59 protein-coding genes and 1 tRNA gene are annotated in these 53622 nt (G+C 66.5%); 37 read left to right on the top strand and 23 right to left on the bottom strand.

From position 1 onward, the window contains the following. Positions 1–20 precede the first annotated feature (20 nt). The 4 genes from AC1DCU_RS17835 to AC1DCU_RS17820 all read right to left on the bottom strand — a co-directional run bounded on the left by AC1DCU_RS17835 (position 21) and on the right by AC1DCU_RS17820 (position 3699). Complete coding sequence (locus AC1DCU_RS17835; protein WP_032976674.1) at positions 21–755, bottom strand: GYF domain-containing protein; 735 nt, start codon at positions 753–755, stop codon at positions 21–23. A gap of 39 nt (positions 756–794) precedes the next feature. After that, positions 795–1268, bottom strand: coding sequence for a DUF494 family protein (locus AC1DCU_RS17830; protein ID WP_025879062.1), 474 nt, complete (start codon positions 1266–1268; stop codon positions 795–797). A 43-nt stretch (positions 1269–1311) separates the two neighbouring features. Continuing rightward, a complete protein-coding gene (dprA, locus tag AC1DCU_RS17825) occupies positions 1312–2439 on the bottom strand; it encodes a DNA-processing protein DprA (RefSeq protein WP_032976675.1) in 1128 nt (375 codons plus the stop codon). 132 nt (positions 2440–2571) lie between these two features. After that, a complete protein-coding gene (locus tag AC1DCU_RS17820) occupies positions 2572–3699 on the bottom strand; it encodes a LysM peptidoglycan-binding domain-containing protein (RefSeq protein ID WP_032976676.1) in 1128 nt (375 codons plus the stop codon). 128 nt (positions 3700–3827) lie between these two features. Between AC1DCU_RS17820 and def the strand changes: the two genes are divergently transcribed. From def to AC1DCU_RS17795, 5 genes are all read left to right on the top strand, one after another. Next, positions 3828–4340, top strand: coding sequence for a peptide deformylase (gene def / locus AC1DCU_RS17815; RefSeq protein WP_025879059.1), 513 nt, complete (start codon positions 3828–3830; stop codon positions 4338–4340). Positions 4341–4461: 121 nt separating this feature from the next. Beyond that, positions 4462–5385, top strand: a complete 924-nt coding sequence (fmt, locus tag AC1DCU_RS17810; protein ID WP_032976677.1) for a methionyl-tRNA formyltransferase — start codon at positions 4462–4464, stop codon at positions 5383–5385. A gap of 3 nt (positions 5386–5388) precedes the next feature. Beyond that, positions 5389–6720, top strand: a complete 1332-nt coding sequence (gene rsmB, locus AC1DCU_RS17805; RefSeq protein WP_032976678.1) for a 16S rRNA (cytosine(967)-C(5))-methyltransferase RsmB — start codon at positions 5389–5391, stop codon at positions 6718–6720. A 22-nt stretch (positions 6721–6742) separates the two neighbouring features. Next, the gene (locus AC1DCU_RS17800) at positions 6743–8455 is read left to right on the top strand and encodes an ArnT family glycosyltransferase (RefSeq protein ID WP_032976679.1); all 1713 of its coding nucleotides are present in this window, start codon (positions 6743–6745) and stop codon (positions 8453–8455) included. Positions 8456–8688: 233 nt separating this feature from the next. Beyond that, positions 8689–9864, top strand: a complete 1176-nt coding sequence (locus AC1DCU_RS17795) for an O-antigen ligase family protein (protein ID WP_223497314.1) — start codon at positions 8689–8691, stop codon at positions 9862–9864. 25 nt (positions 9865–9889) lie between these two features. Here AC1DCU_RS17795 and AC1DCU_RS17790 read toward each other — a convergent pair whose 3' ends face one another. Next, positions 9890–10696 carry a glycosyltransferase family 2 protein gene (locus AC1DCU_RS17790; RefSeq protein WP_032976680.1) on the bottom strand — a complete coding sequence of 269 codons (807 nt, stop codon included), beginning with the start codon at positions 10694–10696 and terminating at the stop codon, positions 9890–9892. Here AC1DCU_RS17790 and AC1DCU_RS17785 point away from each other — a divergent pair. Next, positions 10695–11753: a CDP-glycerol glycerophosphotransferase family protein gene (locus AC1DCU_RS17785; protein ID WP_032976715.1), complete on the top strand. Its 1059-nt coding sequence runs from the start codon at positions 10695–10697 to the stop codon at positions 11751–11753. The two genes, AC1DCU_RS17790 and AC1DCU_RS17785, sit on opposite strands and share 2 nt — an antisense overlap. Positions 11754–12015: 262 nt before the next feature. Here the strand turns inward: AC1DCU_RS17785 and AC1DCU_RS17780 are convergent, their stop codons facing one another. The 4 genes from AC1DCU_RS17780 to AC1DCU_RS17765 all read right to left on the bottom strand — a co-directional run bounded on the left by AC1DCU_RS17780 (position 12016) and on the right by AC1DCU_RS17765 (position 16271). Further along, on the bottom strand, positions 12016–13557 hold the full coding sequence (locus AC1DCU_RS17780; protein ID WP_025879052.1) for a PH domain-containing protein: 1542 nt from the start codon (positions 13555–13557) through the stop codon (positions 12016–12018). Next, positions 13554–14030 (bottom strand): PH domain-containing protein, encoded by a 477-nt coding sequence (locus AC1DCU_RS17775; protein WP_088101515.1) that lies wholly within the window; start codon positions 14028–14030, stop codon positions 13554–13556. Before AC1DCU_RS17775 ends, AC1DCU_RS17780 begins: the two co-directional genes overlap by 4 nt. Before the next feature lie 112 nt (positions 14031–14142). Continuing rightward, on the bottom strand, positions 14143–15276 hold the full coding sequence (gene ribA / locus AC1DCU_RS17770) for a GTP cyclohydrolase II RibA (protein ID WP_032976682.1): 1134 nt from the start codon (positions 15274–15276) through the stop codon (positions 14143–14145). 74 nt (positions 15277–15350) lie between these two features. Further along, the gene (locus AC1DCU_RS17765; protein WP_025879049.1) at positions 15351–16271 is read right to left on the bottom strand and encodes a lauroyl acyltransferase; all 921 of its coding nucleotides are present in this window, start codon (positions 16269–16271) and stop codon (positions 15351–15353) included. 61 nt (positions 16272–16332) lie between these two features. On the opposite strand from AC1DCU_RS17765, the gene dtd reads away from it, so the two are divergent. From dtd to AC1DCU_RS17745, 4 genes are all read left to right on the top strand, one after another. Further along, positions 16333–16773, top strand: a complete 441-nt coding sequence (dtd, locus tag AC1DCU_RS17760) for a D-aminoacyl-tRNA deacylase (protein ID WP_032976683.1) — start codon at positions 16333–16335, stop codon at positions 16771–16773. 90 nt (positions 16774–16863) lie between these two features. Further along, positions 16864–18714 carry an RNA polymerase sigma factor RpoD gene (rpoD, locus tag AC1DCU_RS17755; protein ID WP_032976684.1) on the top strand — a complete coding sequence of 617 codons (1851 nt, stop codon included), beginning with the start codon at positions 16864–16866 and terminating at the stop codon, positions 18712–18714. A gap of 274 nt (positions 18715–18988) precedes the next feature. After that, positions 18989–19300 carry a hypothetical protein gene (locus AC1DCU_RS17750; RefSeq protein ID WP_394123264.1) on the top strand — a complete coding sequence of 104 codons (312 nt, stop codon included), beginning with the start codon at positions 18989–18991 and terminating at the stop codon, positions 19298–19300. Between the two features lie 44 nt (positions 19301–19344). Further along, positions 19345–19420 (top strand) — tRNA-Ile (locus AC1DCU_RS17745). Positions 19421–19434: 14 nt separating this feature from the next. On the opposite strand, the gene AC1DCU_RS17740 is transcribed toward AC1DCU_RS17745, so the two are convergent. Together AC1DCU_RS17740 and AC1DCU_RS17735 are read right to left on the bottom strand one after the other, a co-directional pair. Beyond that, positions 19435–19584 (bottom strand): hypothetical protein, encoded by a 150-nt coding sequence (locus AC1DCU_RS17740; RefSeq protein WP_154881118.1) that lies wholly within the window; start codon positions 19582–19584, stop codon positions 19435–19437. Then, the gene (locus AC1DCU_RS17735; RefSeq protein WP_032976686.1) at positions 19581–20984 is read right to left on the bottom strand and encodes a hypothetical protein; all 1404 of its coding nucleotides are present in this window, start codon (positions 20982–20984) and stop codon (positions 19581–19583) included. The genes AC1DCU_RS17740 and AC1DCU_RS17735 overlap by 4 nt, the downstream gene beginning before the upstream one ends. 585 nt (positions 20985–21569) lie before the next feature. Here AC1DCU_RS17735 and AC1DCU_RS17730 point away from each other — a divergent pair. Further along, a complete protein-coding gene (locus AC1DCU_RS17730) occupies positions 21570–22106 on the top strand; it encodes a hypothetical protein (protein WP_235189962.1) in 537 nt (178 codons plus the stop codon). A gap of 57 nt (positions 22107–22163) precedes the next feature. Here the strand turns inward: AC1DCU_RS17730 and AC1DCU_RS17725 are convergent, their stop codons facing one another. Then, positions 22164–22310 (bottom strand): hypothetical protein, encoded by a 147-nt coding sequence (locus AC1DCU_RS17725; protein WP_161763242.1) that lies wholly within the window; start codon positions 22308–22310, stop codon positions 22164–22166. 135 nt (positions 22311–22445) lie between these two features. Between AC1DCU_RS17725 and AC1DCU_RS17720 the strand changes: the two genes are divergently transcribed. Beyond that, positions 22446–23114 (top strand): hypothetical protein, encoded by a 669-nt coding sequence (locus AC1DCU_RS17720; protein ID WP_442251671.1) that lies wholly within the window; start codon positions 22446–22448, stop codon positions 23112–23114. An 18-nt stretch (positions 23115–23132) separates the two neighbouring features. On the opposite strand, the gene AC1DCU_RS17715 is transcribed toward AC1DCU_RS17720, so the two are convergent. Then, positions 23133–23453, bottom strand: coding sequence for a hypothetical protein (locus AC1DCU_RS17715; RefSeq protein WP_313445601.1), 321 nt, complete (start codon positions 23451–23453; stop codon positions 23133–23135). 128 nt (positions 23454–23581) lie between these two features. Continuing rightward, positions 23582–23926 (bottom strand): winged helix-turn-helix transcriptional regulator, encoded by a 345-nt coding sequence (locus AC1DCU_RS17710; protein WP_049469382.1) that lies wholly within the window; start codon positions 23924–23926, stop codon positions 23582–23584. Positions 23927–24013: 87 nt separating this feature from the next. On the opposite strand from AC1DCU_RS17710, the gene AC1DCU_RS17705 reads away from it, so the two are divergent. Then, positions 24014–24340: a nuclear transport factor 2 family protein gene (locus AC1DCU_RS17705; RefSeq protein ID WP_442251670.1), complete on the top strand. Its 327-nt coding sequence runs from the start codon at positions 24014–24016 to the stop codon at positions 24338–24340. 120 nt (positions 24341–24460) lie between these two features. On the opposite strand, the gene AC1DCU_RS17700 is transcribed toward AC1DCU_RS17705, so the two are convergent. Next, positions 24461–25102, bottom strand: coding sequence for a glutathione S-transferase family protein (locus AC1DCU_RS17700; RefSeq protein ID WP_442251669.1), 642 nt, complete (start codon positions 25100–25102; stop codon positions 24461–24463). A 195-nt stretch (positions 25103–25297) separates the two neighbouring features. Here AC1DCU_RS17700 and AC1DCU_RS17695 point away from each other — a divergent pair, with 195 nt between their 5' ends. Beyond that, positions 25298–25618, top strand: a complete 321-nt coding sequence (locus tag AC1DCU_RS17695; protein WP_442251668.1) for a hypothetical protein — start codon at positions 25298–25300, stop codon at positions 25616–25618. A gap of 20 nt (positions 25619–25638) precedes the next feature. Here AC1DCU_RS17695 and AC1DCU_RS17690 read toward each other — a convergent pair whose 3' ends face one another. Then, a complete protein-coding gene (locus AC1DCU_RS17690) occupies positions 25639–25941 on the bottom strand; it encodes a hypothetical protein (RefSeq protein ID WP_033832298.1) in 303 nt (100 codons plus the stop codon). A gap of 137 nt (positions 25942–26078) precedes the next feature. On the opposite strand from AC1DCU_RS17690, the gene AC1DCU_RS17685 reads away from it, so the two are divergent. From AC1DCU_RS17685 to AC1DCU_RS17655, 7 genes are all read left to right on the top strand, one after another. After that, positions 26079–26339 (top strand): hypothetical protein, encoded by a 261-nt coding sequence (locus tag AC1DCU_RS17685; RefSeq protein ID WP_478014240.1) that lies wholly within the window; start codon positions 26079–26081, stop codon positions 26337–26339. Positions 26340–26436: 97 nt separating this feature from the next. Continuing rightward, positions 26437–26694, top strand: a complete 258-nt coding sequence (locus AC1DCU_RS17680; RefSeq protein WP_223483464.1) for a hypothetical protein — start codon at positions 26437–26439, stop codon at positions 26692–26694. 43 nt (positions 26695–26737) lie between these two features. After that, on the top strand, positions 26738–26953 hold the full coding sequence (locus AC1DCU_RS17675) for a hypothetical protein (protein WP_025879033.1): 216 nt from the start codon (positions 26738–26740) through the stop codon (positions 26951–26953). After that, complete coding sequence (locus AC1DCU_RS17670; protein ID WP_025879032.1) at positions 26941–27240, top strand: hypothetical protein; 300 nt, start codon at positions 26941–26943, stop codon at positions 27238–27240. Before AC1DCU_RS17675 ends, AC1DCU_RS17670 begins: the two co-directional genes overlap by 13 nt. Before the next feature lie 77 nt (positions 27241–27317). Continuing rightward, a complete protein-coding gene (locus AC1DCU_RS17665) occupies positions 27318–28382 on the top strand; it encodes an alpha/beta hydrolase (RefSeq protein ID WP_032976692.1) in 1065 nt (354 codons plus the stop codon). Between the two features lie 312 nt (positions 28383–28694). Beyond that, a complete protein-coding gene (locus AC1DCU_RS17660; RefSeq protein ID WP_282279407.1) occupies positions 28695–29615 on the top strand; it encodes an MBL fold metallo-hydrolase in 921 nt (306 codons plus the stop codon). A 91-nt stretch (positions 29616–29706) separates the two neighbouring features. Next, positions 29707–30660 carry an alpha/beta fold hydrolase gene (locus tag AC1DCU_RS17655; RefSeq protein ID WP_282279406.1) on the top strand — a complete coding sequence of 318 codons (954 nt, stop codon included), beginning with the start codon at positions 29707–29709 and terminating at the stop codon, positions 30658–30660. Positions 30661–31154: 494 nt separating this feature from the next. On the opposite strand, the gene AC1DCU_RS17650 is transcribed toward AC1DCU_RS17655, so the two are convergent. The 3 genes from AC1DCU_RS17650 to AC1DCU_RS17640 form a co-directional block, all read right to left on the bottom strand. Then, positions 31155–32036: an RNA polymerase sigma-70 factor gene (locus tag AC1DCU_RS17650; RefSeq protein ID WP_032976696.1), complete on the bottom strand. Its 882-nt coding sequence runs from the start codon at positions 32034–32036 to the stop codon at positions 31155–31157. A gap of 83 nt (positions 32037–32119) precedes the next feature. After that, positions 32120–32527, bottom strand: coding sequence for a cupin domain-containing protein (locus AC1DCU_RS17645; protein WP_442251666.1), 408 nt, complete (start codon positions 32525–32527; stop codon positions 32120–32122). A gap of 35 nt (positions 32528–32562) precedes the next feature. After that, on the bottom strand, positions 32563–33060 hold the full coding sequence (locus tag AC1DCU_RS17640) for a carboxymuconolactone decarboxylase family protein (protein WP_442251665.1): 498 nt from the start codon (positions 33058–33060) through the stop codon (positions 32563–32565). A 144-nt stretch (positions 33061–33204) separates the two neighbouring features. Here AC1DCU_RS17640 and AC1DCU_RS17635 point away from each other — a divergent pair, with 144 nt between their 5' ends. The 5 genes from AC1DCU_RS17635 to AC1DCU_RS17615 all read left to right on the top strand — a co-directional run bounded on the left by AC1DCU_RS17635 (position 33205) and on the right by AC1DCU_RS17615 (position 36565). Beyond that, the gene (locus AC1DCU_RS17635; protein ID WP_227416521.1) at positions 33205–33462 is read left to right on the top strand and encodes a sigma factor-like helix-turn-helix DNA-binding protein; all 258 of its coding nucleotides are present in this window, start codon (positions 33205–33207) and stop codon (positions 33460–33462) included. After that, positions 33459–34490, top strand: coding sequence for a LysR family transcriptional regulator (locus tag AC1DCU_RS17630; protein WP_282279404.1), 1032 nt, complete (start codon positions 33459–33461; stop codon positions 34488–34490). The genes AC1DCU_RS17635 and AC1DCU_RS17630 overlap by 4 nt, the downstream gene beginning before the upstream one ends. Before the next feature lie 115 nt (positions 34491–34605). Continuing rightward, a complete protein-coding gene (locus AC1DCU_RS17625) occupies positions 34606–35373 on the top strand; it encodes an SDR family oxidoreductase (protein ID WP_282279403.1) in 768 nt (255 codons plus the stop codon). A 32-nt stretch (positions 35374–35405) separates the two neighbouring features. Then, entirely contained in the window at positions 35406–35903 is a 498-nt protein-coding gene (locus AC1DCU_RS17620) for an Ohr family peroxiredoxin (RefSeq protein ID WP_025879021.1), read from the top strand. Positions 35904–36112: 209 nt separating this feature from the next. Continuing rightward, the gene (locus tag AC1DCU_RS17615) at positions 36113–36565 is read left to right on the top strand and encodes a PA2169 family four-helix-bundle protein (protein WP_032952113.1); all 453 of its coding nucleotides are present in this window, start codon (positions 36113–36115) and stop codon (positions 36563–36565) included. 84 nt (positions 36566–36649) lie between these two features. Here the strand turns inward: AC1DCU_RS17615 and AC1DCU_RS17610 are convergent, their stop codons facing one another. Then, positions 36650–38116, bottom strand: coding sequence for an MFS transporter (locus tag AC1DCU_RS17610; protein WP_282279402.1), 1467 nt, complete (start codon positions 38114–38116; stop codon positions 36650–36652). A gap of 109 nt (positions 38117–38225) precedes the next feature. Here AC1DCU_RS17610 and AC1DCU_RS17605 point away from each other — a divergent pair, with 109 nt between their 5' ends. The 4 genes from AC1DCU_RS17605 (at position 38226) to AC1DCU_RS17590 (ending at position 41267) form a co-directional block, all read left to right on the top strand. Continuing rightward, positions 38226–39131 (top strand): LysR substrate-binding domain-containing protein, encoded by a 906-nt coding sequence (locus AC1DCU_RS17605; protein WP_032976702.1) that lies wholly within the window; start codon positions 38226–38228, stop codon positions 39129–39131. Between the two features lie 216 nt (positions 39132–39347). Further along, a complete protein-coding gene (gene cml / locus AC1DCU_RS17600; RefSeq protein WP_478013601.1) occupies positions 39348–40529 on the top strand; it encodes a CmlA/FloR family chloramphenicol efflux MFS transporter in 1182 nt (393 codons plus the stop codon). 87 nt (positions 40530–40616) lie between these two features. Then, positions 40617–40817, top strand: coding sequence for a hypothetical protein (locus AC1DCU_RS17595; RefSeq protein WP_032976704.1), 201 nt, complete (start codon positions 40617–40619; stop codon positions 40815–40817). A 99-nt stretch (positions 40818–40916) separates the two neighbouring features. Next, positions 40917–41267, top strand: coding sequence for a VOC family protein (locus AC1DCU_RS17590; RefSeq protein ID WP_032976705.1), 351 nt, complete (start codon positions 40917–40919; stop codon positions 41265–41267). Between the two features lie 103 nt (positions 41268–41370). Here AC1DCU_RS17590 and AC1DCU_RS17585 read toward each other — a convergent pair whose 3' ends face one another. Beyond that, positions 41371–41670, bottom strand: coding sequence for a KGG domain-containing protein (locus AC1DCU_RS17585; RefSeq protein WP_282279400.1), 300 nt, complete (start codon positions 41668–41670; stop codon positions 41371–41373). Positions 41671–41999: 329 nt separating this feature from the next. Here AC1DCU_RS17585 and AC1DCU_RS17580 point away from each other — a divergent pair, with 329 nt between their 5' ends. Next, complete coding sequence (locus AC1DCU_RS17580) at positions 42000–42893, top strand: NAD-dependent epimerase/dehydratase family protein (protein WP_032976707.1); 894 nt, start codon at positions 42000–42002, stop codon at positions 42891–42893. Between the two features lie 222 nt (positions 42894–43115). Then, on the top strand, positions 43116–45650 hold the full coding sequence (locus AC1DCU_RS17575; RefSeq protein WP_032976708.1) for a methyl-accepting chemotaxis protein: 2535 nt from the start codon (positions 43116–43118) through the stop codon (positions 45648–45650). Between the two features lie 72 nt (positions 45651–45722). Here the strand turns inward: AC1DCU_RS17575 and AC1DCU_RS17570 are convergent, their stop codons facing one another. Further along, entirely contained in the window at positions 45723–46109 is a 387-nt protein-coding gene (locus tag AC1DCU_RS17570) for a DUF2628 domain-containing protein (RefSeq protein ID WP_025879013.1), read from the bottom strand. Positions 46110–46325: 216 nt separating this feature from the next. Between AC1DCU_RS17570 and AC1DCU_RS17565 the strand changes: the two genes are divergently transcribed. Beyond that, positions 46326–46496 (top strand): hypothetical protein, encoded by a 171-nt coding sequence (locus AC1DCU_RS17565; RefSeq protein WP_162887695.1) that lies wholly within the window; start codon positions 46326–46328, stop codon positions 46494–46496. A 57-nt stretch (positions 46497–46553) separates the two neighbouring features. Here AC1DCU_RS17565 and AC1DCU_RS17560 read toward each other — a convergent pair whose 3' ends face one another. After that, the gene (locus AC1DCU_RS17560) at positions 46554–48590 is read right to left on the bottom strand and encodes a TonB-dependent receptor domain-containing protein (RefSeq protein WP_478013600.1); all 2037 of its coding nucleotides are present in this window, start codon (positions 48588–48590) and stop codon (positions 46554–46556) included. A gap of 494 nt (positions 48591–49084) precedes the next feature. On the opposite strand from AC1DCU_RS17560, the gene mdoH reads away from it, so the two are divergent. The 4 genes from mdoH to AC1DCU_RS17540 are packed head-to-tail and all read left to right on the top strand — an operon-like array spanning position 49085 to position 53506. Continuing rightward, the gene (gene mdoH, locus AC1DCU_RS17555) at positions 49085–51010 is read left to right on the top strand and encodes a glucans biosynthesis glucosyltransferase MdoH (protein ID WP_051585049.1); all 1926 of its coding nucleotides are present in this window, start codon (positions 49085–49087) and stop codon (positions 51008–51010) included. A 50-nt stretch (positions 51011–51060) separates the two neighbouring features. After that, the gene (locus AC1DCU_RS17550; RefSeq protein ID WP_032976711.1) at positions 51061–51720 is read left to right on the top strand and encodes an alpha/beta hydrolase; all 660 of its coding nucleotides are present in this window, start codon (positions 51061–51063) and stop codon (positions 51718–51720) included. A gap of 30 nt (positions 51721–51750) precedes the next feature. Further along, the gene (locus tag AC1DCU_RS17545; protein WP_080277664.1) at positions 51751–52767 is read left to right on the top strand and encodes a sensor histidine kinase; all 1017 of its coding nucleotides are present in this window, start codon (positions 51751–51753) and stop codon (positions 52765–52767) included. 10 nt (positions 52768–52777) lie between these two features. Next, positions 52778–53506 carry a LytR/AlgR family response regulator transcription factor gene (locus tag AC1DCU_RS17540; RefSeq protein WP_025879008.1) on the top strand — a complete coding sequence of 243 codons (729 nt, stop codon included), beginning with the start codon at positions 52778–52780 and terminating at the stop codon, positions 53504–53506. The last annotated feature ends 116 nt before the right edge of the window (positions 53507–53622 follow it).

The raw sequence follows: 53622 nt of genomic DNA, 5'->3' as shown, positions 1-53622 counted from the left end.
TGGGTTGCCCGATGCGCGGCTCAGCCGCGGCATTGCGTGGGCAGATACTTGTCGTCGCTTTCGCCGCTGCATTCCCAGCGCCCGCTGTCGCGGTCGTATTCGAGCCAGAGCAGGTCGCCATCCTGGCTCTTGCCGGGAACCGCCAGCGTCGCTTCGATGCCGCAGTGGCCATTGTTGAAGCGGCCGATATGCACGGCCGACAGGCCCTGGCCTGCGAATTCGTCCGCCGCCGGGAAGCCGGCGTCGTTGGCGCCCGGGCAGCGGCCCTGGTCATCGGCGAAGTGCTGGACCTTGTCCTTCAGCGGCTGCAGCACGGTGACCGCGCCGGCGACCTTGGCCTTGATGGTGTAGTCGTTGTAGGCCGGCAGGGCGATCGCGGCCAGGATGGCCAGGATCGGCACCACCACCAGCAGTGCGACGCCGCCGATGATGGCGGTCAACGCGCAGCCGGACAGGCCCTTCTTCGCGACCGGGGCAGCGTCCATCGGCGTGGTCGCGTACGGAGAGGCGGGGGGAAGGGTGGGCGGCAGAGGGGCGGCAGGCGGCGGCGGTGGTGCCGTGGCGGCTGCATCAACGGCGGGCACGATCAGGCCCAGTTCGTCGACCACGTTGCGCAACGGCTGCCATTGCGGCAAGCCGTCGCGCCATACGAGGGTGTCCAGGGTGATCTGGTTGCTGCGGAACAGCTCGATCAACTGTTCCGAGGGCAACGGGCCTTGCTGGCGGTTGCCTTCGGCATGGAACCACTCACTCACGGGGACGCTCCTGAATGCGCACGGTCCCCAAGTGTACGGTCAGTGCAGGGGTTCTGGCTCGTCCACGAACATCTGCGTTTCCATCCAGGCGTAGGCCGCCTCGGCGCCGGGCTGGTTGAACAGCACCATCAGCACGACCCATTTCAGGTCGTCCAGGTCCAGTTCGTCCTGGTCCAGGGCCATCGCCCGGTCCAGCACCAGCTCGCGCTGGCCGGCATCGAGGATGCCGTGCTGTTCCAGGTACAGCAGGAAACCACGGCACTCCACGTCAAGCTTGTCCAGCTCCGGGCCGTGATAGATGCGCACCGGGCCATCGACCCGGGCCTGGGCCGCGCTTGGGCGCTGCGCTGCCAGGGCATCGAGCCATTCGAATGCCTTGTTGATCTCAGTGGGGCTGAAACCGGCCTGGATCAGGCCATTCTGCAGTGAGTCGCGGTCACGGATCAGGTCCGCATCTTCGCTGAAATAGTGTTCAAACAGGTACAACAGTACATCCAGGATGCTCTCTTTCATTGCCCCTCGGCCTGCGTCGCGCGACGCTGTGGAGGTGAAGAAACTAGGGACGTCGACAGTAGCGGCCGTGTACGCACACCACGATCCCCGCAAGTTCCATGGCCAGCAGCATGGAGGACACCTCCGACGCCGTCAATCCACACTGCGTGATCAGTGAATCCATACTGATTGGGTCGTGCTCCAGCACCCGCCACAAGCGCTGGTAGTCAGCGTCGTTCGCCCAGCATGCCGGCAGGTCCGCCGGCGCTGCCTGTTCAGTGGGGGTGGCAAGCCGGGTTTGCAAGCCCGGAAGCTGGTGACGCAGTGCCGGGGCCAGCAGTTCCAGCACTTCTTCGGGCCGTTCGACCAGGGCAACCCCTTCACGGATGAGCCGGTGGCAGCCGACGGCGCGCGGATTGAGTACCGAACCGGGTATCGCGCAGACCTCGCGGCCGGCTTCGGCTGCCAGCCGGGCGGTGATCAGGGCGCCCGAGCGTTGTGCGGCCTCGACCACCACCGTGGCCAGGGCCAACCCGGCCACCAGCCGGTTGCGCGCGGGGAAGTGACCCGGCCGTGCGGGCGTACCTGGCAGGTACTCGCTGAGCACCGCGCCGTCGGTGGCGATTCTTGCCTGAAGGCGGGCATGGCTGGTGGGATAGGCGCGGTCCGGGCCAGTGCCTATCACCGCGAGGGTGCAGCCGCCTGCCTCCAGCGCCGCCTGGTGGGCGGCCGCATCGATGCCTGCCGCCAATCCACTGGTCACCGCCAGCCCGGCCTCGACGAAGCAGGTGGCAAACCGGGCGGCCAGGGCACGACCGGCGGGGGTGGGTGAACGGCTGCCGACCAGGGCCACCGCAGGACGCCAGGCGATGGCCGGATCGCCGGCAACGAACAGCGCCAGGGGCGGATTGGGTGCATCAAGCAGGAGGGGCGGGAAGGCTGGATCGTTGCAGGCCAGCAGATGATGATCAGGCTGCTGCAGCCAGCGCTGCGCCAGCGCGAGGGCGCGGGTGTCGGGACGCTCCAGCGCAGCGCATTGTTCCGGTGTGCAGCCGTGGGCCCGCCAGCCTGCAACACCGAGCGCCAACGCTGCATCCGCATTGCCGGTGGTCTGCAGCAGCGCGCGCCTGGGTGCCAGGGAACCAGCCGCGATCAACAGGCGCAGCAGCGCCTCATGTCCATGCTCAGTCATCCCCCGACTATCGGCCTCACGCAACAAAGGCGCCCTAGGGCGCCTTCGCGTATTGCTGTCAGGGTATCCCGGAGGTTGCCGGCCGATGCGGCCGGCACTCCCTGCCGAGGCCGGGCGGGGCCCGGCGCCGGATCATTTCGCGTCCGGATGCAGCGCGCTGTAGCCCACACGCACCGGCTTCACACCCTGCATCACCAACGCATAGCTGACGTTGTCGAAGGTGCGGAAGACCATGGCATGCGCGGCGTACTCATCCGGCAGGCTGACCCGGCCGGCGCCGGTGCTGATCGAGTCGTCCATGCGAGAGGACCCCGGGAACTTCATCCGGTGCGCCACGTGGCTGCCATGGCGCCACAGCGAGAACACGGTGCCGTTGTCCACGCCCTGGGCGCGACCAGCGGAAATCGCGATCACATCGCGCGGGCCGCCGGTAGTGAACATATCGGTGACTGCCAGCACGCGTACATCCACGCCTTCCACGCCGGCTGCGGGCACATGCGGGAAGAACTGCAGGTCGTACGGCGTGGCCTCGACCGGCACCAGGCGGTCGCCTGCACGTACTTCACGGCCGCCGCTGGCGTTGTCCAGCGCCAGGGTCGACGCTTCGGTCTTGCCGCCGGCCACCTGGGTGATGGTGCCGGTGCCGACCTGTGCCAGCTCGTAACCCAGCACGCCGCGGCGGTGGTTGGGCGCGCTGAAGGCCTTCCAGAGATTGCCGCTGCCCGGGGTGACGTCGCCGTTGGCGGTCAGGTCCTCGGTGGGCTTGGGCTGGGCGTAGCGCACGGTCGGGCGGACCACGGCCCAGCGCTGCCCGACCTGGGCGTCGGCCAGGCGCACATAGGCGGTCTGCCCACCGGTGGCGCGCAGGCGGTTGTCTTCCAGGCCGACCACATAGGGCAGCTGTTCGATGCTGTCGACCACGCTGAGCTGCTTCAGGAACGGCTCGACCTGGGCCAGCGGCACGCCGGTTACCGGGGCTTCCTGGCGCGGGCCGGGCTGGGCCGTCACGCGGTCCAGGTAGGCCAGGCTGAGGACGTCACCGGGATAGATCAGGTGTGGATTGGCGACCTGCGGATTGGCCTGCCATATCTCCGGCCACAGCCATGGTTTCTGCAGGAATCGTCCTGCGATGTCCCACAGGGTGTCCCCTTTGCGGACCACATAGGTGTCCGGGTGCCCGCCATTCACTTCCACGGCGGTAGCATAGGCAGCCACGGTCAGCATCGCCGCGGCGACGACCGTACGAAAACGAAGCAACATAGGTGTGAAGCCCTGATTCCCCAACAGGTTCGCGCACTATAGTCCAGAAACCGGGGCGCAAGGCAAGCGTTGGAGCTAGAATCTGCGACGTATGCCGGCGTACCCCGGCCCCAACCCCGGAAACTGCCATGGCTTTACTCCCCATCCTTGAGTTCCCCGATCCGCGCCTGCGTACCAAGGCTGCGTTGATCGATGCCGCCGAAGTGACCACGCCGGCGTTCCAGGAGCTGCTCGACAACATGTTCGAGACCATGTACGACGCCCCGGGCATCGGCCTGGCTGCCAGCCAGGTGGACGTGCACCAGCGCTTCATGGTCATCGACGTGAGCGAAGAAAAGAACGAGCCGCGCGTCTTCATCAACCCGGAAATCGTCGCCAAGGACGGGGGCCAGGTGTACCAGGAAGGCTGCCTGTCGGTGCCTGGCATCTTCGCCGACGTGACCCGTGCCGACACCATCACCGTCAAGTTCCTGGATCGCCAGGGGCAGCCGCAGGAGTTGACCACCGACGGCCTGCTGGCGGTCTGCGTGCAGCACGAGATGGACCATCTGGACGGCAAGCTGTTCATCGATTACCTGTCGCCGCTGAAGCGCGAGATGGTCCGCAAGAAGCTGGCCAAGCAGCGCAAGCACGTGGCGTGATCGCTGCTCCGGGCCGCCCTTCGGGGTGGCCCGCGCCTGCGCGTGACGCGCGGGCTGCATGGCGCCGGCCGACGGCGCCGTTTTTTTTCCTGCACGATTTCATCCTGCAAGTGGGGTTGCCATGAGGATTGTCTTTGCCGGTACGCCGGAATTCGCGGTGTCTTCGCTGCGCGCGGCCGCGCGTCATCACGAGGTGGTGGCTGTCTATACCCAGCCCGATCGCCCTGCCGGTCGCGGCCGTGGTCTGGCGCCTTCGCCGGTCAAGCTGGAAGCGGTCGCCCGTGGCATCCCCGTGTACCAGCCGGAAACGCTGAAGGACGAAGTGGCCCAGCAGCAGCTGCGTGACCTGCAGCCGGACCTGATGGTGGTGGTGGCCTATGGCCTGATCCTGCCCAAGGCGGTGCTGACCATTCCGACCCACGGTTGCTGGAACGTGCATGGTTCGCTGCTGCCGCGCTGGCGCGGCGCCGCACCGATCCAGCGCGCCATCCAGGCCGGTGACAGCAAGACCGGCGTCTGCCTGATGCAGATGGAAGCCGGCCTGGATACGGGCCCGGTGCTGCTGCACCAGGAGCTGCCGATCGCCGCTACCGATACCGGTGGCCAGCTGCACGACAAGCTGGCCGAGCTCGGCGCGCAGGTGCTGTCCGATGGGCTGGGCCTGCTGCGCGCCGGCATCAAGCCGATCGCACGGCCGCAGCCGGAGCAGGGCGTGACATACGCGCACAAGCTGGACAAAGCCGAGGCAAAACTGGACTGGGCGCAGGACGCAGAAGCGCTGGCGCGCACGGTGCGTGCATTCAATCCGTGGCCGATTGCCGAGGCACTGCTGGCCGGTGAGCGCGTGCGCATCCACGGCGCGGTGGCGCTGGATGTGACGCATGGCCAGGCGCCGGGCACGGTGCTGGCCGCGGGCCGCGAGGGCATCGACATCGCCTGCGGGCAGGGCGCGTTGCGCCTGCGCGTGCTGCAGCGCGAAGGCGGCAAGGCAATCACCGCTGCCGACTACCTCAATGCGCGCCGTGATCTGCGCGTGGGGGTTTGACGGGTGAGCAAGGCAAACGATTTTTCCATCGCCAAGGCGGCGCCGGGCGCGGCCACCCGCATGCTGGCTGCGCGCGTGCTGGCGCAGGTGTTCACCCGCGGTCGTTCGCTCAAGGCGGAACTGGCCTGGGCGCTGCCGAAGCTGTCCGACACCCGCGACCGCGCGCTGCTTGAAGCGTTGTGCTTTGCGGTGCTGCGCCGTCGCAGCACCTATGACGCCGCCCTGCAGGGATGGATGCAGAAGCCGCTGTCCGCACGCGATGCCGACCTGCGCACGTTGCTGATGGTGGGCTTCGCCCAGCTGGATGTGCTGGAACTGCCTGCCCATGCGGCCCTGTCGGCGACGGTCGATGCTGCACGCGCACTTGGCCGCGAACGCCAGGCTGGCCTGGTCAATGCGATCCTGCGACGGGCCCAGCGCGAAGGCTTCCCCGAACAACCGGCGCGCGACGCATTTCCGGCATGGCTGGCCGAGGCCGTCGAGCACGACTGGCCGGCACAGGCCGAGGCGATCTTCGCCGCCAGCCTGCAGCCAGCGCCGCTGTGGCTGCGTGCCAACCGCCAGCAGGGCGGGCGCGACAAGATGATGGCGGCCCTGGCCGAGGTGGGCATTGCCGCCGAAGCCAGCGCGCTGAGCGCCGATGCGCTGCGACTGGCCGTGCCGGTTCCGGTGAACCAGCTGCCCGGTTTCGGCGAAGGCCTGCTGTCGGTGCAGGATCTGTCGGCGCAGTGTGCAGCCGACGCGCTGGCGCCGCCGGCAGGCAGCCGCGTGCTCGACGCCTGTGCCGCCCCGGGCGGCAAGTCGGCGCACCTGCTCGAGCGTGACCCCAGCCTGCAATTGCTGGCGCTGGATATCGATGCCCGTCGTCTGGCGCGCGCAAGGGATACGTTCGCCCGCACCGGTGTGGGCGAAGGCGCGCAGGTGCAGGTGGCCGATGCCAGCGATCCGGGGGCATGGTGGGACGGCGTTCCGTTCGACGCGATCCTGCTGGACGCACCGTGCTCGGCCACCGGCGTCATCCGCCGGCAGCCGGACGTGATGTTCCATCGCCGTGCGGAAGACATCGATGCGCTGGTCGGCATCCAGGCCCGCCTGCTGGAAGCCTGCTGGTCGATGCTGCGCCCCGGTGGTGTGTTGCTGTATGCCACCTGCTCGATCCTGCGCGCGGAAAACGTCGATCAGGTAAAGGGCTTCCTGAAATGGCACGCGGATGCGGAAGCGGTCGCGCTGGATGACGCATTTGGTCTGGATTGTGACGGTATTGCTCGCCAGCGCCTGCCCGGTGAAAACGATGCTGACGGATTTTTCTACGCGCGTCTGCTAAAAAAGGGCTGACCCAACCGCTGTCCGAGCCCCCATGCTGAAAACCCGTGCGTCACGCCAGACGTGGCTGTTCGTTGTGATGGCCCTGTTGGTGTTGGGTGCCGGGCTGGGACTACGCGATCCCTGGCCCTCGGACGAACCGCGCTTCGCCTTGGTCGCCAAGCAGATGGTGGACAGCGGCGACTGGCTGTTCCCGCACCGTGGGCTGGAGCTGTACTCGGACAAGCCGCCGATGCTGATGTGGTGGCAGGCCACGCTGTACAGCGTGATCGGCAACTGGCGCGTGGCGTTCCTGCTGCCTTCGCTGATCGCTGCACTGGGCACGCTGTGGTGCGTGGTCGACCTCGGCCGGCGCCTGTGGACACGCCAGGTCGGCCTGTACGCTGGCTGGGCGCTGCTGTTCGCCCTGCAGTTCACCTTCCAGGCGAAGAAGGCGCAGATCGACCCGCTGGTGGTGTTGTTCATCACCCTGGCCAACTATGGCCTGCTTCGCCACCTGTTGCTGGGGCCTGCTTGGCGCTGGTGGTGGCTGGGCTGGTTCTTTGCCGGCATCGGGGTGATCACCAAGGGCGTGGGCGTGATCGCGCTGCTGATGATCGTGCCAGCGGTGATCGGTTCTGCCCTGCACTGGCCACGGGTGCGGCTGCATGCGCGCGACCTGCGCTTCTGGCTGGCGCCGCTGGCATTCGTGCTGGCCGTCGCGCTGTGGCTGGTGCCGATGGTGATGACCGCGCTGGCCACCCGTTCCGGCGAATACCTGGCCTACATGGACGACATCCTGTTCCGGCAGACCGCCAAGCGCTATGCGCAATCGTGGGACCACCACCAGCCATGGTGGTACTTCCTGGGCACCATGCCGTCGATGTGGATTCCGGCCTTCCTGGCGGTGCCGTGGGCGATCCCCGCCTGGCGGCGCCGGCTGCAGCGCCGGGACGCACGCTATCTGTTGCTGCTGGGCTGGTGGGCGCTGATCGTGCTGTTCTTCTCGATCCCCAATGGCAAGCGCGACGTCTACATCCTGCCTGCGCTGCCGATGTTCTGCCTGGCGCTGGCGCCGTTGCTGCCGGGGCTGCTGCGCCGGCGCGATGTGCAATGGCTGCTGGGCGCGTTCACCCTGCTGCTGTCGCTGGGGACGTTGGCCGCCGGGTTGTCTGCCCTGCTGGGCAAGCCCGGCTTCGAAGTGCGGCTGATGCAGACGCGGGGCATCGGCAATGGCGAAATGAACGCCCTGGCCTGGGCGGCGATGGCGATGGGCGGCTGGGGTGTGGCCAGCCTGCTGCTGTTCGGGCGCGCCCGCCGCGAGCTGGCCCTGGTCTCGACCCTGACTGCCGTCTGGGTGCTGTACAGCCTGATCGGCTATCCGCTGCTGAATGATTCAAGTTCCGCCCGCGGCCTGATGCGGCACACCGGCCAGCGTATCGGCGCCGACGCGGAGCTGGGGCTGGTGGCCTGGAAAGAGCAGAATCTGCTGATGGCCGACCGCCCGGCAGCCACCTTCGGTTTCAACGAGCCTTGGGATGGGCAGCTGGCTGCGGCCGTGGAATGGCAGCAGTTGGCGCCCCGGCGCCGCTGGTTGCTGGTCCACGAAGACGCGCTGTTGCCCTGCATCGACCGCAACCACGCCGAGTTGGCGGGAATTGCCAATCGCCGCCGCTGGTGGCTGGTACCGGCTGCTGCCGTGCAGGGCCGCTGCGTGGCCAGCGCGAAGGAACGCGAACGTGAACGACGGCTGCAACGTGAGGAATAACCATCCTGGCCCGTGCTTGTCCAGACTGCCCAAGCGACAGCAAAGGCAGTAAAACATCAGCGTGGGATTGGCCGTGCCGGTGATCCCGTTCATTCCGCCGGATTGCAGCGAACTTTTTCGACGTGGCAGCTTTACAGCACAACCTGGAATCCACGATCGGCGATCCGCTGGGCGTCCCCGCAGGCAAGCTCCCGCGCGCGGCGCACTGGCTGGCGCAGATCGGCCTGTTCTGCATGCCGGCACTGGTGCTGACCATCCCGATCAACCTGTTGCCCTACGCGCTGCTGCTGCTGGTCAGCACGGCGATGGTGCCCGGCCTGCTGTGGCAGGCCCGGCGTATGGACAAGCAGCCGATCAAGGTTCTCAGCTGGCTGATGCTGGCGGTGCTGTTGATGGCCATCGTGTCGGTCGTGCTGTTCGAACAGGGCCTGCGCGATGTCGACAATCGATCCCGCTTCCTGGTCATCCCGTGGATCGCACTGTGGGTGTGTGCGCTGCGCCCGGACATGCGCTGGCTGTGGCGCGGTGCATTGGCCGGGCTGGTGGGCACCTTCGTGCTTTCGGCACTGCAGGTGTTCCAGGGTGCGGCACGCGCCGAACTGTTCACCAACGCGATCGTGCTCGCCGACATCGTGATGATGCTGATGGTGCTGCTGGTGTTCTGCCGGCCGTCGCGGCGTTGGTCGCTGGTGATCGTCGGCATGGCTGCTGGTTGCGGGACCATCATCCTGACCGGAAGCCGGGGCGTGTTCGCGGCCCTGCTGGCGCTGCTGGTGGTGCTGGCACTGAGCCTGCGCTGGCGCACCGGCGCGGCGCGTCTTTCAGTGCTTGCCGGCATGCTGGCCATCGGCGCGACCCTGCTGCTGTCGGTGCCCGAACTGCGCCACCAGGTGCGGTTGTCCGAACTGCACAGCGATGTGCAGCGCATGGAGCAGGGGGACAGCGACTCTTCGGCTGGGGCGCGCGTCGAGCGCCTGCAGGTGGCGTGGGAGACCTTCCTCGACCATCCGCTGACCGGGGTAGGCATCGGCCATTTCGACATGGCCATGAAGCGGGTGCCGGTCTGTCGCGAGAACCCGCAGGAAATCCGCTGCCACCTGCGCCATGCGCACAACGATCTGGCCGAGTGGGGGGCTACCCAGGGCCTGCCGGGCGTGTTGCTGCTGCTGGCCGTATATGGCGTACCCCTTTGGGTGTTCGTGCGCCTGCACCGGCGCAGCGGGCACGCTACCTTCCGCGGCCCTGCCGCGGCCGGCGTGATGGTGGTGGTGTCCTACATCCTGTGCGGGCTGACCCAGTCGATGTTCGCGCACCAGATGACCGCAAGCTTCTACGTCACCATCGTCGGCCTGCTGACCGGCCTGTCGATCGTGGAAGGTGCCCGGCACCGGGCAAAGAACGCCCGGTAGCGTTCAGCCACGCTCGGCTCCGCACTCAGGGGTTGGGCGGATCGGACACGGCCTGACCGTTGCCCAGCATCCACAGCATGATGGTCTTCTGACGTACGTAGTTGGCGCGCACGTAGGCATACACCAGGCCATGCCAGCCGTCGCGGAAGCCGCCACGGAACAGGAAGCCGCGCCAGAACCGCCAGGCCGGGGCCAGCACCAGCTTGCCGAGGGTGGCCCGCTTGCCACGCGCGAACTCGTGTTCGGCCATCATCCGTGCGTACTTCTCGGTCTTGGCCAGCTGCTGCTGCAGCGAGCGATAGGGGAAGTGGATGAGGTCCCCGCGCAGGGTGCCGACCGTGCCATCGACACTGGCCGCCTCATGGATCTCGCGCTTGCCGCGCCAGCCGCCGTGGCGGCGGTCGAACAGGCGCAGCACCCGGTCCGGATAGGCATTGCCGTGGCGCAGGAACCTGCCGAAGTACTCCGACAGGCGGGCGAAGCGGTAACCCGCATGACCTGCAAAGCCGCCGTCGCGGGCCTGCTCGATGGCCGTGCGCAGTTCCGGGCTGATGCGCTCGTCGGCGTCCAGGCACAGCACCCAGTGGTGGGTGGCCTGCTCGACGCAGAACGCCTTCTGGCTGCGGAAGCCATCGAACGGACGCTGCAGCACGCGGGCGCCGGCCGCCTCGGCGATGGCCACCGTGGCGTCGGTGGACTGCGAGTCCACCACCACGATCTCATCGCAGAAGGCCAGCGAGGCCAGGCAGTCGCCGATGCGCCCGGCCTCGTTGAACGCGATAATGCAGGCCGAGATGCGAGGCCGTTCGATGGGAGCGGTCGTGGAGGACATGATGGCCGGGTACCTGTTGTTTGCGACGGAGCGCTATGCGCTGCCTATTCTCGCCCCGTTGGTGCAAGCCTTGCACGCTTCCGGCCAGGAAGTGGCCGCCTGGTTCGAAGATGGCGCGGCTGGCAGCCAGCTGCCCGGCGTGCCCAACATCGGCCTGAAGCAGGCCCTGGCGATGCGGCCGCGGGCGGTGTTCAGCGCGGCCAACTGGGTGCCGACCTTCCTGTCGGGGGCCAAGGTGCAGCTGTTCCATGGCTTCAACGTGGAAAAGCGCGACAGTGCGCGTGGCCACTTCCGGGTGCGCGGCATGTTCGACCTGTACTGCACGCAGGGCCCTGCCACCACCGCGCCGTTCCGCGGGATCGCGGCAGTGCAGGGCCATTTCGCCGTGGCGGAAACCGGCTGGCCGAAGCTGGACCCGCTGTTCCGCGACGACGGTGGCGACAGTGCCGCGCTGCGCAGTGCAGCCGGCGGCCGCCCGGTGATCCTGTTCGGTTCAACCTTCACCGAGCGCTTGAGCGCCGCCCCGCACCTGCATGCGCAGATCGCGGCCGACATCGCCGCCGGTCAGCACTACTGGCTGCTGACCCTGCACCCGAAGTGCCCGCCGGAACTGTTCGAACGCTACCGCGCGCTGGCCGGCGCCAATGCGCGTTTCATCGAACCGGAGCAGGTGATGGCAGCCCAGCGCGCCGCCGACGTGCTGGTGTCGGACACCTCATCGATCGTTTCGGAGTTCATCGTCCAGCACAAGCCGGTGGTGACCTTCCGCAACCGCGTGCCAAAGCCGCACATGATCGATTTCGATGATCCGCAGCAGCTGCCGGCCATGCTGGCGCGCGCGCTGCATCCCGACGCTGCGTTGCAGGCGGAGATCGTGCGTTACGCCGATGCCATCCACCCCTATCGCGATGGCCGGTCCAGCGAGCGGGTGATCGCCGCCACCGAGGATTTCCTGTCCGGCGAAATGGGCGTGCTGCGTCGCAAGCCGTTTGGCAGCTGGGTGCGCGACCTGCAGATCCGCAAGGACCTGGGCTACTGGGGTCCGTCGCAGCGGTGATGTGGGTAGTGCCGGCCGCTGGCCGGCAACCACCGGAATGCCTGCGTTTGCCGGCCAGCGGCCGGCACTACCGTAGATCCACGCCATGCGTGGGTGGTGCAGTAGATCCACGCCATGCGTGGGTGGTGCAGTAGATCCACGCCATGCGTGGGTGGTGCAGTAGATCCACGCCATGCGTGGGTGGTGGAGTAGATCCACGCCATGCGTGGATGGTGAAGTAGATCCACGCCATGCGTGGATGGCGGTTCAACGATCGGCCGCGCTACCAGCGCAGCTTGCGCCGTGCCAGCGCCGTGGCCAGTTCTTCCATCAACGCCTGTGCACGCGCCTGCGGCAGGTAGCGCAGTGCCAGTGCCACATCGCCATGCGCACCGGCGGTGTCCAGCTGCAGGCTGGCCGTACCCAACAGCTTGTCCAGCGGCGAGCGCTGCAGGCGCAGGCCCTGCACTTTGTCCAGCTCGGCCCAGCGCCACCAGCGCTTCCACCAGCCGCCGCGCACCGCCACGAACTGGCCATCCAGGTGCCAGCCCATCCGCGCCATCTGCCGGTGCGCGATCAACAGGCTGACCGGCAGCCAGGCCAGCAGTGCCAGGGCCGGCAGGCCCCAGCGCCAGTACAGCGCGGCGGTCAGCAACGGCACCACCAGCAAGGTGGACAGCGACAATCGCCACCATCCGCGTTGCGGAATCGGTTGCCACTGCTGCGGCGGCCATTGCAGCTGCGGCAGCAGGTGGCGCACCAGCCCATCGCAGGCGCTTGCACCAGCCAGCGGTGCCAGTTCGCGCAGCGCGCGGTCGTCGTCGCGCGAGGGACCACCGGCGGCGCTGTCAATACGCAGCTGGCGCAGCCCGAACCAGCGTTGCAGGGTGCTCTCGCCCAGCGTCCATGCCTGGATGCGGCGGCGCGCGACGCTGCTGCGGGTGCGGCTGAGCAGGCCGGTGGAGACGGTCAGACGCCGTTCGCGCTCGCTGAGGGTGAAGCCGTGGTAGCGCAGCAGCGTCAACACCACCGACAACACCCGCAGCAGCAGCCAGCCCAGCAGCAACGCGGCCGCCAACAGCACCAGCCCGCCGGTCACCCCGGCATGCAGGTGGCTGGCGTAGCCGAAGGCCTCGCGCCCGCCACGCTGGATGGCATCGTCCATCACCGGGCGCGGTACGGTCTGGAACAGGACGCCGAAGGCGGCGATCGCCAGCGCCCAGCCACGGTTGGACAGCAGGCCCATGCGCAGCACGTCCCAGCTCGACAGGCGCAGCAGTACCTGCTCGTCGTCGGATGGCACGACATCGGCAGCCGGCGCGTCGCCCGGCGTCGGCTGGGGCGCCTGTCCACGCTGGCGCACCAGTTGTTCCAGGGCCAGCGCCTGGTCCAGCCGCAGCACGCGCATCTCCGCTTCCGGACGCACCCCGCCGGCCGATTCCAGGCGCAGTTCGGCAACCCCGAACAACCGGTGCAACGGGTTCTGCCGCACTTCCACGTTGTGGATGCGGGCGAAGGGAATCTCGCGCCGGTTGCGCGCCAGCAGGCCGCTGCGCACGGTGATCGCATCGTTGCCGATGCGATAGCGGTAGCTGAGGTACTGCAGCACCGACACCAGCACCAGCGCGGCGATGGCGGTCAACGGGATCAACTGTGCCCACATCGGATCGCGGTCGCCGCGTTGGCCGAACACCAGCAACGCGACCAGCGGCAGGAAATAGTGGCGCAGCTGCATCAGCAGCACGAACAGCCACGACCACGGATGCAGGCGATGCTCGTCGCCACCGCTGGGCAGCGAGGGCGGCAGGGGCGGGGGCAGGCTCACAGGGCGTCGGCGTCCTGGTCGAGCTGATGGGCCAGGGTGTCACGCAGGCGCTCGGCATCGGCTTCGTCCAGGCCGCTGACGGTGACCGCACTCAGGCGGGTGCCGGCGGTATGCACGATCAGCGTGGCCAGGCCTGCACGCCGCTCCAGGGGCCCGCGACGCAGGTCCAGGTGCTGCACGCGCGAAATGGGGATGCGGGTCTCCAGCTGCCACATCAGGTCGCGGCGCAGGCCCAGGCCCTGTGCGTCCAGCCGCCAGCGGGTGCGGGTCAGGCGCCGATGGCCGATCCAGGCGCCGAAGGCGAGGCCGACCAGCAGGCCCAGCATCGCTGCCCACAGGCCACCGGGAAGATCGAAGAACCACCAGAGGGCCGCCAGCGGTGCGCCGGGGATGAACAGTCCGCCGAAGGCGCCCTCCAGCGCCGCCAACCGGGCAGCGCGCCGCGGCAGGGGTTGCCAGTGGTCGAGGGGCATTTCGGCAGCAGCAACAGGCAAGGGCAGTTCGGTCACGCGGGCGTCCGTCGGGCAGCAGGGCGGGCAGGCGCGGTGATGGCCGCACCGCGCAGACGTTAGCAGGTCGCCCGCGTTACTGGGCGGCCTGGATCAGCGCATCGACATCCAGCAGATGGCCGGCGCGGTCGGCCTTGGTGCGCAGGTAGTGCTCGTTCTCGGCGGTGATCTCGCCGGTGACCGGAATGCAGTCCAGCACTTCGATGCCGGCATTGCGCAGGCGCTGTGCCTTGGTCGGGTTGTTGCTGAGCAGGGCAACACGGGATACACCCAGCCCGCGCAGCATCGCCACCGCGCTGCCGTAGCGGCGCTCGTCGGCGCCGAAGCCCAGCTGCGCATCGGCGTCGATGGTATCCAGGCCGTCGTGCTGGTAGCCGTAGGCGCGCATCTTCGCGGCGATGCCGGTACCGCGGCCTTCCTGGTCCAGGTACAGCAGCACGCCGCCGCCCAGTTCCTTCAGTTTGCGCAGGCCGCGCCGCAGCTGGTCGCCGCAATCGCACTTGAGCGAACCGAACAGGTCGCCGGTGAGGCAGGACGAATGCACGCGCACCGGCACCACTGCGGACAGGTCCGGTTCGCCGACGATGATCGCTACCTGGTCGCGCTGGGCGACGCCACCGCGGAACACCGCGAAGGTGGTCATGCCGACGTCGCGCAGCGGCACCGGAGAACGCGCCACCAGTTCGTAATCATGTGCGGCGTGCGCGGCGCCTTCGGCCAGATCGCACAGGCCAACCTCGGCCGCGCCATCGAACGTGGCGTCGTCTGCATCCAGGCGCACGGCCACCATCGCCGGCAACAGCAGGCCCAGCCGGGCCAGTTCGACAGCGCCGGCATCGAACGCATCGCCTGCGCTCCAAGCCGCGGGCATCGGTCCGGGTTCGCGCAGGTAGCCCAGCGAGGGCAGGGCATCGAAGGCAACGCCGGCCAGCGGCAGGCGCGCGCCCTCGGGGGCCTCCACGCCGAGCACGCGGGCGCGGGTGGCGGTCAGGTACAGGTAATGGCGCTCGCGCGCGGCACTGGCGAAGGCGGCGAAGCTGCTGGCAGTGGCGCTGTCCAGCGCGATCACCGCCAGGCGCTGGCCCTGGCCATCGTGGAGCAGGACCGGGCGACCGGCGCGCAGTTCGGCGACCGCGCGCTCGCAGCGGATCGCTGCCGGATCACCGAACAGGGAGGAAGCAGACATGGCAGGACCGGGGGAGGCGGACATCGGTGTCTCTATGGGGGCGCCAGCGTCGTATTCAACGTGCTGCGGCGGTGTGTCGCAGGCCGGTGCAGCGGCTCTCAGTGCGGATGTTCGTCGGTCGCGTACGGGTCTTCCTCGCCGCTGCCCGGTGGCCGCAGCGTATAGCGCTTGTAGGTCCACTGGTACTGCGCCGGGTCGCGGCGCGCGATGCGTTCGATGCCCGCGTTGAGCGCGGTGGCCGCCACGTGCGGGTCCGGATCGGCCACGGCCGGGTCGGTCGGCTCGATGTGCAGGGCAAATTCCATGTCCGGGCCGATGCGCTCGCACCAGCCATACAGCACGGTCGCGCCGGTGCGCTCGGCCAGGCGGTTGACCAGGGTCATGGTCAGTGCCTGCACGCCGAAGAACGGCACGAACACGCCGTCGCCGGCCTTGGGCTGCTGGTCGGGCAGGATGCCGGTGGCACCGCCGTCCTTGAGCACCTTGAACAGCTGGCGCACGGCCGGGCCTTCGGCGCGCACCTGCTGCACGTTGTCGCCGCCCCGCACGATCTGCAGGAAGGCATCGCTGGCCTCGTCCTCCGGCGGCTTGTAGACGATGGCGATCTGGCCGCGCGAGGCCAGCCACTGGTTCAGCAGCTCCCAGTTGCCGTAGTGCGGGGCCGCCACGATCACGCCCTTGCCGCTGGCCAGGGCCGCGTCGTACAGCGCCTGGCCGTGGCGCTCCTTCAGGTGCAGGCGCAGGTTGTCGGCGGGCTTCCGGCTCCACAGGCGCAGGGTCTCGATGGCCTGCAGGGCGGTGGAGCGCAGCAGTTCGCGCTGCAGGCGGTCGCGTGCCGGCGCGTCCAGCTCGGGGTAGGCCAGCTCCAGGTTGCGGCGGGTGACGCGGCTCTCGCGGGCATCGAGGCGCACCCACGTCCAGGCCAGGGCGCGCGCGAACCCGCGCAGCAATGGCCAGGGCAGGCGGGCGAACAGGGTGGTGGCGCGGTAGACCAGCCGGGCTTTGCGGTGTGGATTCATCGGCCCCAGTTTAGCCAAGGGCGCTGCTATCGTGGCCGGCCCCTTGCCTGGAAGCCCGCCGATGCTCGTCCTGATTCAACGTGTCAGCCAGGCTGCCGTGCATGTGGAAGGTGAGGCGGTGGGGCAGATCGGCCCCGGCCTGCTGGCCCTGGTCGGCATGGAGCCGGGCGATACCGAGGCCCAGTTGCAGCGGATGGCCGAACGCCTGCTCGGCTACCGTGTGTTTGCAGATGAGGCCGGAAAAATGAACCGCTCGCTGCGTGATACCGGCGGCGGCCTGCTGCTGGTCAGCCAGTTCACCCTGGCCGCGGACACCCGTTCCGGCATGCGGCCAAGCTTCACCAGCGCGGCACCGCCGCAGGAGGCTGAACGCGGGTTCAATCGATTTGTCGACATCTGTCGTGAAAATCACGCGCCGGGGGTGGAAACGGGCCGCTTCGGTGCCCATATGGTCGTCAGCCTGGTCAACGACGGTCCCGTGACCTTCCTCCTCAGGCCCTAGGCCGCCGGGACCACCGCCCGGCAGGCCGGGCCCCGGGCTGGTATAATGCTACGTTCCCTATTTCCCCCTAGCCGGTGGCGCGAGCACTACATGGCCAACGAACGTCCTGCCCAATCCGAAATCAAGCAACTGATCAGCAAGGGCCTGGAACAGGGCTACCTGACCTATGCCGAAGTCAATGACCATCTGCCCGACGACATGGTCGACCCGGAACAGATCGAAGACATCATCGGCATGATCAACGGCATGGGCATTGATGTCCATGAAGTTGCTCCGGATGTGGAAACCCTGCTTCTCAACGACGGCAACACGGGCAACCGTGAGGTCGACGACACCGCAGCCGAAGAAGCTGCCGCCGCGCTGAGCGCGCTCGACACCGAAGGTGGCCGTACCACCGACCCGGTGCGCATGTACATGCGCGAAATGGGTACCGTCGAGCTGCTGACCCGCGAAGGCGAAATCGCCATTGCCAAGCGCATCGAAGAAGGCCTGTCCCAGGTCCAGGCCGCACTCGGCCAGTTCCCGGTGTCGGTCGAATCGCTGCTGACCGATTACGAAGCGCACAAGGAAGGCCGCAAGCGCCTTGCCGAAGTGATCGTCGGCTTCAACGACCTGACCGACGACGTGCCGGCCCCGGCCGCTGTGGTGGCCGATGACGCGGACGACGCCGATGCCGACGCCGACGAGGAAGAAGACGACGTCGACGGCGGCGATGAAGAAGCCGCGCCGACCGGTCCGGATCCGGAGGAAGTGGCTGCGCGCATGCAGGCGCTGGGCGATGCCCTCAACGCCTTCAAGAAGGCTGCCGCCAAGGGCGACAAGAAGAACCTGCTGAAGCTCCGCGAGGAGATGTCGGCGGTGTTCGTCACCCTGAAGCTGCCGCTGCCGCTGACCGACGTGCTGACCAAGCAGCTGCGCGACACCATGGGCAGCATCAAGGCCCACGAGCGCCGCGTGCTGAACCTGGCCACCGTCACTGCCCGCATGCCGCGCAAGGACTTCATCCGTTCCTGGGAAGGCAACCAGACCAACCTGGAGTGGGTGGAAGACGCACTGAAGCGCAAGCAGAAGTGGTCTTCGGCGCTGCGTGAAGTGAAGGACCAGATCGTGTCCGAGCAGCAGGCCACCATCGACATCGAGAAGGTCACCCTGCTGGACCTGGACGAGCTGAAGGAACTCAGCCGTGCCATGGCCTACGGCGAAGCCAAGGCGCGCAAGGCCAAGAAGGAAATGGTCGAGGCCAACCTGCGCCTGGTGATCTCCATCGCCAAGAAGTACACCAACCGCGGCCTGCAGTTCCTCGACCTGATCCAGGAAGGCAACATCGGCCTGATGAAGGCCGTGGACAAGTTCGAGTACCGCCGCGGCTACAAGTTCTCCACGTATGCGACCTGGTGGATCCGCCAGGCCATCACCCGTTCGATCGCCGACCAGGCGCGCACCATCCGTATTCCGGTGCACATGATCGAAACGATCAACAAGTTGAACCGCATTTCCCGCCAGATGCTCCAGCAGTACGGCCGCGAGGCTACGCCGGAGGAGCTGGCCAAGGAAATGGACATGCCGGAAGACAAGATCCGCAAGGTGATGAAGATCGCCAAGGAGCCGATCTCGATGGAAACCCCGATCGGCGACGACGAGGATTCCCATCTGGGCGACTTCATCGAGGACACCAACGTGGAGTCCCCGATCGAGAACACCACCAACATCAACCTGTCTGAAACCGTGCGCGACGTGCTGGCCGGCCTCACCCCGAGGGAAGCCAAGGTGCTGCGCATGCGCTTCGGCATCGACATGAACACCGACCACACCCTCGAGGAAGTCGGCAAGCAGTTCGACGTGACCCGCGAGCGCATCCGCCAGATCGAAGCGAAGGCCCTGCGCAAGCTGCGTCACCCGAGCCGTTCGGAGCAGCTGCGCAGCTTCCTGGATATCGATTGATATCCAGGTAGTGCTGACGTGTTGAGAGAAACCCCGCTTCGGCGGGGTTCTTCTTTGGGGGATCCGGTGTGGAGCCGTGGCCATGCTTGGCCGCGGTTGGCGATGACGCATCCGCCCTTTGACGTGCAGGGATGCCAGACGCACGCTGGCGATGCAGGTGCTCAACACACCTCGTGGGCGGGCCGGATCACCGGCACCGAGGCGGACGCGCTGCGGGGACACGTGCAACGCGTGTATCTGCGGCATCACCCCTGTTGAGCATTGGAGCTTGGCCATGAAGGCTGTTGAACATGATGTACCTGTTGTTGCTGCCCTGGATTTCCCGCCGTTGATGACGTGGGAGGACGTCATGCAGGACGAACTGGAGGATCGGCTGGGCTTCGCCCGACGGGCCACGCTGGCGCTGCTGACGCAATCGGGAGAACAGATGGTTGCGGGGTTTGCCGGTGGCAACCGGAGGGGGCTGGAGGGCGCGATGAAGGCGGTGGCGCTGTTCCAGGCGCATCTGCTGGAGATGGAGCGGTTGGCGGGGATGGCGGAGCGACGGTTGCAGCGTGTTGGCGAGGCGCTTGCTGCTGCCGACTGAGTAGCCGACTCCGGCCGTGCTCCACTACACTGTGACGCTGCGCAGGGCCTATAGCTCAACGGTTAGAGCAGGGGACTCATAATCCCTTGGTTCCAGGTTCGAATCCTGGTGGGCCCACCATAAAAAACAGGCACTTAGGCGGCGGCCCAAGTGCCTTTTTTGTGCCGGCGGAAAAATTGCCGGGAAAATTCACTRCCGCAGCGCTCGGTGATCCCGATGATGACCTGCAGCTCATGTAGCTTCTGAATCGGGGAAGATACGTCGCTGTTGAGTACGTCGATCATGGTTGCCCCCTAGGCGTGATTCGAGAAAGATGAAACGGCGTGTACAGGGATCTTGGGGGGGATTGGCACGACACGATCGACGGTTTCGCGGAGCTGTCGGAATAGTCGATGCTCACGGCTCCTCCATTCCGGCAAGCTGAAATCCATGCAGATCGCGCGTCCAACACATGCTCTCTAAAATCAAACCCATCTACTGCCACGGGTTTTCCCCCAGGCCTCAGAGAGCTGCAGGTCTTCACTTCGGGATCAAGCACAATCACTCCGCCACCGGTAAACAGGCCGTAGTTCCCTTGGCAGTCGTTGCGTGAAACCTCTCGCATCAGTTCCGCGGCAATGCGGAACTGCTGGTCCTTGCTCAAGCCGCTGATCGTTTCGCGAAGCGCGTAGCCATTCTGGGCTAGAAGTTCGATCATGGCGTTCTGCACCGGCGATCGCGCACCGAATGCCTCATTGAAGTCGGTACTTCCATTGAAACGCGACGAGGAGTTCTCTTGCAGGGTACTTTTCCAGAACGTGCCCAGAGCGACTGCTGGATCAGAATCTATCCGGATGAGGTTGATGAAGGTGTAGACCATCCCGCAGGAGTACGCGAGTTGATACTCGCCCCCACTGATCAGGTCATTCAATGGTCGCTTCTTGTACTCTGCCTGGTCGATACATGACTCCGCAGCTGCGCCTACGTCGCGCGTGATCCCTTGCTCCTTACTCCCGGTCACCTCCGACAGAAACAAGCTCGCTGCCATTTCTGCCCCGCCCTCGAGCAGCATAATTCTGCTTTCCTGCGGGAGTGACTCCATCATCTGCACATCTTGATTCCATTGATGAAATGCTTCATGGGCAATGAAGTGAGACAAGTCATTTGGAAAGCCTTTTGAGGTGTCCAGGCAGCCCGCACGAAGGCCAATCAGCAGCAGTCCGGGCAATGAGCTTCCGCTGAAGCGGCAGCCCTGCTGGGTATTGGCGCCCTGCTCAAGCAAGAAGATTACAGAGCTCACGCTGTGCGGCTCAGGTCCCAGGGCACGCCTATAGAACTTCTGGGCCTTCTCCAGCCAATCCTGATATTGGCTCCTGAACGCCTGTGGCACGCCTTGATCCGCCAGCAGCGTTGGAACTGGTATTGGCCGCCCATCGCTGAAGAATGCGTAGCCTTCGAACAACGTCACTGGAGAGCTTGCTGGAAGCTGTGAGGTTCCTGGATCGATATCGCCACATAGGCGTTCAAACTGCGAATCATCAGGATTGATCAAGGGCTGGAGGTTGATCGCGACAGTAGAGGGCGCCAACCTGATGATCAGCGGGTACTTTCTTCCTTCGGGAAGCAGGCTCCTGCTGATATCCAAGGTGTAGACGTGTTCGTCCGAGCGGGAGCGCTTCGACGCTTGCCACTCCTGCAGGTTCAATTTGGGCGTACTCCGAGCTGTCACTCGCAAAGTCGCCTTTGACATGGCTGTGTCGACCTCAAGGCCGGACGCGAGGCAATCACGCGTCCCGGCCCATGCGTTTGCTGTGAGGAGAGCCCACAGGAGCAAGGTTGCCAACAGAGCCCATGGCTTTGGAGCTATGGGTACCAGTCGAATGAAAGCCTTGCCGGCAGTTTCGCGCATATCACCCCGTCCACAGCCACTTCCCTGAAGCCTCACACTCAGCATTGCTCAGCCCTCCCGGTGGTTTATCGCGAACCGTTAGTCTGCACTGTAATGACCCACCGGTTTCTGCTCAGGCCATGCGGTTAATGTAGCGGCATAGGCCGCGTCCGGGGTCATCATTACCAATGCCAGGATGAGCCAGCCATCCTTGCCACCCGTTGTGCACCACCCTGACGTAGGCTTCCTGGCAGCTTCCGCAACGCAAGGATGCATCCAATGCCGGCACCCGCACATTCGCGCTTGATCACCGTAGCGGCCAGAACCCATCTCCGCCCCCTGGGCTGTGTGCAGAAAGGGCGCTCCAGAGTCTGGCTGGACGACCAGGGGTGGTGGGTCGGGATGGTTGAATTCCAGCAGTCTTCGTGGAGCAAAGGAAGTTATCTGAACGTTGGGGCGTGCTTCCTCTGGAATGAGAAGGACTTCCTGTCATTCGATGCCGGCCACAGGGTCGAGGGTTTCCACGAATTCATCAGTGACGCGCAGTTCGCACTGGCGGCGACGTTCCTGGCCGAACGCGCGGGGCAGGAGGTGCTCGCATTGCGGGAGCGTTTCGCATCGCCTTCGCACGTGGAGGCCTGGATGGCAGCCAACGCAGGCCTGTCGTTATGGGGCCACTACCACGCGGCAGTCGCGGCAGGCGTTTCTGGTGCGGTTGACCAGAGCAGGCAACTGTTCGAGAAGATCATTGCCGATCCGCACGACGTGCCGTGGGCGATCAACCTCAAGCACCGATGCGAGGCGCTTCTCTGCAGTGTGCAGAACGGCGCTGAATTCGAAGCAGAAATCGCCAGCATGATCACTCGGACCCGACGTCAGCTGGGACTTGCTGAACATGCGCAGGCAATGCCCGCTTGGCTGCGACAGCATGATTCGTAAAGCGGGTTGAAAACGGCCACCTGTCAGCTGGGCGCGGTACCAGACCCAGTGCGAATGTCACCCCGCGGCCACCGCTGTGGCGCGATGCGTGTGCTGCAGCAGACGGAACAGGCTCAGGGATAGCAGGAAGGCGACCTGCTCGACCAGGAAGGTGGCAATGCCCCATTGGAACAGCTGCCGGTGGGCCACCAGGTTGCCCAGCATTGCTTGTGGGCAGCCCGAACGCTACGAGAGCATCGGCCGGCGGTGACTGCCAGAAGTCGGGGGGACAGCTGCATCGCAGGCGCAGACCCCGCCCGTGATCCCGGCTTCACGCGCCGCACGCTATCCACAGCGGTCATGGACCTCATACGACTGCTGCGATCGCTGGAAGAATTCCTCTACGAGCTGGTCGGCTGGCTGGTGTTCTATCCGCGGATGTTCTGGCGGGTACTGATTCACCCCGGCGAGGTCGCCCTCTACACCCGCCGCGAGCTCGGCAAGGATTCGGACCAGCGGTTTTCCGATGCGATCAGCCCGGTGCTGATGCTGATCCTGTCGGTGGCCATCGCCCATGCGCTGGAAATGGCGATGCGCATGTCCTCGCCCCGACTCAGTACGCCGATGGGGCAGCTGCTTTTCAGCAGCGAGCAGGGGCTGCTGCTCACCCGCTCTGCGGTGTTCTGCGTGTACGCGCTCGGCGCGGCACTGGGCACGCTTCGGCGTCAGCGGCTGCCCGTGAACCGCGAGACGCTGCGCGAGCCCTTCTCCATCCAGGCGTTCATCGCATGCCCGTTCGTGGTGGTACTCGCGCTGGCGCAGGCGGCAGCCGCTTCCCCGGCGCAGGCCGGCCCGTTCACCGCGCCAGCCATCGGCGCGCTGGCGGTTGCGTGGTACCTGTGGGCCCGCATGCGGGCCTTCGTGGCCTTGAATGGAGGATCAGCGCTGCGTGCGCTCGGCTCGGTAGTGGTTTCGTTCCTGCTGACGACGATCGGGGTTGTCGGCCTGTTTGCTGCCGTCATCCTCTGATCTTCAACAGGGCGGCGATCACTCGAGAGCGTGATCGGACTTGCGCGGTGGCACTGCCGTGGCCTCACCGCGCTGCAGGAGGTCGAAGAAGTCCACTGCCTCCGCCGCCAGCGCATCGTGGGCGTCGAAATCCCAGTTCTGCTTGTACTCGCGCGCAAGCAGATCACAGACGGCCTTGGCCTGCTGGTAGGTCTGCGACTGCTCCCCGCGATCGGCCAGCTGGTCGCGGTGGATCTGGCACAGCATGAGCTGGTGGGCATCTTCGGCCCGCTCGCGCTCCCAGCCGATGTCGGGCAGGGCGGACAGTGCTGAGGCAAGCGCGATGGCAATCAAGGGCATGATCCGGGTCCGGGCAGGGGGCGGAACCTGAGCGTAGGTGATGGTGCAGTGCGCGTGGCGGCACGCGCGATGGCCGTTTTACGGGGTGTTCACCATTCGCAGCAGCATGGTGGCTGCGCTGAAGGTGGTCATGCCGATGGCTCGCCCGCCGCTGGTTTCTGCTCCTGCCACAGCAGTAGCGCGTCCAGTGCCGGGCACAGTGCCTGCCCCCACGCACTGAGTCGATACTCCACTTTCGGTGGCACCTGCGGATACACCGTGCGCAGCACGATGCCGTCGGCTTCCAGTGCACGCAGCTGCTGCGCCAGCATCTTCTGCGAGATGCCGGGGATGAGCCGCTCCAGGTCGGAATAGCGCTGCACCTTGCCGTCGAACAGGTGGAAGAGGATCAACAGCTTCCAGCGGCCTTCCAGCAGTGCGAGTGCACGGGCCACGTCCGCGGCGGCGGTTTCAGGGGTATAGGCCTTTCTCATGGGGTGGGTCACTTACCTTCAGGTGCGTTCTTGTGGCGGCCAGGGTGCGGTTCGAGAATAGCGCCAGTCCCGCCTGGAGTGCCTGCAATGTCGATTGATCTTCCCGCGCCGTTGTCCCGCTATTTCCTGCTGGCCAATGGCGAGCCCGGAACGCACGTTGAGCAGTGCTTTGCCGCAGGCGCGACGGTGCGCGATGAGCGCCAGCAACACCAGGGACACACGGCGATTGCCGCTTGGGTGGCGCAGACGCGTGCGGCCTACCAGCAACACGTGGTCCCCCTGCAGCTGCACGTGCAGGACGGTCGACACATCGTGTCTGCACAGGTCAGTGGCACGTTTCCGGGCAGCCCGGTGGTGCTGACACACGCGTTCACCCTGCAAGGGGATGGCATCGTCGCGCTGGACATCCACTGATTCAGTGACGGTTGCTTCCGGAGATCGGGTGGCACGCGGATGGCTGCCGATTTACGCGTAGCAGTACCAATGGATGGTGATCTCCATGCATGGCGTGGAGCTACTGAGCGCGGGGTGGAGCTACGGGTTCTGGAACACCGCCAGCTGTGCGGCGAAGGCGCGCTGGTAGGCGGGCCGCGCGGTCGCGCGGTCAACGTAGGCAGCAAGGTTTGCATACTCGCCGACGATGCCGCTGCTCTGCAGCCGCAGCAGCACCGACACCATCAGCAGATCGCCGGCGCTGAAGTCTCCGTCCAGCCACGGTGCATCGCCCAGCCGGGCGGACAGCTGGCTCAGCCGCCTGCGCACGCACTCGTCCAGCATCACCAGCCGTTGCGCGTACCAGGGCTGTTCGCGTTCCAGCACCCACGCCATGGAGCGTTCGACGATCGGCGGCTCCACAGTGTTCAGCGCGGCGAACATCCAGGTGATCGCACGCATGCGCGCACCCGTATCGGCGGGCAGCAACCCGGGGTGCTGTTCGGCCAGGTGCAGCAGGATCGCGCCTGATTCAAACAGCACTACGTTGCCATCCTCATAGGTGGGAATCTGACCGAACGGATGCCGCGCCAGGTGTGCGGGTTGCTTCATCTCCTCGAAGGTGAGCAGATGGACGTCGTAGGCGAGGCCCAGCTCTTCCAGCGCCCAGCGCACGCGCATGTCACGGGCCAGCCCCTGGCCACGGTCCGGGGAATGCTTGAATGCGGTCAGGATCGGCGTCATCAGGATGTCCATCGGCGTTGGCTGCCACGTTGGCCGGCCTTTCTTCTCTTGACGCGCGGACGGGTCGGCAATCGACACGCCTGCGCTGACCGAGGGCGTGGCATCGCCGGCCCGGATGAACGGTTCACGTCGGACGATTCGCCCGGGAGGGTCGGTGCAGCGATACTGCCGTCCTGCACACCCTTGGGGAAGTACGTGAGCACGTCCAGACTGCCGCGCATCGTTGGGTTCGACGTGCCACGGCTTCACCAGCAGGTCGATGCGACTGCCGATGAAGCCATCACTGCGCTGCTCGATCAGGCGCCCGATGAACAGTGGACCGGCCGCTTCCTGCAGCACTGCGCGACGTTGGCGTCGCAGCTTTCATTGGCGGAAGTGAAGGTGGAGGGCACCCGCATTGCCTTCCACGGTTCGATCGCCGATGCGCGTGCCTTGGCCGATGCGGTCATCGCGCTGGTGAACCGGTTGAATGATCAGCTGATGCAGGAAGGCAACCAGCTCGCCAGCGAGGAGTGATCTGCCAGCAGCTTGCTGTCTCAGCCCGCTTGCGAAGCCAATGCCGGCCCGGACAGGCGCGCCCAGCAGCCCATCGCCATTTCCGCCGACCCCGGGTGGCCACGCAGGCTGGTGCGCAGCGCAAGCCGTGACTGCAGATCGGTGAGCCACGCCGTGCGCGTGCCATGTGGGTTGCGGACATAGATGTCGCACGCCAGGCGGATGACCGGTGCGACCTCGTGGCGGAAGTTGATGGCGGGCAGATCGCCCGTCTGGAACGCGGCCTGCCAGTGCTGCAGCTCGCGCTCGACGTCAACGAAGTCCTTGTTGGTGATGCGTTCCATGAGACCTCTCCTGTTGGAACGCCAACGTACACCTGTGCATGTCAGGAGTCTGTGTGCGCGCAGCGCTGTTCATGGTGCCCGTTCATTAATCTCCGGCTTTCATGCAGCTGCGTAACCGGCCCACGCCCACAGTGGCGTTGCAGCAGATCGCTGCGGTGGAGCAAGACATGAACAACAATACGCCGCAAGGCCAGACCGACCGCACCAACGCCCCGACCGGAATCAAGCAGGCCGCCCAGCACGGCCAAACTGATGGCAACGCAATGGGCGGCGACCGGAAGCAGGACGGCAAGCAGCGCCAGCAGGAGCAGCAGGTCCAGCAGGATGCAAAGCCGGTCGGCCCGCAGAAGTCCGGGCAGGAACAGAAGAGCGAGCCGGGCCGTGACACCCGTCGCTGAGCAGTAAGCGAAGAAGAGGCCGCGCGTTGCGCGGCTTTCCTCTGTCCAACGTTCGGGAAGAGCGCTGATGCCATCCCATGCCCGTGCGGTAAGCCTGATGACGAAGATCATGTACCAGTGCCGTCCGGCAAGAACGACGACGATGGCGCGCTGCCGCGCCTGCCAGGCTCCCAGTCCGGGTGGCATGGAGTGCGCGCGTTGCCTTACCGAAGAACTCGGGGGCGTGATCGGCAACCGCGGTGCTGCGGCACGCTGGCTGGATTCGTTCCTGAAGGTGCAGCAGGACGAGGCGTTCGTTTTCGTGTGTGCCAAGCGGGTCGAGGAAATCGCGTCGGCGGGTCGCAGTCTGGAGTGACATCGCGCAGGCGTATGCTCGAACTCCAATGGGAGCGAGCGTCATGTCTTTTCAGATCAACCTCTATGACAGGGACGGACGCGGGCTTCGCCTTCCCGATGGATGGTGGATCGACCTGCACACCGATCCCCCCGCGCTGGTCAACGGCGCTGTCCGCATCGATCTGCCGGCGTCCGCGCGCAACGAGCATCCTGATCTGCAACCGGACGTCCTGAACCATCTCCGCCGCCGTATTGAAGGTGCGCAATGGCTAACCTGACCTACCATCCGCCGCTGGGCGTGCGCTGGCTGACGTTCCGCCTGCGCAACGGTCAATCCATCGGCCCGGAGAAGCTGCGGGCCGTGTGGTCCGATGCCGCAGAAACCAACAACTGTTCGGTGCGCCGCGAGCACGTAGAAGGCGCCGGCTTCGTCTATGCGCTGTACGCACCGAGCGGGCTGTGCGTTCCGCGCCGGGCGGAACTGCGCATGCGGCTGTTGCTGGAAGAAGCGGGCTACGCGTTTTCGATGGGCGTGCTTACCGGCAGCCATCCTGCCTACGGTTGAGCGCAGGGCGATCTGATCGGCCCGGAGGTTGCTAGACTGCGCGCCCCGCGCGTTGCCGCAATCACGGAAGATTCCCCATGCCGAAGCTGTCTGCTCTTGCTGTTTTCCTGGCGCTCGCTGTCTGCGCGCCAACCGCACACGCCGAGGAACAGGACAGCGCCTCGACCATCGCGTTCAAGTCGATCAGCCCGGTGCTGAATGCCCTGATCAATGCCGACGATGCGCAGGACCTGATGGAGCGGGCCGAGGAAGACGACGCCACGCTGCTGCAGTCGCTGGCGCTCTATCTGGCCGCAACCCGCGAAGACCCCACGTTGGCGCAGGCGCCGTACCACGCAGCGGCATTGTTCGCACGCCGCGGTGACGATGCGCTGGCCGAGCGCTATCTGCGCCAAGCCGATGAGCGTGGCATGTGGTTCGCGCCCGCGCTGGCCGACAACGATGACTTCGAGCACCTGCGCGGAACGCCATTCTTCAAGCAGGTGCTGGCCAATACACAGGCACGCTACGCGAAGGTATCGGTGGGCAAGGTGGGCGCCATCTCGGTGCTGCCCCCTTCGAAGGGGGTTGCGATGCCGGCCTGTGCGCCGGTGCTGGTGTGGCTGCACGGCTACGGCATCAACGGCCACCTGGACAGCAGCGAGCAGCCGCTGGCCGATGCTGGTGTGGTGTTGCTGGGCATCAACGGTACGGAGATGCGCGAGTCGTTCGACAGCTTCAGCTGGACCGGCCCGTATGAGGGCACGCACAAGGTGGTGCAGGCGGGGCTTGAGCAACTGGCCGCGCGCCAGTGCATCGACCGCAAGCAGGTGTACCTGATGGGCTTCTCGCAGGGCTCGCAGCATGCCGGCGCGCTGCTGGCGCAGCATCCGGATGACTATGCCGGCGCATTGCTGGTGTCGCCGGGTGGCTGGCGCCAGCCGGTGCCCACGCAGAGCAGCGCGCACGGCAAGCGGGTGTTCGTCATCAACGGCGAGCAGGAAGGGCCGGCGAACCAGAAGATGAGCGCGGATTTCCGCGCCCTTTTCAGCGATGGCAACGAGCTCCGGTCGCGTACCCATGAGGGTGGCCATTTCTATCCGGACGACTGGAAGACCTCGTTCCCACAGGCCATCCGCTGGCTGATGGGCAAGGGCGGCTGAGCGAAGCCCACCGGGTGGCAGGCGGTGGGCGGGAACCACGTCGCCCACTGCTTCCCAAAAGGCAACGCCACGAGCCCGCCTGCGGGTCTACTGCGCACCGCCTGCGTTGCCTACGCTGATCCCACACGGCCCTTGCCGTGCTCCGGGGCCACGACAGCTCGTGGATCCCGTCTTCAATCGAACCAGCGGCGCTGTGCTGCAGGGCATTGCTGCCCGGCAACGCCATGCCCTGCGCCGTGCGAAGGCGTACCCCGGAACTGTCCGCCGGCCCTGCTTCACTGCCTGCCAGCCAACCTTCGTGGAGATCGCCTCATGTTCAGCCTGGAAAACACCATTGCCCCTGCCGCGCCCGCGCTCGACGAGCTTGTTCCCTCGCGCTACGCCCTGAAAGTCGGTGATATCGATGTGCTGGTGGTCAGCGACGGCGTGCTGCCGCTGCCGACGCAGATGCTCGGCCACAACGTGCAGGCGTCCGAGCGCGCCGAATGGTTCGACGAGATGTACCTGCCACAGGATGCGTTCGACTGGGCGTTGAACGTGATGGTGGTGCACAGTGGTGAGCGCACCATCCTGATCGACGCCGGCCTGGGCATGGACCCGGACCTGCAGCTGCCGCGCGCCGGCCAGCTGATCCGTCGCCTCGGCGCTGCCGGTATCGACCTGCGCGAGATCACCGATGTAGTGATCACGCACATGCACATGGACCACATCGGTGGCCTGCTGGTGGACGGAGTGAAAGCACAGCTGCGGGCGGACCTGAAGATCCACGTTGCGGCGTCGGAAGTGGCGTTCTGGAAGTCACCCGACTTCACCCGCACCAACATGCCGCAGGGGTTCCCGGACGCGCTTCGCGCAACGGCCACGCATTTCTGGGCCGAGTACGGCAGTTTCGTGCACACCTTCGAGGATGAGCATGAGATCGCACCGGGCGTAGTCGCGCGCCGCACCGGCGGCCACACGCCGGGCCACTGCGTGGTACGCGTTGCCTCGGGGGGCCAGGCGCTGACCTTTGCTGGCGATGCCGTGTTCGCCGTCGGTTTTGATCAACCGAACTGGCACAACGGTTTCGAGCACGACCCGGAGGAAGCGGCGCGGGTGCGCATTGAACTGCTCAATGCGCTGGCCGGCACCGGCGAGATGCTGGTGGCCACGCACCTGCCGTTCCCGTCGGTGGGCCGCGTGTCCCGCGAGGGCGATGCGTTCCGCTGGGTGCCGGCGTTCTGGGATTTTTGATCAAGTTTTCTGGACTTCACGTCACCAATGGTCCCGGACAGGGGCGCACAGTAGCCCCTGTCGAAACCCACCCATCCGCTGGAGGTCCACCATGAACACCGTTACCCGCACCCTCGCTGCAACTGCCCTGGCCCTGGCGATGCAGGCGGGCCTGTCCGCCCAGGCCGCCGCGCCGGCACACCCGTCCGCACCCAGCGCTGTCACGCGCACCGCCAGCACCATCACCACCGCCGATGGTGTGCAGCTGTACTACAAGGACTGGGGCCCGAAGAACGGGCCGGTGGTGACCTTCAGCCATGGCTGGCCACTGGATTCGGACAGCTGGGAATCGCAGATGATGTTCCTGGCGGACCACGGTTACCGGGTGGTCGCACACGACCGCCGTGGCCACGGTCGTTCCAGCCAGCCCTGGGATGGCAACGACATGGATCACTACGCCGATGATCTGGCCACGGTGATCAATACGCTGGACCTGAAGGACGTCACACTGGTGGGCTTCTCCACCGGCGGCGGCGAAGTGGCGCGGTACATCGGCCGCCATGGCACGGGACGGGTGAAGAAGGCCGTGCTGATCAGTTCGGTGCCGCCGTTCATGCTGAAGACCGCAGACAACCCCGGTGGCGTTCCGATCGAAGTGTTCGACGGCATCCGCAAGGCGCAGCTGGAGAACCGCTCGCAGCTGTACAAGGACATTCCGTCTGGTCCGTTCTATGGATTCAACCGACCGGGCGCGAAGGTCAACCAGGCGATGGTCGATGCATGGTGGGCGCAGGGCATGCTGGGTGGGCAGAAGAACACCTACGACTCGATCGCCGCGTTCTCGGCGACCGACTTCCGCGCTGACCTGCAGAAGTTCGATGTGCCGACCCTGGTGATCCACGGCGACGACGATCAGATCGTGCCGATCGACGTGGCGGGACGGATGTCGGCCAAGCTGATCAAGGGCGCCAGGCTGATCGTCTACCCGGGTGCGCCGCATGGTCTGACCGAGACCCACAAGGACAAGGTCAACCAGGACCTGCTGGCCTTCCTGCAGCAGAAGTAGCCACAAGGGCAGCCGTCAGGCAGCACGGAGAACCGCAGTAGAGCCACGCCATGCGTGGCTTCGCCGTGCATGAAGGCAACCGCATCCACGCATGGCGTGGATCTACTGGATCGACGCAGGGTGGAAAGCCCACCGGTAGAGCCACGCCATGCGTGGCTTTGCTGTGCATGAGAGCAACCGCATCCACGCATGGCGTGGATCTACTGGATTGACGCAGGGTGGACCGCCCGCCGGTAGAGCCACGCCATGCGTGGCTTTGCCGTGCATGAGAGCAACCGCATCCACGCATGGCGTGGATCTACTGGATTGACGCAGGGTGGAAAGCCCGCCGGCAGAGCCACGCCATGCGTGGCTTTGCCGTGCATGAAAGCAACCGCATCCACGCATGGCGTGGATCTACTGGATCGACACAGGGTGGAAAGCCCGCCGGTAGAGCCACGCCATGCGTGGCTTTGCCGTGTATGAGAGCAACCGCATCCACGCATGGCGTGGATCTACTGGATCGAGGTTGGCTGGTTCAGGCCCTGCAGCTTGTGCGGGTTGCGCTGCACCAGGATCTGCACGATCTGCTCGCCGTTGGTATCGAAGGCCATTGCCGATTCCAGCACCTCGTCGAAGTAACGCAGCAGCCCCAGTCGTCCATTGATCATGCTCGGCACCATGCGCAGCTGGTCCTTGCGCCGCAGGTGCGGGGCGTACAGCAGCTGTGCGATGCGTGCGCCGCCGACCATCGGTTTCGGGAAGCTGGTGACGATGCCGCCGCCATCGCCGATCAGCACGGCCGATTCGGCCATCAGGGCTTTCATCGTCCTGAAGTCGCCATTGGCGATGGCCTCTGCGAAACGCCGCATCAGTTTCTGGTGCACGTCCTGCGGCACGTTGTAGCGCGGTCGCTCCTGCCGCAGCTGCAGGCGTGCGCGGTGCACGATCTGCCGGCAGGCGGCTTCGGTCTTGTCCAGCGTGCGTGCCACCACGTCGTAATCCTGGTCGAACACATCGTGCAGCAGGAACGCGGCACGCGCGTCCGGGGCCAGCCGCTCCAGCACGTTGAGGAAGGCCACCGACAGATCACTGGCCGTTTCCAGCATGTACTCGGGTGTGCCGGTGTCTTCGGTGAGCAGCGGCTCGGGCAGCCACATGCCGACATAGTGCTCGCGCGTGCGCCGGGCCAGGCGCAGGCCATCGATGGCGCGGCGGGTGGTGGTGGCCACCAGCCAGGCTTCGGCGTTCTCGATGTCCTGCTGGTTGGCGCCATGCCAGCGCAGCCAGACATCCTGCACCACGTCCTCGGCCTCGTGCGAGGAGCCGAGCATGCGGTAGGCCACGCCGAACAGGCGCGGGCGTAGTCGGGTGAACAGTGCGGTGGGGTCGTCCATGCCAGCAGAGACGGGACAGCTCCGCCGATTGTGACACCGGCGGACCTGTGGGAGTGGCGGGTACTGCCCCGGACCGGTGGCGGTCAGCGTGGTGGCAGTACCGCCGGCTTGCCGATGTCCTTGATCAGGAACACGACGAATGTCGCCGGTTCGGTCTGGCTGGCATTGCGGCCGACGGTATGCAGATCGTCCGGGCCCTCATGGAAGGCCTCCCCCGGGCCGAGGGTGACCTCGCGGCCACCGGCCACGCCCATCACGATGCGGCCCTGCAGCACATAGACGAAGCCGTGGGCGTCGTGCCGGTGCACGGGATCGGCGCCGCCGGGTGGGTACTGCACCGTCAGGATCAGTGCTTCCTTGCCCGGCTGTTCCGGCAACGGACGGGTCATGACCTCGCGCACGATGGGCTCGGGCGCGGTGGCCGGCGGTGTGGCGGCGATGCTGGTCAACGGCAGCAGGGCCAGCAGCGCCAGGGAACGGAGAGAACGCATGGCAGGTCTCCAGCAGGAAAGTGTGCAGTCGACGCTCAGGCCAGACCGGCCTTGTCCAGGCCAAAGGCCTGGTCCAGGCCAAAGGCCTGGTCCAGCGAGCCGGGTTGCGTACGGAAGGCGACGTTGGCGCGGTTCCAGGCATTGATCGCCATCACCGCGTAGGTCAGGTCGACGATTTCCTGTTCGGACAGCTGACTACGCACGCGCTCATACACGTCGTCCGCAACCCCCTGCGCTGGGAGGTGGGTAAGTGTGTCGGTCCACGCCAGGCAGGCCCGTTCGCGCGCACTGAACAGGTTCGATTCGCGCCACGCCGCGACATGGTGCAGGCGCAGTGCGCGCTCGCCACGGATCGTCGCTTCCTTCACGTGCATGTCCAGGCAGAACCCGCAGCCGTTGAGCTGCGAGGCGCGGATGTTGACCAGGTCGATGATGGCCGCTTCGATCGAGCTGTTGTGCACGGCGTGGGAGAAGGTGCCGAGCTTCCTGAAGAGTTCGGGCGACTGTGCGGCGTAGTCCAGGCGTTGGCTCATGACGGTGTTCCGATGGGAGTTGAGGGACGCAGCGAGGCTAGGCCCGCTGCACGCGGGGCGGTAGGCGAGGGCAGGGCTGCACGGTGTTGCACGAAAAACACCAATGGCCTGTCACAGCGGCGGATGCTCGCCCGTCTGCCGGGCATGGACACCTCATCCGCCCCGAACCGCGCAGCAGCCTGCCCCGCCAGTGAGCGGGTCTGGCAGGCCTTCCTTGCCGCATTGCACGAACTGCCACCGGACATGCGGGCCGTGCTGTTGCTGCATGACGTGCTGGGCGCGGGCTTTGAAGACATCGCGCCGCTGCTGGGGCTGGAGCTGCCGGCATGCCGCCAGCGACTGGCCCGTGCACGCGCCCACCTGCTTGCCCGACGCGACTTCCAGGAGCCCGGAACACCATGAATGTCATGCCGCAGTTCTGCCTGGCCAGCGACGGCCGCGATTCCCTCACGGCGTCCTTTTCCGCCAGCTATGCCGGGGTCCTGGCATTCATCGCGGTRGCCGCCGAGGGCAGCTTCGCCCGCGCCGGTGATCGCCTCGGCATCGGTCGGTCGGCCGTCAGCCGCAGCGTGCAGAAGCTGGAGGGACAACTGGGCGTGCGCCTGTTCCTGCGCACCACGCGCTCGACAACACTCACCCGCGAAGGCGAGCTGTTCCTGGAGGGCTGCAGCCCGGGCGTTGCCAGCATCCTGCAGGCGCTGGACGAAATGCGCGACCTGCGCGAGGGACCACCGCGCGGGCATCTGCGGATCAGTGCGACCCATGGCTTCGGACGACGGGTGATCGCGCCGCTGCTGTCTGCGTTCCGCGCGGAGTATCCAGAGGTCTCTGTGGAGCTGCTGCTGGACGAGCAGGCACCGGACCTGGCCGCCGATCGCATCGATGTAGCGTTCCGCGATGGCGTGCTGGAAGACAGCCAGGTGATCGCCAAGCAGCTGGTGCCGATGCAGCTGGTGGTCTGTGCGTCGCCCGCGTATGTGCAGGCACATGGCCTGGCAGACACCATCGAAGCGTTGTCCAGCCATGCCTGCATCGGTCGACGCCTGCCTGGTGGGCGCCTGCAGCGCTGGGACTTCCGTGTGGACGGCCAGGACGTGAATCTGCAGCCGCCGGCGGAGGTGGTGTTCAATGACGCCGATCTTGTCCTGCAGGCCGTGATCGACGGGCTTGGGGTCGCCCAGTTGCCCAGCTACCAGGTAAGTGATGCGCTGCGCTCAGGCGCTGCAGTGACCTGCCTGGACCGCTACGCGCCTCACGATCGTGGCCACTACCTGTGCTATCTCAGCCGACGCCAGCTGCCCAAGCGGATCCGCGCGTTCATCGATTTCAGCACCCAGCGCATACGCGCGCTGGATCTGGATGTGTTCTCGCACTGGGAAGCGCGGCAGCAGGCGGCAGCGCAGCGCGATTCGGCCCCGACATGGGCATGACCGCATTGGTGCCGATGCGGCAACAGTGCGTGGCCCGCTGCGGATCTACTGCGCCGGCCAATGCGTTCCTAGCATGCAGCCACATCCGAACTTTCCACGCTCCAGGAGACCTGTCATGAAGATCCTCGTCATCGGTGGCACCGGCCGCATCGGCAGCAAGGTGGTCGATCGCCTGCATGCGGCCGGCCATGAGGTCGTCGTCGCTGCACCCTCCACCGGTATCGATGTGCTGAGCGGCGAGGGCCTGGCCGCTGCGATGGCGGGCACCGAGGTAGTGGTCGACCTGGCCAACTCGCCCTCGTTCGAAGATGCGGCGGTGCTGTCGTTCTTCGTGACGGCCGGCCACAACATCCTGGCGGCCGCGGCGCAGGCAGGCGTACGCCATCATGTCGCGCTGTCGGTGGTGGGTACCGACAAGCTGGCGGCCAGCGGCTATTTCCGGGGCAAGATCGCCCAGGAACGCCTGATCCGCGATTCGGGCCTGGCGTACACGATCATCCACTCGACACAGTTCTTCGAGTTCCTGCCGGGCATCCTCCAGGCAGCCGGTGACGGCCAGACCCTGCAGCTGCCGACCGCCGCAGTGCAGCCGATCGCCGCCGAGGATGTAGCCGATGCGGTTGCGCGCATCGCGCTGCAGGCACCAGCCAATGGCGTGGTGGAGATCGCCGGCCCGGAACGCGAATCGATGGCGGTGCTGGCGCAGCGCTTCCTGCAGGCAACCGGTGACGCGCGTGAAGTGGTTGGCGATGCCCAGGCGCGCTACTTCGGTGCGCAGCTGCAGCAGGACACGCTGGTGCCGGTGGGCCAGGCATGGCTCGGCACGATCAGCTTCGAGCGCTGGTTGCAGCAGTCCGGGCTGGCACAGGGCCAGCCGGCCTGATCGGCGGTGGACGCTGACAGCAGGAACCTGCGATGACCGGGCTGAAACCACCTCCGCACACGGTGCTCGACAAGTACCACGGTGATGAGGTGCGCCCGCTGTATACCGGACGGGTGCGGGTCAGCGGTGGCGTGGCACAGCATGGCCGCGCGTCGGGCGTGGTGCGGTCCGATGACGGTGCGCTGTCAGTGGACCTGCGGTTGCCTGCTGAGCTGGGTGGACCCGGTGGCGGTACCAATCCCGAGCAGTTGCTGGCGGCGGGCTACGCCGGCTGCTTCCACGGTGCGATGGTGCTGGTGGCTGCGCGTGCGGGAATGGAACTGGTCGAGCCGAGCATCGAGGTAGCGGTGACGTTCGCGCGAGATCCCGTGGACGGCCTGTACCTGCTGTCGGCCGAGATCGTGGTGTGCCTGCCTGGCATGGACCCGATACGTGCAGCCGAACTGGTGCGCAACACCGAGCGGGTCTGTCCGTACGCGAAGATGTTCCATCGGGGCATCAGCCACGTGGTGCGGGTAGCGGTGGACTAGACATGCGGTGCGGATGATCGGGCAGGTCATTGCCAGGATTCAGATGCGGTGAAGACACCGCGTCGCCCGCGTGAGTGGGTGGGGCGCCGTTGGGCAGCATGATCACCGCATCAATCGATGCTCACCCGCGAACCACACCCGGTCGGCCAGTCTGGGCTCGCAGGCAACGGATTCCACTGTTGCCCTTTTTCCCCCAGAGGAGACTACACATGAGCACCCAGTCCACCATCGAGCATCGCCTCAACGACCTGATCGAGATCGCACGTGATGGCAAGTCCTTCTACGAGGAAGCCGCAACCAAGGTGAAGGATGCCGAGCTGTCGGCATTGTTCGTCCGCATCGCCGGCGTGAAGGGCCGCATCGTGTCCTCGCTGAGCAGTTCGGTGGCCGCTACCGGCGGCAAGCCGGCCGAGCACGGCACCATGGTCGGTTCCATGCAGCAGTTCTACGGCAAGGTGCGCGCGGCCTTCGGTGACACCAACTACGGTTACGTGGCCGAACTTGAAGAGTCCGAGGATCGCCTGCTTGGCGCGTTCAAGGATGTGCTGAAGGACAACGACCTGCCGCCGGCGGTGCGCCAGGAAGTGACCCAGTGGCTGCCGGAAGTGCAGGAATGCCACTCGGTGATGCGCGATCGCAAGCATGCGATGAAGGCTGCCTGATCGCATCCGGCGATCGTCCCCCACATCGCCGCGACCAGGGCAGCCCAGTGCTGCCCTGGTCGTTTCTACGTCTGCCATCTGCGATCAGGCGCGTGGCCTGAGCAGGGCAACGGCCAGGCTGGCAAGCGTCGCTGCTGCGGCGGCAGTCCACAGGGACGTGGCAAAGCCCTGGCTGTAGATCGCCCGCGCCAGATCAACCGGGGCTCCTCGGGTCAGTGCACCGGTGGCGATGGTGTCGGCCAGACGCATGACTTCATCTGCAGGAACGCGTGCTGAGAGTCCGGCGCGGATGCCGACGGTCAGGGCGCTGGAGAGGACCGTGAAGCCGAGCAGGATGCCGACGAAGCGCGTCGTCGCACTGATGCCCGAGGCCATGCCTGCGCGGTCGCGGGGCGCCGAACCGATGATCGCCTTGGATGTTTCGCCGTTGAGGATGCCACCGCCTGCGCCGATGATGACCATCGCCAGCAGCGCCACCGTCGGCTGGTTGTGCCATGCACCGATACCGGCCAGCGCATTGCCGGCGGCAGTGATGGACAGGCCGATGGCCAGCACCATCCCGCTCGACAATCGTCTGCCCAGGCGCCTGCCCACGCTGGGGAACAGCAGCATCGCCGCAGCGAACGGCAGCATGCCGGCGCCCGTGGCCAGCGCACTCAGGCCGACGCCGTTCTGCAGGTACTGCGGCAGCATCGAGGCCATCACCTGCGCACTGACCGCGTAGCCGATCATGGCGATCAGTGCACCGACAAAGCGCGGGCTGGCAAGCAGCCGCAGGTCGACCATCGGATGCCGACGCGTGAGCTCGATGCAGGTGAACAGCGCGGCCATCGCGATGCCCAGGCCCAGGCCGGCCAGGGCCACCGGCGATGTCCATCCCTGCGCGAGTCCTTCCACGAGGAAGAACACGATGCCGAAGATCGCCATGCTGAAGGTGATGATGCCGGGCGGATCGAGCGGGCGTACCAACGTGTCGGCAGTGTCGGGAACCCAGCGGATAGCACCATAGGCCAGGAAGGCGAGGAAGGGCAGGATCGCGATGAACACCGAGCGCCATCCCCACAGCGAGGACAACAGCCCACCGATAAGCGGCGAGAGCACCATCATCATGCCCATTGCCGTGCCCCAGAAGGCCCAGGCATCGTCGCGTTGCTTGCCCTCGTGGAATTCGTGGCCGATCACCGACAGTGATGGGGCCAGCAGGAAAGCGGCACCCACGCCCTGCAACGCTCGGGCCACATACAGCGCACTGGCCGTGGGGGCCAGCGCGCAGGTCAGCGATGAGAGGGCGAACAGTGCGATGCCGATCAGCAGCACGCGCCTGCGGCCATGACGATCGGCGATGGCACCGGCGGGCAGAAGCAGCGAGGTGAAGGTCAGGATGTAGCAGCTGATCACCCATTCGATGTCGGCGAAGTCAGCCTGCAGATCCCGCGCGATGGTCGGCAGGGCGACGGCCACGGCGTTGGTTTCCAGCACCGTCATCGTGCAGCCGAGCGAGGCGATGATCAGGATCCAGTTGGGCGGTCTGCGGCGGGGGAAGAGGGACACCGGGCACTCGGGTGGGGAAGGACGAAGGCCCATTCAAGCAACTTCGACTGTTTGTTTCATTGCCGGTGTTCTTCAAGTACGTTAGGCCAAAGCTAACGAGCCGGCACGCATGGACCGTCGACATCTGCAGTACTACGTCGCACTGGCCGAGGAGCTGCATTTCGGGCGCGCCGCGCTGCGCCTGGGCATCGCCACGCCGACGCTGAGCGTTCAGATCCAGCAGATCGAGCGTCGCCTGGGCACCCCCTTGTTCGACCGCAGTAGGCGCGAGGTCACGCTGACCTCTGCCGGTGCGATCTTCCTGGCCGAAGCACGCAACGTGCTGCGCCAGTTCGAGCAGGCAGAGGCCGTGGGCCGCCGCGCTGGTCGCGGGGAAATCGGCAGGATCGAGATCGGCTACGTAGGTTCGGCGGTCCATGCCGGCGCGCTGCAGGAGCAGTTGCAGCGGTTCCGCAGCGCATCGCCCGACGTGGAGCTGAAGGTCGGCGAATGGCCGATGGCCGACCTGCCGGACCTCCTGCTGGACGGTCGCATCGATGTGGTGTTCTGCCGGCTTCCGATGGAGGTGCCCGATGCGCTCGGTTCGCACATCCTGATCGAAGATCAGTTCTGCGTGGCGTTGCCGGCATCGCATGCGCTGGCCCACGCGGGGGTGCCGGTGCAGCCGGCGCTGCTGGCGAAGGAGGCGTTCATCATGCCGGAGCAGCCCGCCGGCACGCTGGAAGTCGCCCGCCGTGGCGGATTCGTGCCGGACATCCGCTCCCGTCCCGGTCATCTTGTCGCGGTGCTCGCGCAGGTCTCGGTGGGCGATGGCGCCGTGGCGATCGTGCCGTCGGTGCTGCAGCGGACGCTGCTGCTGCCAGGCGTGGTGTATCTGCCTATCGCCGGGCCGGTCATCGCCTCGACTATCGCTGCGCTATACCGTGAACAGGAAACATCGCCAGCGGTCCGCCGGCTCATCGAACAGGTGCGGCGTACCCCCTCCCGGCGCACCGACATGCTGCCCTTGCCCTGAGGCCCTGCCGGACGACGTTGCCGGGCTGCCCCGCAATGGCCTTGCTACACTGGCCGCACTCGATCTTCCACCGGATCATCAGATGAACGGGAACGGTCCGCAGACAGTCCGCTGAGCCGCAACAACGGTACGCACGTTGTTGCGGTGATCTTGTCCTGCGATTTCCACGCACTGGGTTGATCACCGCCGGATTCCCTCCTGAGCGGATGTTTCCCCATGTCTGATCGAAAAGCCCTTCGCTGGGCCCATTCCCTGCCGGGCGCCATCGCATTGATGGCTCCCTTCGACCTCCTGGCTTCGCTGGCCATGGATATCTACCTGCCGGTCGTATCGGCCATGCCGCAGGCACTCGGCACGTCGCCGGCCCTCATCCAGTTGACGCTGAGCCTGTACATGCTCGTGCTGGGGCTGGGCCAGCTGATCTTCGGCCCGCTGTCGGACCGGATCGGGCGACGGCCGGTGCTGCTGATGGGCGCGCTGTTGTTCACGCTGGCGTCGTTCGCGCTGGCCGCGTGCAGCGGTGGTGCGGCATTCCTTGCGTGGCGCGGCGTGCAGGCGATTGGGGCGTCGGCCGCACTGGTGGCCACCTTCGCCACGGTGCGCGACGTGTATGCCGACACGGCCGAGGGCGCCACGCTCTATGGCTTGTTTTCCTCGATGTTGGCGTTCGTGCCGGCGCTCGGTCCGATCCTCGGCGCATTGATCGCCTATACGCTGGGCTGGCGGGCCATTTTCATCGCACTGGGTGTGCTGGGACTGCTGGCGGGTGTACGCGCATGCCGCGGCTGGCAGGAGACACGGCCACCGCAGCATGTCCACGCATCGCCAGCCTTCGCGCGCATCCTCGGCAATGCCGGCTTCTGGGCTCATGCATTGGGATTCAGTGCGGCGATGGGCACGTTCTTCGTGTTTTTCTCGATCGCCCCGCGGGTGCTGATGGGGAGGGCCGGCTATTCGCCGATGGGCTTCAGCCTGGCCTTCGCGACGGTGGCGCTGGTGATGATCGTCACCTCGCGCTTCGCTTCCTGGTTCATCGGGCGATGGGGCATTGGCGGCAGCTTCCTGCGTGGGCTGATGGTGATGATCGGCGGCGCGCTGGTCATGGCGATGACGGCGATGCTGCCGCCATCCTTTGCCAGTGTCGTGTTGCCGATGTGGTTGGTGGCCATCGGCATCGTGATGGTGGCTGCGGTGGCGGCCAACGGTGCGCTGCGCGATTTTGCCGATGCCTCCGGCACGGCAGTGGCGCTGTACTACGCCGTGCAGAGCCTGATCGTGGCAACGCTTGGCACGCTGGCGACGCTGCTGCTGCCGGGCGATACGGTCTGGCCGCTGGTGGCCTTTGGGCTGCTGCTGCCGTCGTTGAGCCTGGGTGGCCTGGTGATGCTGCGACGGTAACTGCGCCCACGCCTCCACTTCCTATCCCGCACACGCGGGTAGGGTGATGCGGCCTGGAGTCACCAGGCCTATCAGGGAGTGATATCGATGCGAGCCATCAGGAAAGCGATCGTTGCTGCAGTGTTTGCACTCGCGTGTACCGGTTCGGTGGCGGTGGCCGGTCCGGTCCAGCCGTGCGACTTCCCGTGCTGGAAGGCCTACCAGGCCTGCGTTTCCGGCGGCGGTGATGCCATGGAGTGCCAGTTCGAATACGATCGCTGTGTCATGGACAGGTGTGGCGCCGTCTGAGGCCTGCATACCGTTCGCAATGGGGGGCCCGATCCAGGGGCCCCTTTTCACCTGGCCGCAGGCACGAAGTCCGCGGTCCTGATCGTCTGGAGCCGCAACATGGCCGTCAAACGTGTCGTCGCCAACATCGCCAGTGCCGATCCTGCGCAGGCGGCCGCATTCTACGGCGACATCCTCGGCATGGACATCGTGATGGACCACGGCTGGATCGTCACCTACGGTGGGCAGGGCACTGCGCTGGCACAGCTCAGCGTTGCCAGCGAAGGCGGATCGGGTACCCCGGTGCCGGATCTTTCGATCGAGGTGGATGATCTGGACGACGTGCTCGAACGCCTGCGACACGCGGACATTGCGCTTGAATATGGCCCGGCCGAAGAGCCATGGGGTGTACGTCGCTTCTACGTGCGCGACCCGTTCGGGCGCCTGTTGAACATCCTCGCCCACACCTAGCCAGCGCGCGCCAGCTCAGCGGCGCTTTCCACTGTGCTGGCAGTGCTGAGTGCTGATCGACGTCGGCCGCACCGCCGGTACGCGGCGCAGTGACCGCAGCATGTCAACGTTGTTGACCGCTGTCAGGTTTGTCGGGCATGTCCTGTTGCTGTTGCTGTTGCTGGCGGCTGCTGGCGTGCCGCGCATGGCCGCCCTCACGGCCGATCGCGGCCATGTGTTGGCGGTCCTGGCTGATCGCTTCACCGCCCTTCCGGCCCGCCACCCGGGCCTCGGCCGGGCTGAACTGGTGCGCATTGCCGGATGCGTGGGCAGCACGTCCCCCTTTGGCCGCGATCGCGCGCTGTTTGTCTTCGTCCATCGAGGCAAAGCCACGATTGCTGTTGCCATTGCGTAAGTTGGTCATTACCGGTCTCCGGTGTGAACATGGGTCGCTGCCATCAGTGACGGTCCCATGTTGCACAGTGCAGGCTAAAGACAGGTCGAAGTGGGCTGTACGAGGCTCACATGGCCTGCGCACGCGTTTGACGACCGGTTACCGTGCAGGAAGCGCCGGGCTCTGCAACCGGTCGTCACGGCAGCCACCCGTGGCGCCCTGGCAAGGGAGAGTCCGAGCGGTTGGCCGGAGGTGGATGGCATGCACAATGTCATCGTCTGCTATCGCCGACGCCATCGTGCATGCCTAGAATCAAGCCATCCCGGTAGGTCCCGGGCGCTGTCGAGTGAATGGATTCAATGAAGATTCTGTTGACCGGAAGTTCCGGGCGGATAGGGCGGGCGATCTTCGGCGCGCTGGCCGCTGCCAATGAGGTGGTGGGGCTGGATCGCAGTCCGTTCGCCACCACGCGCGTCATTGCCGATGTCACCGATCGCCGGGCGCTGGAACGTGCCGTGCAGGGGGTCGACGCGGTGATCCATACCGCGGCCCTGCACGCCCCGCACGTGGGCCTGGTGCCTGACGCGGTGTTCCAGCAGATCAACGTGGAGGCCACCGCGAACCTGCTGCAACTGGCGCGCGAGGCCGGCGTGCAGCGCTTCGTGCTGACCAGTACCACGGCGTTGTACGGCCATGCCGTGGTGTCCGGCGGCTGCCGTTGGATCGACGAGGACACCGAGCCGCTGCCGCGCACGATCTACCACCGCACCAAGCTGCAGGCCGAAGCGTTGGCCGAAGCGGCGGCCAGCGCAACGTTCACCGTGCGCGTGCTGCGGATGGCACGTTGCTTCCCCGAGCCGCCTGACCGCATGGCGATGTTCCGCCTGCACCGTGGTATCGACGCGCGCGACGTGGCCAGCGCGCATGCCGCGCTGCTGCACGATGAAGGCGCGGCCTTCCAGCGTTACCTCGCCTGTGCGCCGACGCCCTTCCGGCGCGAGGACTGCCTGCAGCTGGCCGCCGATCCGCGCCAGGTGCTGGCGCGCCGCGCACCGCAGCTGCTGGCCGAGTTCGAGCGCCGTGGCTGGCCACTGCCGCTCAGCATCGATCGGGTCTATGACAGCAGCCGGATGCGTGCAGCGCTGGGCTGGCAGCCACGTTTCGGTCCGGAGGACGTGCTGCAGCAGTACGCCGCGGGCAGCATCGAGGTCCTGCCCCGTGCGGAGTGGATCCGCGACCGCGTCGCCGAATAGCACAGGCGAGCAGCACAGGCCTGGGTCGACGGCCGCAGCTGAGCGGGTTCAGGTTTTGTGCGTGCGGCGAGCCTCAACCTCGCCCGGCCATGGCCGCTAACCCGGTGCGCGCCTTCCCGCGCCGGGTTCCGATCCGGCGGGCAGGCGGCCCGCGCGACGGATCGCGCATCTGCGCGGTGCCCTGGTGGCACCGGTCGACCTGAACTGCCTGCGGATCCTCCCATGTCTTCTTCCCGTTCCGTCGCTGCCCGTCGCCCCGGCAGCATCGCCCACAAGCTGATGCTGGGCACCGCGGTGATCGCGTTGCTGTGCTTCGGCGCGACCGCGTTCCTGATCTATCACCAGGCCAGTTCGGCGCTGGTGTCGTCCTCGCGGCAGACCATGGCCAGCGAAGCCCGTGCCGAGGCGCGGCAGGTGGCTGCCGACCTGGGTACGGCCTTTGCCAGCAACGATGCGATGGTGGAAACCGTGCTGGCCCAGCGTGCGCGCGGTGATGCCCCTGATCGCGCCAGCCTGGCCAATGTCATCGGCGAGCAGCTGCACGCGCACCCGGAATGGCTGGGCAAGAGCACCATGTGGGAGGCCAATGCCTTCGACGGCAAGGACGCCGAGTTCGTCAACAGCGAGGCGCACGACGCCACCGGCCGCTACATGAGCTACTGGGCCTGGCAGGACGGCAAGCCGCAGCAGTCGACGATGACCGACTACACCGAGACGCCCAGCGGCTCGGGCAACTGGTACATGGTGCCCAGCCGCGACAAGCTGCCGCTGGTCAGCGAACCGTATGCCTACGACATCGGCGGCAAGCAGGTGCTGATGAGCACGCTGAGCACGCCGATCGTCGAGAACGGCACCTTCCTCGGTGTCTTCACCGTCGACTTCTCGCTGGACGCGCTGCAGAAGCACCTGGCCACGCTGACGCCGATGGGCGCCGGCCGCGTCGAACTGCTGTCGCCGAAGGGCGTGGTGCTGGCCTCGGCCGATGCTGCCGAGATCGGCAAGCCGCGTACCGATGCCGCCACCCTCGGCATGCTGGCGCAGATCGCCGCCGACAAGACGTACGAAGCGTTCGAGCCCGACGCTGCCGGCAACGTCCGCCTGTACGTGCCGCTGCAGGTGGGTGACGCGCCGCAGCGTTTCGCGCTGGGCGTGGTGGTGCCGCATGCGGTGATCATCGCGCAGGCCCGCGAGCTGCTGTGGATCATCCTGCTGGTGGGTGTGGTGGCTGCGCTGGTGCTCAGTGGCGGTGTCTACCTGCTGCTGCAGCGCCTGGCCGTGCGACCGCTGGCGCAGGCGGTGCGCATCGCCGGCGACGTGGCTGCGGGCAAGCTGGATACCGCCATGCCGGCGCTGGGCAACGATGAAGTGGGCCGCCTGCTGGACGCCATGCAGGGCATGCGTGGCCAGCTGCAGGCAGTGATGGCCGCACAGGCGGAGATGGCGCGCCGCCATGATGCCGGTGAAATCAGCTACCGCATGGATGCCTCGGTGTTCCCGGGCGAATATGGCCGCATGGTGGCCGACAGCAACCAGCTGGTGGCCGACAGCAATGCGGTCACCCAACGCCTGGTCGAGGTGATGCAGCGCTACGCGGTGGGTGACCTGAGCGTGGACATGGAGGCACTGCCGGGCGAAAAGGCGATATTCACCGCTGCCATGGCAACCACCAAGACCAACCTGGCGGCGATCAACGAACAGATCCAGCAGCTGGCCGCTGCGGCGGCGGCAGGTGATTTCGCCGTGCGTGGCGATACCCAGCGCTTCGAGCATGACTTCCGCCGCATGGTGGAAACGCTCAACACCATGATGCAGGTCAGCGACCAGAACCTGGCTGCGCTGTCGACGCTGCTGCGCGCCATCGCCGCCGGTGACCTGAGTACACGGATGGAGGGTGACTTCCACGGCGTGTTCGCGGTGATGCGCGACGATGCCAACAGCACCGTGCAGCAGTTGACCCAGATCGTCGGCCAGATCCAGCAGTCTGCGGCCAGCATCCGCCTGGCCGCAGGCGAGATCGCGTCGGGCAACAGCGACCTGTCACGCCGTACCGAGCAGCAGGCGGCCAACCTGGAAGAGACCGCCGCGTCGATGGAGGAACTGACCTCCACCGTGCGCCAGAACGCCGATCATGCCCTGCAGGCCAACAAGCTGGCGGCCTCGGCCGCAGGCGTTGCCAGCGAAGGCGGGCAGGTGGTCAGCCAGGTGGTGCAGACCATGGAGCAGATCGAGACCTCTTCGCAGCGCATCGCCGAGATCATCTCGGTGATCGACGGCATCGCTTTCCAGACCAACATCCTGGCCCTGAACGCAGCGGTGGAAGCGGCGCGCGCCGGTGAACAGGGCCGTGGCTTTGCGGTGGTCGCCAGCGAAGTGCGCGCGCTGGCACAGCGCTCGGCGGGCGCGGCCAAGGAGATCAAGGAGCTGATCGACGCTTCGGTCGGCCATGTCGGCGCCGGCGCGCAGCTGGTGCACGGTGCGGGCCGCACGATGCAGGAGATCGTCGGCCAGGTCGGCCGGGTCAACGAGATCATGGCCGAGATCTCGGCCGCCTCGCGCGAGCAGTCGGCCGGTATCGAGCAGGTCAACCAGACTGTGGTGCAGATGGACGAGACCACCCAGCAGAATGCTGCGCTGGTGGAAGAAGCCACCGCTGCGGCGCGGGCGATGGAAGAACAGGCCGAGCAGCTGGCGGTGGCGGTGTCCCGCTTCCGCCTGCAGGCCGACACCCGGCCGGCTGCCGCGTTGCGCGCCGCCTGAGCCGGGGCATGAACGACGACGCCCGGCCAAGGCCGGGCGTCGATGTGCCACTGCATACGTGGTGCGCTGGGCTTAGAACATGCCTTCGAAGGGGTTCCAGCTGGTGTTGCCCTTCACCTGTTCCAGGTAGTAGCTGTAGTTGGTGCTCGAGGCGACCAGGAAGTTCATTGCAATGAACAGTGCGCGGGCCACGATGTCCGGCAGCACCAGGCTGACCGCGATCAGCACGATGTTGATGCCGATCACCACCAGCGCCTTGCGCCACATGCCCAGGATGAACAGATAGATCGCGCCGAAGAAGAAGGCGAAGAAGTTCAGGTTGATCTTCAGGCGGTCGCCGAAGGACAGCGCCTTCCAGGCCTGCTTGAAGCCGGGCTCCTTGGGAGCGCCGTGCTGCTGGAAGAAGTTGAAGCGGAACTGCCACTTCGGGCTGAAGCGGGTCAGGTCAACGGTGTTCATGTGTAGGGACTTCCCTGTTAGGAAAACGTTTTCATGATAAGTGAGTCACATTCAGCAAACCAGCTTGGAGCGTCAAAAATGTGACGTTCCTACGGCAAAGGGCTTGCGTCCCGGTGCCGCACCGTCACCCATCCGCCTTGTTTTTAGGATAGGGTGCGCAGTTCCGCTGCTACCCCGGCTGTTTGCGGGTGGCAGCGGTATGTCCATGGAGGTTGCATGACCACACCAGCTACACCGGAAAACGCACCCGGACCGGTGCTCCTGCCGACACCCGAAGTGGTGCAGGCACAACAACTGCTCGCCCGCCAGCAACTGGCGGTGGCGATGGACCGTGCACGCATCGCTGCCAGCCGCGACGCTGCGCCGGCCGTGCTGGAAAACGACTGAGCCTGGGAAACCAGCGGCGATCGCGCTGGCCTGCTGCCAGCGCGATCGCAGTGCGCATCAGAAGCGCGCGGTCATGCTGAGGAAGTAGCTGCGGCCGGCGACGAAGTAGTCGGTAGAGCCGTCGGCGTACAGCTTCTTGTCGGCCAGGTTGCTGACGCCGCCACGCAGGGTCAGCACCTCATTGACGTTCCATGCAGCGGTCAGGTCATACAGCGTATAGGCCTTCAGGAAGGTATTGACCACGCCGGTCTGCTTGCCGGTGTACTGCGCCGACAGGCTGCTGAAGAACGTGGTGTTCGGGGTCCAGTCCAGCGACGAATAGCCTGAGAACTCCGGGGTGTCGATCAGGTTGCGGCCAGTGGTCAGGTTCTTGGCTTCCTTCATCCAGGTCGCCGACGTGCGCCAGCGCCAGTGATCGCCGAAGCGGAAGTTGAGGTTGCCTTCCATGCCGCTGGTGCGCGCGCGCTGCACGTTGCTCATGCGCGTCCACCAGTAGCCGTTGAAGAAGCCCAGCGCTTCATACTCGATCTTGTTCCTGAAGTCGGTATGGAAGTAGGTCAGGCCGGCGTCGACCAGGGCGTTGTCGAAGCTGATGCCGATCTCGCGGTTGGTGCTGGTTTCCGGGTCCAGGTCCGGGTTGCCGGCCATGTAGCAACCGCCGCGGGTATAGCCCAGCGGGATCAGCGAGGTGCAGCCGCGGCCACCGGACTGGGTCGCCGCGCTGGGCGAATTCTCGGTCAGGCTCGGCGCGCGGAAGCCCTTGGACACGCCGCCACGGATCGTCCACTGCTCGCTCGGGTGCCAGACCAGGTAGGCACGCGGACTGACATGGCTGCCGAACTGTTCATGGTGGTCCAGGCGCGCGCCCAGGGTCAGTGCCAGGGTACGGTGCAGCTTCAGCTCGTCTTCGACGAACAGCGCCCAGGTGTCCACTTCCAGGCTGGAGCCGACCACCGGGTTGCCGGCATAGTCCACCGGCGCCTGGCCGATGGTGTCGGTGTTGGTCAACTCCTGGCGCTTCCACTGGCCGCCCACCGCGAACTGGTGGTCCACGCCCAGGGTGAAGGGCGTGCTCAGGCTGCCTTCGATGATCGTATCGGTTGCCTCGGAGCGACCGGTGGCGCCGATGTCGTTCTTGTACTCGGTCCAGTACGCGCTGAGCTTGGAAGTACCGAAATCCCACTTGCCGTCGTGGTTCAGCGCCAGCGAACTGCGCTTGAGCTCACTGGCACCCCAGGCGCCTTCGTCCTGCTTTTCCAGCGCCTGGGCGATGAAGGCCTGCTGCACACCGTGGCCAGCTTCCAGTGACACTTCCTGTGCCTCGCTCAGCTTCCACTGCAGCAGCGCGTCGACATTGCGGTCCTTCTCGCCGGCGTAGGCGTTGCCATACACGCCGCCGTTGGAGCGGTCCGAGTCGCGGCGCATGCTGTTGGCACCGATGCGCAGGCCGAAGCGCTCGCCCAGCGGTCCGGAGAAGGTCGCGCCGATCTGCTGGGTGTCGCCACGGTCGCCATCCTGCGGCCGGGTGTAGCTGTGGGTCGCGCTGCCGTTCCAGCTGTCACCGATGCGCTTGGTGATGATGTTGATCACCCCGCCCATCGCATCCGAGCCATACAGCGAGGACATCGGACCGCGCACCACTTCGATGCGCTCGATCTGGTCGGGGGAAATCCAGTTCAGGTCCTGGCGGCCCAGGTCGGGGCGATAGTTGGTCGAGGCCGAGCTGCCCATGCGCTTGCCGTCCACCAGTACCAGCGTGTAGTTGGACGGCATGCCGCGCAGCTTGATCTTGGACTGCTCACCGGCGGCGCTGAGCCCACCGGTCACGCCCGGAATACGGCTGAGCAGGGTGGCCAGGTCGTGCACCGGCTGGCGTTCGATGTCTTCGCGGCTGATCACGCTGATGCTGGCCGGGGCATCCTTGATCCACTGCTGGTTGCCCGAGGCGGTGACCACCACGGTATCCAGGTCCTTGGTCGAGGCATCGGCGCTGGCTTCAGCGGCGGCGAGGGCAGGCAGGGCCAGCAGGCAGGCGGCGGCCAGGGCGCTGGCCAGGCGGGTGCGCGACAGGCGCGCGGAACGGAGAGGGGACATGACGGCTTCCAAGGGAGAGGAGAGACCCGGTGGAAGCGGCAGGCGCACGCAGACAGCAGGCAGCCACCCCTTCCCTGGGTCGTCGAGCGCGCGGAAGGTCCGGCGCAGCTGGGTGGGTCCGGTGCGCGGAGCGCGGTGACCTGCCTGGTTAACGGAATGATAACCGTTCTCGTTTGTTACGATCCAGTACTTCCCGGGATGAATCGACATTCCCCGGCCGCGCGCGACGGTTCGCCTGCTGACTGCTGAATGGGGAGATTTCCCGGCGTAGACCTTCGCACCCGGCTTACATTCGGGGCCATAGACTGGGCCGCATTTTTCGATTCCGCCCCGTTGGAGATCGTGTGGGTTCTGGTAGTGACAGACAGCGACTGCGCGGCATGACGCCGTGGCAGACAGGACAAGTGCGGACGCCGGGAATGCGGGCCAGGAACCTTGGTGCATGCAGCCTGGCCGGGACGGCTGGTCCTGCGGCCTGCAGGGAGTAGGCGGCCATGGGGAGTGAAACCATCGACACGGAACCGGTCACGGCCGGTCCCGACGCGGGCTGGGCCCTGCTGCCGGCCGAAGCACCGCTGCTGATGCCCGAACAGACGCTCCGGCAAGGCTCGCTGAAGGTCCGGCGCCATCGCACCTCGCCACGCATGATCGGCCTGCGTCGCCTGTACATCCTCGGCGGCACCGTGGCGATGACCGCCGTGGCCACCCGGATGATGTGGCGGGTGCTGTCCGGCAACGGCATCAGCGTGCTGGAGGCCTGCCTGCTGGTGCTGTTCGTCGGCCTGTTCGCCTGGATCGCGCTGTCCTTTGCCAGTGCGGTGGCCGGCTTCCTGACGGCCGTGTTCGACCGGGGCTACCGCCTGGGCATCGATCCGGACAAGCCGCTGCCCACCGTGCACAGCCGCACCGCGCTGCTGATGCCCACCTACAACGAAGACCCGCGCCGGCTGCTGGCCGGCCTGCGCGCGATCTACGAATCGGTGGCGGCCACCGGCCAGTTGCAGCGGTTTGATTTCTTCGTGCTCAGCGATACCCGTCGCGAGGACATCGCGCGGGCCGAAGAACAGGTGTTCGCCGAACTGCGCGAGCTGGTGCCCGATGGGCGTGCGCGACTGTTCTATCGCCGCCGTGGCGACAACAGCGCGCGCAAGGCCGGCAACATCGCCGACTGGGTACGCCGTTTCGGCGGTGCCTACCCGCAGATGCTGATCCTGGATGCCGACAGCCTGATGACCGGTGACAGCATCGTGCGCCTGGTCGCCGGCATGGAGCACAACGCCGACGTCGGCCTGATCCAGACCCTGCCGTCGGTGATCGGCGGCCGCACCCTGTTCTCGCGCATGCAGCAGTTCGGTGGGCGAGTGTACGGGCCGGTGATCGCCCGTGGCGTGGCCTGGTGGCACGGTGCCGAAAGCAATTACTGGGGGCACAACGCGATCATCCGCACCCGTGCCTTCGCCGACCACGCTGGCCTGCCGGAGCTGCCGGGGCGCAAGCCGTTCGGCGGCCACGTGCTCAGCCATGATTTCGTGGAAGCGGCGCTGATGCGCCGTGGTGGCTGGGCCGCGCACATGGTGCCCTACCTGGGCGGCAGCTACGAGGAAGGCCCGCCAACGCTGACCGACCTGCTGGTGCGCGACCGCCGCTGGTGCCAGGGCAACCTGCAGCACGGCAAGGTGGTGGGCAGCCGTGGCCTGCACTGGATCAGCCGCGTGCACATGCTGATCGGCATCGGCCATTACTTCACCGCACCGATGTGGGCGATGCTGATGCTGATCGGCATCGCCATCCCGCTGTTCCAGGAAGGCATCGATTTCAACGCCCTGCTGCACCTGTCGCCCAGCGTGTACTGGCGTGCGCAGGATGAAGAACAGGTGGTGCGCCTGTTCGCCGCCACCATGGCGGTGCTGCTGATGCCCAAGGTGCTGGGTTACTTTGCGATGCTGCTCGATCCGGTTGAACGCCGTGGCTGTGGTGGCGCGATCCGGGCGTTCCTGTCGATGCTGGTGGAAACCGTGCTGGCCGCGCTGATGGCGCCGGTGGTGATGTACGTGCAGTCGCGCGGGGTGGCCGAAGTGCTGTCCGGGCGTGACTCGGGCTGGGATGCACAGCAGCGCGATGACGGTGGCATCTCGTGGATTTCGCTGGTGCGCGGCTACGGCGGCCTGGGCGTGTTTGGCGCCTTCATGGGCGTGCTGGCGTGGGCGGTGTCGCCGTCGCTGGCGGCCTGGATGGCGCCGGTGGTGATCGGCATGGTGCTGGCGGTGCCGGTGGTGGCACTGACCTCGCTGCGCGGGCCGGGCGCCTTCCTGCATCGCCTGGGCCTGCTCGACATTCCCGAAGAGAACATCCCGCCGCCGGTGCTGGTGCGCGCCGCACAGCTGCGCCGGGAAGCGGCCGAGCAACCGCCGCTGTACTGATCGCACCGTGCCAGCGGCATAATGCGGCTCGAACGTACAGGAGCCGCAACATGCTGCAAACGGTGGAACAGGAAACCGGCGCCTCGCCGCAGTGGTCGGTGATCTGGCTGCACGGCCTCGGTGCCGACGGCCATGATTTCGCGCCGATCGTGCCCGAACTGGTGCGTCCGCACTGGCCGGCGCTGCGCTTCGTGTTCCCGCACGCACCGGTGCGGCCGATCACGATCAACAACGGCGTGCCGATGCGTGGCTGGTACGACATCGTCGGCATGGACTTCCGCTCGCGCGCCGACATGGCCGGCGTGCAGGAGTCGGTGGTGCAGCTGGATGCGCTGATCGCCCGTGAGATCGAACGCGGTGTCGCCGCTGATCACATCTTCTTGGCTGGCTTCTCGCAGGGCGGGGCGGTGATCCTCAGCGCCGCGCTGGCACGCACTGCCCCCTTGGCCGGACTGATCGCACTGTCGACCTACCTGCCGGAGGCCGAAAGCGCGTCGCGCGTTGATGGTGCGGTGGATGTGCCGGTGTTCATGGCCCACGGCAGCAGCGATCCGGTGATCCCGCAGGCGGTGGCCGCGCACAGCGCCGAGACGTTGCGCACGCTTGGGCTGAACGTGCAGTGGCATAGCTACCCGATGGCCCACCAGGTCTGCGCCGAGGAAATCGACGCGCTGGGCGACTGGCTGCAGGCACGCCTGGGCGTCGCCTGACCCATGGCCGCGAGCGCTGCCACCCCGTGGATGCCGGAACTGTGCCGTTTGCCGCGGTTGGCAGCGATGCTCGGCCTGGCCGAACTGGTGGTGGTGGTGCTGGCGCTGGCGCCCGATGGCAGCCGCCACTGGACGATGGGGGAACTGGCCTCGGCCAGCGGTTTCGCGCTGTGGCTGGCGCTGGCGGTCACCGCCAGCCTGTGCCTGCTGCGGCAGGCCCTGTCGAAGCTGCCGGAACTGCTGGGCGCCGTCGCCGCCGTTGGCCTGGCTGCGCTGATCGCCATCCTGTGCGCGGGCATCATCCATGCCCTGTATGGCGTGCTGGGCGACAACTTCGCGCGCGGCATCGGCTTCTGGCGCTTCACCCTGGGCAGCGCGGCCACCACGGCGCTGATCACCGCGTTGGCGCTGCGCTACTTCTATGTCAGCGACCGCTGGGCGGCGCAGGTACAGGCCAATGCCCGCGCGCAGGCCGACGCCCTGCAGGCGCGCATCCGCCCGCACTTCCTGTTCAACAGCATGAACCTGATCGCCAGCCTGCTGCATCGCGACCCAGCGGTGGCCGAGCGTGCCGTGCTCGACCTGTCCGATCTGTTCCGCGCCGCACTGGGTGCCGGCGAGGGCGATTCGACCCTGCGCGATGAGTGCGAACTGGCCGAACGCTATCTGTCGATTGAATCACTGCGCCTGGGCGACCGCCTGCGGGTGCATTGGCAGCGCGATGAACCCCTGCCCTGGGACCTGCCGATGCCGCGGCTGGTGCTGCAGCCGCTGGTGGAAAACGCGGTGCTGCACGGCATCTCGCGCCTGCCCGAAGGCGGCACCATCGAGCTGCATCTGGCCTGTGTGGGCAGCGAGCTGCAGATCCGCGTACGCAATCCTGCACCGGATCCGCAGGTGCCCGGGCTGGCCCTGGCCCAGGGAGCGGGCCACGCCCAGCACAGCATCGGCCATCGCCTGAGCTGGCGCTTCGGCCGCGCCGCGCGGATGACGGCTGGCTGGAGCGAGGGCTACTATGCCTGCCAGGTGACAGTGCCGATCCAGTGAGGGGACGATCGTGAGGGTAGTCATCGCCGATGACGAACCGCTGGCGCGCGAGCGCCTGCGCAGCCTGTTGGCCGCGCAGGAAGGGGTGGACGTAGTGGCCGAGGCCGGCAACGGCGAGCAGGCCCTGCACGCGTGCGCCGAACTGCAGCCGGACCTGGTGCTGCTGGATATCGCCATGCCCGGCCTGGACGGCCTGGAAGCGGCCCGCCACCTGGCCAGTTTCGAGCCCAGGCCGGCGGTGGTGTTCTGCACCGCCTACGATGCGCACGCGCTGTCGGCGTTCGAGGCAGCGGCCATCGATTACCTGATGAAGCCGGTGCGCGCCGAGCGGCTGGCAGCGGCGATCGCGCGTGCCCGCACCTTCCTGGCCGGCCGTGACGGGCAACCCCAGCACACCGGCGGCCAGGCCCGCAGCATGCTGTGTGCCCGCCTGCGCGGCAGCCTGCGATTGATTCCGCTGGACGATATCCACTATCTGCAGGCCGAAGAAAAGTACGTGGTGGTGCATCACGCGCGTGGCGAGGACCTGATCGAGGAATCGTTGAAGTCGCTGGAGGAGGAGTTCGCCAGCCGCTTCGTGCGCATCCATCGCAACTGCCTGGTGGCGCGCCACGAGCTGGTGGAGCTGCGGCGTGGCAGTGGTGGTCAGGTGCAGGCGGTGCTGCGGCATGGCAAGCAGCCGCTGGAAGTGAGTCGGCGCTGCGTGGCGACGCTGAAGCAGGAATTGCGGCATCTGTAGGTTTTCCGCGCGGCCTGCGGCCGCGACTGCTTCGAAATCAACAGCAACAGCAACAGCAACAGCGGGTTGGTCGGCTCTGTGTTGTTGCCTGTTGGGTGAGGCGGGATGGGCGGGCG

Source organism: Stenotrophomonas sp. 10L48 (assembly GCF_056395105.1).
Note: the sequence above shows the minus strand (reverse complement) of the source record. Positions and strands in the feature narration are given on the sequence as shown.

Excerpts from the sequence above, each read along its gene's own strand:
- AC1DCU_RS17615 (WP_032952113.1), top strand. The coding sequence starts at position 36,113 with ATGAGCACCCAGTCCACCATCGAGCATCGCCTCAACGACCTGATCGAG.
- AC1DCU_RS17710 (WP_049469382.1), bottom strand. The coding sequence starts at position 23,926 with ATGAGAAAGGCCTATACCCCTGAAACCGCCGCCGCGGACGTGGCCCGT.
- AC1DCU_RS17655 (WP_282279406.1), top strand. The coding sequence starts at position 29,707 with ATGAACACCGTTACCCGCACCCTCGCTGCAACTGCCCTGGCCCTGGCG.
- AC1DCU_RS17750 (WP_394123264.1), top strand. The coding sequence starts at position 18,989 with ATGAAGGCTGTTGAACATGATGTACCTGTTGTTGCTGCCCTGGATTTC.
- AC1DCU_RS17765 (WP_025879049.1), bottom strand. The coding sequence starts at position 16,271 with ATGAATCCACACCGCAAAGCCCGGCTGGTCTACCGCGCCACCACCCTG.
- dtd (WP_032976683.1), top strand. The coding sequence starts at position 16,333 with ATGCTCGTCCTGATTCAACGTGTCAGCCAGGCTGCCGTGCATGTGGAA.
- AC1DCU_RS17665 (WP_032976692.1), top strand. The coding sequence starts at position 27,318 with ATGCCGAAGCTGTCTGCTCTTGCTGTTTTCCTGGCGCTCGCTGTCTGC.
- AC1DCU_RS17720 (WP_442251671.1), top strand. The coding sequence starts at position 22,446 with ATGGACCTCATACGACTGCTGCGATCGCTGGAAGAATTCCTCTACGAG.
- AC1DCU_RS17565 (WP_162887695.1), top strand. The coding sequence starts at position 46,326 with ATGACCACACCAGCTACACCGGAAAACGCACCCGGACCGGTGCTCCTG.
- AC1DCU_RS17595 (WP_032976704.1), top strand. The coding sequence starts at position 40,617 with ATGCGAGCCATCAGGAAAGCGATCGTTGCTGCAGTGTTTGCACTCGCG.
- AC1DCU_RS17680 (WP_223483464.1), top strand. The coding sequence starts at position 26,437 with ATGACGAAGATCATGTACCAGTGCCGTCCGGCAAGAACGACGACGATG.
- AC1DCU_RS17790 (WP_032976680.1), bottom strand. The coding sequence starts at position 10,696 with ATGTCCTCCACGACCGCTCCCATCGAACGGCCTCGCATCTCGGCCTGC.
- AC1DCU_RS17730 (WP_235189962.1), top strand. The coding sequence starts at position 21,570 with ATGGTTGAATTCCAGCAGTCTTCGTGGAGCAAAGGAAGTTATCTGAAC.
- AC1DCU_RS17640 (WP_442251665.1), bottom strand. The coding sequence starts at position 33,060 with ATGAGCCAACGCCTGGACTACGCCGCACAGTCGCCCGAACTCTTCAGG.
- AC1DCU_RS17575 (WP_032976708.1), top strand. The coding sequence starts at position 43,116 with ATGTCTTCTTCCCGTTCCGTCGCTGCCCGTCGCCCCGGCAGCATCGCC.
- AC1DCU_RS17645 (WP_442251666.1), bottom strand. The coding sequence starts at position 32,527 with ATGCGTTCTCTCCGTTCCCTGGCGCTGCTGGCCCTGCTGCCGTTGACC.
- dprA (WP_032976675.1), bottom strand. The coding sequence starts at position 2,439 with ATGACTGAGCATGGACATGAGGCGCTGCTGCGCCTGTTGATCGCGGCT.
- AC1DCU_RS17795 (WP_223497314.1), top strand. The coding sequence starts at position 8,689 with ATGCCGGCACTGGTGCTGACCATCCCGATCAACCTGTTGCCCTACGCG.
- rpoD (WP_032976684.1), top strand. The coding sequence starts at position 16,864 with ATGGCCAACGAACGTCCTGCCCAATCCGAAATCAAGCAACTGATCAGC.
- AC1DCU_RS17620 (WP_025879021.1), top strand. The coding sequence starts at position 35,406 with ATGACCGGGCTGAAACCACCTCCGCACACGGTGCTCGACAAGTACCAC.
- AC1DCU_RS17585 (WP_282279400.1), bottom strand. The coding sequence starts at position 41,670 with ATGACCAACTTACGCAATGGCAACAGCAATCGTGGCTTTGCCTCGATG.
- AC1DCU_RS17635 (WP_227416521.1), top strand. The coding sequence starts at position 33,205 with ATGGACACCTCATCCGCCCCGAACCGCGCAGCAGCCTGCCCCGCCAGT.
- AC1DCU_RS17715 (WP_313445601.1), bottom strand. The coding sequence starts at position 23,453 with ATGCCCTTGATTGCCATCGCGCTTGCCTCAGCACTGTCCGCCCTGCCC.
- AC1DCU_RS17570 (WP_025879013.1), bottom strand. The coding sequence starts at position 46,109 with ATGAACACCGTTGACCTGACCCGCTTCAGCCCGAAGTGGCAGTTCCGC.
- AC1DCU_RS17625 (WP_282279403.1), top strand. The coding sequence starts at position 34,606 with ATGAAGATCCTCGTCATCGGTGGCACCGGCCGCATCGGCAGCAAGGTG.
- AC1DCU_RS17705 (WP_442251670.1), top strand. The coding sequence starts at position 24,014 with ATGTCGATTGATCTTCCCGCGCCGTTGTCCCGCTATTTCCTGCTGGCC.
- AC1DCU_RS17675 (WP_025879033.1), top strand. The coding sequence starts at position 26,738 with ATGTCTTTTCAGATCAACCTCTATGACAGGGACGGACGCGGGCTTCGC.
- AC1DCU_RS17550 (WP_032976711.1), top strand. The coding sequence starts at position 51,061 with ATGCTGCAAACGGTGGAACAGGAAACCGGCGCCTCGCCGCAGTGGTCG.
- AC1DCU_RS17605 (WP_032976702.1), top strand. The coding sequence starts at position 38,226 with ATGGACCGTCGACATCTGCAGTACTACGTCGCACTGGCCGAGGAGCTG.
- AC1DCU_RS17690 (WP_033832298.1), bottom strand. The coding sequence starts at position 25,941 with ATGGAACGCATCACCAACAAGGACTTCGTTGACGTCGAGCGCGAGCTG.
- AC1DCU_RS17660 (WP_282279407.1), top strand. The coding sequence starts at position 28,695 with ATGTTCAGCCTGGAAAACACCATTGCCCCTGCCGCGCCCGCGCTCGAC.
- AC1DCU_RS17700 (WP_442251669.1), bottom strand. The coding sequence starts at position 25,102 with ATGACGCCGATCCTGACCGCATTCAAGCATTCCCCGGACCGTGGCCAG.
- AC1DCU_RS17545 (WP_080277664.1), top strand. The coding sequence starts at position 51,751 with ATGCCGGAACTGTGCCGTTTGCCGCGGTTGGCAGCGATGCTCGGCCTG.
- AC1DCU_RS17560 (WP_478013600.1), bottom strand. The coding sequence starts at position 48,590 with ATGTCCCCTCTCCGTTCCGCGCGCCTGTCGCGCACCCGCCTGGCCAGC.
- AC1DCU_RS17830 (WP_025879062.1), bottom strand. The coding sequence starts at position 1,268 with ATGAAAGAGAGCATCCTGGATGTACTGTTGTACCTGTTTGAACACTAT.
- AC1DCU_RS17820 (WP_032976676.1), bottom strand. The coding sequence starts at position 3,699 with ATGTTGCTTCGTTTTCGTACGGTCGTCGCCGCGGCGATGCTGACCGTG.
- AC1DCU_RS17580 (WP_032976707.1), top strand. The coding sequence starts at position 42,000 with ATGAAGATTCTGTTGACCGGAAGTTCCGGGCGGATAGGGCGGGCGATC.
- AC1DCU_RS17800 (WP_032976679.1), top strand. The coding sequence starts at position 6,743 with ATGCTGAAAACCCGTGCGTCACGCCAGACGTGGCTGTTCGTTGTGATG.
- AC1DCU_RS17650 (WP_032976696.1), bottom strand. The coding sequence starts at position 32,036 with ATGGACGACCCCACCGCACTGTTCACCCGACTACGCCCGCGCCTGTTC.
- def (WP_025879059.1), top strand. The coding sequence starts at position 3,828 with ATGGCTTTACTCCCCATCCTTGAGTTCCCCGATCCGCGCCTGCGTACC.
- AC1DCU_RS17775 (WP_088101515.1), bottom strand. The coding sequence starts at position 14,030 with ATGCCCCTCGACCACTGGCAACCCCTGCCGCGGCGCGCTGCCCGGTTG.
- cml (WP_478013601.1), top strand. The coding sequence starts at position 39,348 with ATGTCTGATCGAAAAGCCCTTCGCTGGGCCCATTCCCTGCCGGGCGCC.
- mdoH (WP_051585049.1), top strand. The coding sequence starts at position 49,085 with ATGGGGAGTGAAACCATCGACACGGAACCGGTCACGGCCGGTCCCGAC.
- AC1DCU_RS17725 (WP_161763242.1), bottom strand. The coding sequence starts at position 22,310 with ATGCTGGGCAACCTGGTGGCCCACCGGCAGCTGTTCCAATGGGGCATT.
- AC1DCU_RS17670 (WP_025879032.1), top strand. The coding sequence starts at position 26,941 with ATGGCTAACCTGACCTACCATCCGCCGCTGGGCGTGCGCTGGCTGACG.
- AC1DCU_RS17785 (WP_032976715.1), top strand. The coding sequence starts at position 10,695 with ATGATGGCCGGGTACCTGTTGTTTGCGACGGAGCGCTATGCGCTGCCT.
- fmt (WP_032976677.1), top strand. The coding sequence starts at position 4,462 with ATGAGGATTGTCTTTGCCGGTACGCCGGAATTCGCGGTGTCTTCGCTG.
- AC1DCU_RS17590 (WP_032976705.1), top strand. The coding sequence starts at position 40,917 with ATGGCCGTCAAACGTGTCGTCGCCAACATCGCCAGTGCCGATCCTGCG.
- ribA (WP_032976682.1), bottom strand. The coding sequence starts at position 15,276 with ATGTCCGCCTCCCCCGGTCCTGCCATGTCTGCTTCCTCCCTGTTCGGT.